The organism is Curtobacterium sp. MMLR14_010, from assembly GCF_001865015.1.
Taxonomy (GTDB): domain Bacteria; phylum Actinomycetota; class Actinomycetes; order Actinomycetales; family Microbacteriaceae; genus Curtobacterium.
This window is the reverse complement of sequence record NZ_MJGV01000026.1, coordinates 69,002-125,218: the sequence shown is the minus strand read 5'-3', so window position 1 is coordinate 125,218 and position 56,217 is coordinate 69,002. Positions and strand designations below refer to the sequence as shown.

Below are 56,217 nucleotides of genomic sequence, written 5' to 3'. Positions count from 1 at the left end.
CTACACGGTGGCCGCGAAGATCGCCCTGCCGACGTACTACTCGGCGTGGATGCCGTTCATCGTGCTGCTCGCCGCCATCGGCTTCGCGCGACTCGCCGCCCTCCCGCCGCGGCGACTCACGGCGGCTGCGGCGTCGCTCCTCGTCGTCGCGGCCGTGGTCGGCAGCGCACCGCTGGCGAAGACCGTCTGGGAGACCCGGTCGACCGGCGTCGCACGACTGCTGCCGCTGCTCCGGCACGAAGGCGTTGGCAGCGGGCGGATCTTCTTCGGGGCGATCACGCCGAGCGACTACGACCAGTACGTCGGGTCGCGGGGCGTGCGGGACGTGGTCGATGCCCCGTTCGTGGCGATCGTCGTGGGGACGGACCGGCGTTTCCCGCTGCCGCCCGAGGTGCAGTCCCTGCTCGAGACGCAGCGGTCCTCGTTCGAGCGGGTGCGACTCGACCGGGTCGTCGTGTGGATCCCCGACGGCGAGGTCGTGCGCGACGGAACAGGACTCGCCATCCGGAAGTGAGGCCGGAGTGGCGAACAGATCTGGGGCCAGCAGCGGGACTTGAACCCGCAACCCCCGTATTACAAGTACGGTGCGCTACCAATTGCGCCATGCTGGCTGACGCCCTCATCGTACCAACGAGGGCGTCGGGGGCTCACTCGCTCTTCGCGGAGAAGTTCAGCGACAGCGAGTTCATGCAGTACCGGTCACCGGTGGGGGTGCCGAAGCCGTCCGGGAACACGTGCCCGAGGTGCGAGCCGCAGTTCGCGCAGCGGACCTCGGTGCGGGCCATGCCGAGCGAGCGGTCCTCGATGAGCGTGACCGCCTCGGGGTCCACCGACTCGTAGAACGACGGCCAGCCGCAGCCGGAGTCGAACTTCGTGCCGCTCTTGAACAGCTCCGCGTTGCACGCCGCACAGGTGTAGATGCCGGCGCGTTCCTCGTCCAGGAGCTCACCGGTCCAGGGGCGCTCCGTGCCGGCCTGCCGCAGGACGGCGTACTGCTCGGGGGAGAGCTCCGCGCGCCACTCGGCGTCTGTCTTCTCGACGTTGTGTGCCATGGGTTCCTCCTGCTTTCCAGCCGTGGATGTCGGCCTCTTCGGTAAACTCGCCGCGATGTCCAGACATTCCGTGCACCGCACCCGCTGGGACCGCCTGACGACGGACGAACTGTACGGCATCGTCCGGTTGCGGAATCGGGTGTTCGCGTTGGAACAACACGTCTCGGCCGAGGACTTCGACGGCCGCGACCGCGAGCCCGACACCGAGCACTGGTGGTTCGGAACCGAGGCCGATGCGGTCGGGTACCTCCGCCTGATCCGTCCCGCTGCGGACGAGGAACACCCAGTGGACGCGGCAGCCCCGGCGTGGGTGGTCGGCCGCGTCGCCACCCACCCCGACCACCGCGGCGCCGGCATCGCGAGCGGGCTCGTCGCTGCCGTCCTGACCGAGCACGGCCACGACCCGGTCGTCCTGCACGCCCAGGAGTACGTCGCCGGGCTCTACGAACGCCACGGGTTCGTCCGCTTCGGGGCGCCGTACGTCGAGGCCGGTATCACCCACGTCGGCATGTACCGCCCCGGCGCATGAGCACCTCGCCGCCGTCGACGCGGGAGCGCTACGGCGCCTACGCCGACCGGGTCGCGGACGTCTCGCCGACGTACGCCGCCTGGGCCCGGTCGCTCGACGACGACCTCGTCGCGCTCCTCGACGCGGTGCCGCCGACGCAGCGGCAGCCCGAGCTGGTCTTCGCGGTCGCACGCGGCCTGGGTGCGGACCCATCGGACCCGGCCGCGCTCCGCGCACTCGGACGGGAGGCCCGCCCCGCCCTGGTCGCGGCCCTCACCTCCGCCACGGTGCAGGCCAACGACCCGCGGCGGCTCGGTCCGCTGGTGCCGGTGTTCGCGGCACTCGCCGCTGCCGCTGCGCGGCCGATCGGCCTGGTCGACGTCGGTGCCGCGGCGAGCCTGTGCTCGTTCCCGGACCGGGTGACGCTCGACCTCCGTGTGCACGACGCCGACGGCGATGACGATCGCGCCCTCGTGCGGTCGTCGCGCCCCGACACACGGGGGCGCGACGGGCACAGCGGGGCGCGATCCGAGCTCGTGCGGATGCACACCGCGCCCGCGGAACCGTCGCTCCGGCTGACCGCGGACGCGTGGGGAACGGTGCCGGCGCCGTCGACCGCTGCCATCCGCATCGGCGGGCGGGTGGCCCTCGACCCGCACCCCGTCGACCTGCGGGTCCCCGGGGCCTTCGACCGGCTGGTGCAGGCCGTCCCGCCCGAGGCGACGGACCGGGTCGCTCTGATGCGCGAGGCGGCGCGCGTGACGCTGGACGAGCCTCCCGTCCGGATCACCGGCCGCGTGCCGGACGACCTGGACCGCGCCCTGGACGCGCTGCCCGCGGACTGCGAGCCCGTCGTGCTGACCGCGGGCACCCTCGTCTACGTGCAGGGTGCGGACCGGCAGCGGTTCGTCGACCGCGTGGCGGAGTGGGGCGTGCACTGGATCGCGCTCGAACGCACCGGGGTCCTGGCGGGGGTGGCCTCGACGCTGCCCGACGGGACCGACCCTGCGGACCCGGCGTCCTTCGCGACGGTGTCCCTCGACGGCGTGGCCCTGGCGGTCTGCGACGCGTTCGGCACCGCGAGCCGGTGGTTCCGCGATCCCTCACGGTGACCGTCCTGAAGGTGGATCCACGACAGTCCAGCGCCATGCCAGGGTGACCATCCGCCACACCCCTACGATGTGCGAGACCCGTTGCCCGAATGTGATCGGACCGTCGTGACCACCATCCCCGCGGACGAGCTCAGTGAGCTCGCGAAGCACGTGCTCGCCTTCGAGCACGACCGCGCGCGGCACGACCGGACGAAAGAGGCGGAGATCCGGGTCGAGTTCGACATGTCGCCGGCCCGCTACTACCAGGTGCTCAACCGGGTGATCGACACCCCGGCGGCGCTCGCGTACGACCCGCAGCTCGTCGGTCGACTCCAGCGTCTGCGGCGATCGCGGACGAGTGCGCGCGCTGCCCGCAGCTTCGTCGCCCCCGTCGACGCCCACCGAACCGAAGAGGAACGATGACGAGATTCCCCCATGACCGCTTCGACGACGTGACCGACGGGCCGCGTGTCGGAGCGCACCGTGGCGTGCACCGTCGTGGTCGCGGCTGGATCGCGTTCGCCTGGGCCGCGCTCGCGACCGGCGTGCTCGTCGGCATCGGGGTGCTGGTGCTCGCGCTGCTGAACGGCAGCTACGCGTTCCCCGGCGGTGGCAGCAGCTCGTCCCCGTCGGCGTCCGCTTCGTCCTCCGCGTCCGCATCGGCTTCCCCGTCCGCGGGCGGGTCGGGCGGGTCGGGCGGTTCCGGCGGTTCCGGCGCGGACGGCGGTGCCGGTTCGGGTGAAGCGTCGTCGCCCGCGGCCGCTGCGCCGACGGACCAGGGCGCGACGACGCTCGTCGTGCTGAACGGGACGACCACGACCGGGCTCGCCGCGAACGCGTCGACGAAGCTGACGACCGCCGGGTGGACGGTCACGTCGACCGGGGACGCCGGCACGACGGGGTCCACCGCGACGATCGTGTACTACCAGCAGGCATCGCAGGCGGCGCTCGCGCAGGGCATCGCGACGTCGCTCGGGGTGACGGCCGTGCAGCAGTCGGCGGCGTTCCCGAACGCGGACATCAGCGTCGTGCTCGGGGCGGACTACGCCGGCTGAGCCGGGTGCTCCGGCCCGGCTGGTCTGGTCGGTGCGGCCCGACTTGTCGGGCCGGTTCGGCCCGGCTTGTCGGGGCGGGTTCCGGTGATTGATCCGCATTCCGCGGGGTCCATGTGACGGCGGTGTTTCCGGCACGTTGAGTTCATGAGGAATCAGCGCGGAATGTGCGCGACAGGCCTTGTCCGATCACCGTTCCTGATTAGAGTCACAAGTGGTCACCGGAGTGCTCGGAATGACGTCCCGCTTCGGTACGGACGCCAGGAACACCCGGGTGAGGCGTGCACGCACTCGGACCCGCGGCATCACCCGAACGATGCCGTTGATCGCTACAGCTGTACCGCAGGGAGCAACAGATCATGGCCAACGGAACCGTCAAGTGGTTCAACGCTGAAAAGGGCTTCGGCTTCATCACCGTCGATGGAGGGGGCCAGGACGTGTTCGTCCACTACTCGGCCATCGACATGAACGGCTACAAGGTCCTCGAGGAGGGTCAGGCAGTGACGTTCGACGTCGGCACGGGGTCCAAGGGCCCGCAGGCCGAGTCGGTGCGCCCGGCCTAGTCAGCGAACCACCGCGAACGCGCCGTCCCCGTCGGGGGCGGCGCGTTCGTCGTGTGCGGGTGGTGGTGGTCGTGGTCGTCGTCACGTCGGGGGGCGGCGCGTGTTGCACTCTCAGGGGTCGAGTGCCAGAATCGGGCTTGGCACTCGGTGACGCTGAGTGCCAGAAGACCCCACGACGTCCGGGAGGGACGAGAACTCACATGGCTAAGATCATTGCTTTCGACGAGGAGGCCCGCCGTGGCCTCGAGCGCGGCCTGAACCAGCTGGCCGACGCCGTGAAGGTGACGCTCGGCCCGCGCGGCCGCAACGTCGTCCTCGAGAAGAAGTGGGGCGCCCCCACGATCACGAACGACGGTGTCTCCATCGCCAAGGAGATCGAGCTCGACGACCCGTACGAGAAGATCGGTGCCGAGCTCGTCAAGGAGGTCGCCAAGAAGACCGACGACGTCGCCGGTGACGGTACGACCACCGCGACCGTGCTCGCCCAGGCCCTCGTCCGCGAAGGCCTCCGCAACGTCGCCGCCGGTGCCGACCCCGTCTCGCTGAAGCGCGGCATCGAGAAGGCCGTCGCGGCCGTCTCGGACCAGCTGCTCGCGAACGCCAAGGAGATCGAGACCAAGGACCAGATCGCCGCCACCGCGTCGATCTCGGCCGCGGACCCGACCATCGGCGCGCTCATCGCGGAGGCCATCGACAAGGTCGGCAAGGAGGGTGTCGTCACCGTCGAGGAGTCGAACACCTTCGGCACCGAGCTCGAGCTGACCGAGGGCATGCGCTTCGACAAGGGCTACCTGTCGCAGTACTTCGTGACCGACCCGGAGCGCCAGGAAGCCGTCTTCGAGGACGCCTACATCCTGATCGTCAACTCGAAGATCTCGAACATCAAGGACCTCCTGCCGGTCGTCGACAAGGTCATCCAGGCCGGCAAGCAGCTCCTCATCATCGCCGAGGACGTCGACGGCGAGGCCCTGGCCACGCTCGTCGTGAACAAGATCCGCGGCATCTTCAAGTCCGTCGCCGTCAAGGCCCCGGGCTTCGGCGACCGTCGCAAGGCCATGCTGCAGGACATCGCGATCCTGACCGGTGGCCAGGTCATCTCCGAAGAGGTCGGCCTCAAGCTCGAGAACGCGACGCTCGACCTCCTCGGTCGTGCCCGCAAGGTCGTCATCACCAAGGACGAGACCACGATCGTCGAGGGCGCTGGCGACACCGAGCAGATCGCCGGCCGCGTGCGCCAGATCCGCTCCGAGATCGAGGCCACCGACTCCGACTACGACCGCGAGAAGCTCCAGGAGCGCCTCGCGAAGCTCGCCGGTGGCGTCGCCGTCATCAAGGCGGGTGCCGCGACCGAGGTCGAGCTCAAGGAGCGCAAGCACCGCATCGAGGACGCCGTGCGCAACGCCAAGGCGGCCGTCGAAGAGGGCATCGTCGCCGGTGGTGGCGTCGCCCTGATCCAGGCCGGCAAGGTCGCGCTCGACTCCCTCGAGCTCGAGGGCGACGAGGCGACCGGCGCGAACATCGTCCGCGTCGCCATCGACGCACCGCTCAAGCAGATCGCGCTCAACGCCGGTCTCGAGCCGGGTGTCGTGGCCGCCAAGGTCCGCGAGCTCGAAGCAGGTTGGGGCCTCAACGCCGCGACCGGCGAGTACGTCGACCTCATCGCCGCGGGCATCATCGACCCGGCCAAGGTCACGCGCTCGGCGCTGCAGAACGCTGCGTCGATCGCTGGTCTGTTCCTGACGACCGAGGTCGTCGTCGCCGAGAAGCCCGAGCGCGCCGCGGCCGCTCCGGCCGGCGACCCGACCGGTGGCATGGACTTCTAGTCCGACGTCCACGGAAGGCCCCCGCACGCTCAGCGTGCGGGGGCCTTCCTGCGTCCCGGGCCGGGCTGCGCGTGCGCGCGTTCGGCGGCGCTGTCTCGGGGTGGGTGTCGACCGGTCACAACACCCCGCTCACGTCCGCCGAGCGGCCGAGGAACGTCGGTTGACGGGGTCGCAGACGACTACTTCTGACCAGTGGGCGGATGACCGCCGGTGTGTCACGACCGGTCGCGGAGGGTCCGGTTCCGCACCCGAGCGCGCAGTTCCGCACAGGAGGCTCGGCTCAGCACGTTCTCCACAGTCCGGTCCGGCGGGGGGTCGCGTTCAGACCCGTCCGCCGCAGGATGTGGGATGTCTCGCCTGCAACCGCTGCCCGCCGCCCTCTCGCACCGACCCTTCCGGGTCGCCGACGCCGTCGCGATGGGCGTGAACGCCGAACGCCTCCGTCGCTCGGACCTGGCCGCACCGGTCCACGGAGTCCGAGTGGCGGAAGGCGGTGACGACTTCGCGTCGTTCGTCGAAGCGCTGTCGCTCGTGATGCGTCCGGATCAGTTCTTCAGTCACACGACGGCTGCACGGCTCTGGGGTGCTCCGCTCCCGTTGGCGGTCCAGTCAGATCGAGCGGTGCACGTCTCGACGAGCGGAACGGGCCCTCGGATGCGGCGGGCACGGGTCCATGGCCACCGACTCTCGGCGTCCGGAGTCATCGAGGTAGCGGGGCGACGGCTGTCCACACCCGAGGACACGTGGGCGCAGTGCGTCCCTCTGCTGGGGACCCGTGCCCTCGTCGCGGTCGGAGACCACTTCGTGGGGCGGAGCGACCTGGCGACGACCATCGCAGACCTCGTCGGCGCGATCGTTCCGGGGTCGCGGTCAGCGGTGGCCGCGAGGACGGCGGTCGACCTGGTCCGGGTGGGATCGGAGTCGGCGATGGAGACGTGGTTCCGGCTGGCGATCGTGGACGCTGGGTTCCCGGAGCCGGAGCTGAACGTCGAGGTTCGTGACCCCGACGGCCGGTTTCTCGGCCGCGTGGACGTGGCGTGGCCAGAACACCGCATCGCGTTCGAGTACGACGGGGACCATCACCGAGAGCGCGACGTCTTCCAGCACGACCAGCAGCGTGACAACGGCTTCACCGTCAACGACTGGATTGCCATCCACGCGACGTCGGCGGATGTGCAGCGGCCCGCGGCCGTGTTCGAGCCTCTCCGTCAGGCGTTCGAGCAGCGACTGGCCACTGTTCGTCGGTCCGCGGCGTGAGGACGATCGCTTCCTGGTCGCCGCGCCCGCTTCGAGTGGTCGCAACTCCCCGACGGGCATCCATCGACTGGTCAGAGCCCGTCGGCCGAGCGCCCGCCGAACGACGTCCTTCGCCCACTCGGCGGAACTGAGCGGGGTGTTGCGACCGGTCGCGGGGCCTGGACCCGTGGACCAGGAATCGCGGGGCCGTTCCCTGGGGATCAGGACTCGCGGGGCCAGGACCCGGGGATCAGGACTCGCGGGGCCTGGACCCGGGGATCAGGACTCTCGGGGTGCGGGCGACGGGGCAGAGCCTCCCGGGGGTCAGGACTCGGGGGTGGGGAGCGGGGTGGGGGTGTAGTCGCGGGGGAGCAGGGGGAGCCAGATGCGGAAGGTGGCACCGCCGCCCACGGTGTCGATGACCTCGACGGAACCCCGGTGCGCGGCGACGATGCCCGACACGATGGCGAGTCCGAGGCCCGAGCCGCCGGTGTCCCGCGCGCGAGAGGTGTCGGCACGCCAGAACCGCTGGAAGATCTTGTCGCGGAGCTGCGGCGGGATGCCCTCGCCGTGGTCGATGACGTCGATGTGCGCCATGCCGCGGTCGTCGTCCACGCCGATGCCGATCTCGATGGGGTCGTCGTGCGCGGTGAAGCGCATCGCGTTGCCCATCAGGTTCGTCACGACCTGGCGGATCTTGTTCTCCTCGGCCAGGACGATCGGCGGGCGCTTCGGGAGCACCACGTCGGGCATCGGGGTGGCCTCCATGCCGGGCTGCGACTCCGACTCGACGTCCATCGCGCGCCCACGACGGGCTCGCAGGCGGGCGATGGTCTGGCGGGAGAAGGCGATCGGGCCGGTGGTGTTGGGCGACATCGGCACGGCATCGGACGCGGGCGTGGCGGCGGGACCGAAGGCCGAGGGAGCACGGACGGCCTGGGGCACGTCCTCGACGAGCACCTGGATCTCGCGGTCGGGGTTCGACGCCATGGTGTCGAGCGCCGAGTCGCGGGCGATGGCGACGAGGTCGACCGGGCCGAGCTCGAGCGGCTTGGACTCGTCGATGCGGGCGAGCTGGAGGAGGTCCTGCACGAGGAGCCCCATGCGCTGGGCTTCCTTCTCGATGCGCTCCATCGCCTGGGCGACGTCCTCCTCCTTGCGCAGGGCACCCATGCGGTACAGCTCGGCGTACCCACGGAGGGACACCAGCGGCGTGCGGAGTTCGTGGGAGGCGTCCCCGACGAAGCGGCGCATCTGCGCGATGGTGCGTTCGCGGTCCTCGAAGGCGCTGTCGATCCGTTCGAGCATGGCGTTGAGGGAGCGGTTCAACCGGCCCACCTCGGTGTTCGGGGTGTCGGCGTCGAGGCGCTGGTTGAAGTCACCGGCGGCGAACCGGGCGGCCGTGTCTTCGACGTCACGGAGCGGGTCGAAGGTCGCGGTGACGAGCAGTCGCGTGAGCATGGCCCCGAGCAGGATGACCGAGGCGCCGAAGCCCAGGAAGATGAAGGTGAAGCGGGCGATGGTCTGGTCGGTGTCGGCGCTCGACACGGCGACGAGCACGTAGCCGGTCTCGGTGGCACCGGTCGAGATGTTCTGCAGGTTCGCCGGGATGACCTGGGCGCGCCACTCGTGGTTGTGCTGCTTGTCGTACAGGCTGAAGGGCTTGCCGGCGGCGGCGGCGCCGGCGAACCGCATCCGGGAGATGTCCGGCTGCGACGTCGACTGGGTGTCGCAGATCTGCTCGCCGTCGCTGTCGTAGGCGGCGACGTAGGAGCTCTTCTCGAGCACGACCGAGAGCTTGCAGTACTGCTCCCCGTCGCTGACGTTCTGGCCCTCGAGCTGCGAACTCGTCGTGCTGACCTGCGTGTCCAGACGCGAGACCAGGTAGTTCGACAGCACGGTCATCGTGCCGAGGCCGGCGACGAGCAGCCCGAGCGCCACCAGGAGCACCGTGATGCCGGTGATCTTGGTTCGCAGGGAGATGCCGTCCCACCAGCGGTTCATTCTGGAGTGCATGCTGCCCTCACGATAGACGGCGGCCACCGGGGGAAACCCGGTGACCGCCGTGAACAGCCTGGACTAGGAGGCCTTCGATGCCTTGAGCATGTAGCCGAACCCACGCTTGGTCTGGATGATCGGCTCGGTGGAGTACTGGTCGAGCTTGCGACGCAGGTACGAGATGTAGGACTCGACGATGCCGGCGTCCCCGTTGAAGTCGTACTCCCACACGTGGTCGAGGATCTGCGCCTTCGACAGCACGCGGTTCGGGTTGAGCATCAGGTAACGCAGCAGCTTGAACTCGGTGGGGGAGAGCTCGATCTGCGCGTCGCCGATCGTGACCTCGTGGGTGTCCTGGTCCATCGTGAGCTCGCCGGCCCGGATGATGGCGTCCTCTTCGTCGTTCATCGTGCGACGCAGGATCGCCTTGATGCGGGCGACGATCTCGTCGAGCGAGAACGGCTTGGTGACGTAGTCGTCGCCGCCGACGGTGAGGCCGGTGATCTTGTCCTCGGTGTCGTCCTTCGCCGTCAGGAACAGGATCGGCGAGGTGTACCCGGAGGAACGGAGGCGCTTGGTGACGCCGAACCCGTTCATGTCGGGGAGCATGACGTCGAGGATGATGAGGTCGGGCTCTTCCTCGAGCACGGCGGAGATCGCCTGTGCCCCGTTGCCGACCGCTCGGACGGCGAACCCGGCGAAGCGCAGCGAGGTCGTGAGGAGGTCGCGGATGTTCGGCTCGTCGTCGACGATCAGGATCTTGGGGCCATCGGTCATGCCCCTATCATCTGACTGTTGTCTAAGCGTTTCCTGAGAGCGCATGGGGCGCCCCCTGGACCTGGTCCGCATCGAGGATCGTGTACGAGTACCCCTGCTCAGCCAGGAACCGCTGCCGGTTCTGGGCGAAGTCCTGGTCGACGGTGTCCCGCGTCACGAGCGTGTAGAACGACGCGGGCAGACCGTCCTTGTTCGGACGGAGGAGCCGGCCGAGTCGCTGCGCTTCTTCCTGTCGGGACCCGAACGACCCGGAGACCTGGATCGCCACGGTCGCGTCGGGCAGGTCCACGGAGAAGTTCGCGACCTTCGAGACGACGAGCACGTCGATGTCGCCGTCACGGAACGACTGGTAGAGGCGCTCCCGCTCGTCGACGGGCGTCGCGCCCGTGATCTCGGCGGCGTCCAGGGACGATGCCAGGGCGTCGAGCTGGTCGATGTACTGCCCGATGACCAGGATCTGCTCGCCGCGGTGCTTCTCGATGAGCTCGCGGACGACGGGGGTCTTGGCGGGGGACGTCGCGGCCAGGCGGTAGCGCTCGTCGTCGCTCGACGCCGCGTACTCCAGACGGTCCTCGTGCGGCAGGTCCACGCGGACCTCGTAGCACTCGGCGGGGGAGATGTAGCCCTGGGCCTCGATCTCCTTCCACGGGGCGTCGTACCGCTTCGGCCCGATGAGGGAGAAGACGTCGCCCTCCCGGCCGTCCTCGCGCACGAGCGTGGCGGTGAGGCCCAGGCGTCGACGGGCCTGCAGGTCCGCGGTCAGCTTGAAGACCGGCGCCGGCAGCAGGTGGACCTCGTCGTAGACCACGAGGCCCCAGTCGAGGGCGTCGAGCAGCGACAGGTGCGTGTACTCGCCCTTCCGGCGGGCGGTGAGGATCTGGTACGTCGCGATCGTGACCGGACGGATCTCCTTGACGCTGCCGGAGTACTCGCCGATCTCCTCCTCGGTCAGGGAGGTCCGGCGGAGCAGCTCGGACCGCCACTGCCGCGCGGACACGGTGTTCGTGACGAGGATGAGCGTGGTGGCTTTGACGGTGGCCATCGCCCCGGCGCCGACGAGCGTCTTGCCGGCACCACAGGGGAGCACGACGACGCCGGAGCCCTGCGCGAAGAAGCTCTGGACGGCGTCCTGCTGATAGGGGCGCAGGTCCCACCCGCTGTTGTCGAGGTCGATCTGGTGCGGCTGCCCGGGCGTGTAGCCGGCGAGGTCCTCGGCCGGCCAGCCGATCTTCACGAGCTCCTGCTTGACCTGCCCACGAGCCCACTGCTGCAGCTCGATCGCGGTGTCGGAGCGCTTGTCGCCGAGCAGCGGCTTGATGCGCTTGGACCGGACGACCTCGGCGAGCACCGACGGGTCGGTCGCGGTGAGCAGCAGCCGGGGCTGGCGCTCGAGCTCCTCGGTCGGGGAGTTCGCGATGACGGGGGCGTCCTCGGGGTCCTCACGACGGATCACGAGTCGCCCGTACCGCGCGACGGTGTCACGGATGTCGACGGTCACGCTCTGCGGGACGGGGAACTTCGCGAAGCGCTCGAGGGTGCCGATCATGCTCTCGGCGTCGTGTCCCGCAGCGCGTGCGTTCCACAGGCCGAGTCGCGTGACCCGGTAGGTGTGCACGTGCTCGGGGGCGCGTTCGAGCTCGGCGAATGCGGCGAGCTCGTGGCGCGCGTCCTCGGCGTCGGGGTGCGCGACCTCGAGCAGGACGGTGCGGTCGCTCTGGACGATCAGCGGTCCGTTCATGGCCTTCCAGCTTAGCCGTGCGAGGCCGGGTCAGGCTTCGCTGTCGACGGACACGACGAGCGACAGCGGCAGCGTGCGCTCCACGTCGGCTGCGGTGTCCTTCCCGCGGATGCGGCCGGCCGCGACCGAGGTCGGCACGATCGAGAACGGCCGCTCGCTGCCGTCCGGCATGCGGACCGTCACACGGATCGGCGTGCGACCGCGGACGGCCAGGTCGATCTGTCGGCCGAGCCACTCCTGCTCCGGCTCGGCAGCGCCGCGTTCGGTCGTGACGCGGAGCCGTTCCACGACGGCGTGCGCTGCGGCTTCCGGGCTGCGGCCCGGTGCACGGCGACGGCCGGGAGGCCCGTGGTGCGCCTCGGGGCGGGCGCCGGGTTGCAGCACGGCCGGGTAGCGCTGCTCCTCGAGCGCCGCGTGGACCACGTGCGCCGGGTAGCGGGTCACCAGGGTGGTCAGCTCGGGGCGCTCCCACGCCAGCTGCCGCAGCTCGGCGTCCACCCCGATGAGGTCGAGCTGGTCGGCGGTCCCGCGGACCACGGCACCGATCCCGCCCTCGCCGCGGTCGACCACGATGCTGCCGTCCCGCGCCGCGACCTGGTCGACCAGGTACGCCAGTGGCTGGGGCACGCCGGTCACCCCGATGCGCTCGAACAGGTCGAGGACGTCCTGCTGGGAGTTGCCGGCGCGCAGGGCCCGGCGGAGTGTCTCCTCGGACACGCGGTAGCGCGCCGCGAGCCCGGGGGCCTCGAGGTCGGCGACGGTCCGGAGTTCGGCATCGGCCGCGGGGGCGAGCGGACCCGGCGCGATGATCGTCAGGTCGTGCTGCAGGTAGACGCCCTCGACGGTCTGCGGCAGGTCGGCCTCGGCGGCGCGCACGGCAGCGGACTCGTCATCGCCGAGCAGCGTGCGGCCGGTCTCGGTGACGACGCCCTCGACCGTCAGGCCGAGCGCGTCGGCGGTGCCGGCGACGTCGAGCAGGGTCGCGTCGAGCCACCGGGCACCCGCCGGGTACGCCCAGCGACCGAGGGCGACGAGCTCCCGCCAGTCGTCCCCGGCGACGTCGAGGACCTCGCGTACCGCCGGGTCGAGGCCGTCGTGCCAGCGGGTCACGAGGTCGGTCCACCGGGACGGCCACGGGGTGGTCAGCCAGGCGCGGCCGCTGTCGGTCAGGGACCAGGTGCCGTCGTCGGTCGTGGTGAAGTGGACGCGTTCCAGCAGGCCCAGGCGTCCCGGCACCACGTCGGCGTCCGCGCTGGAGCGTTCGGCGAGCGTCCGGGCGAGTGGGGAGCCGATGCCGCCCTTGACGAGCTCGCGGACGGCGCCGTCGTCGACCGCGCGCAGCAGTTCGGCGAGGACGGTCATCGTGGCGAACGCGTGCTCCGCGCCCGTCGTGCGCTGTGTGGCGGGGTCGGCCGTGTCGGGGACCGCACCGGCGGGGCGGGCCGCAGCTGAGCCTCCCGGCTGTTCCGACTGTTCCACCAGGTCGGGGTGGGCGGCCACGCGTGTGGCGACCGCGTCGTCGACCCGGCCGTCCTCGTCGGCGAGGCCCAGCGCGACCGCGGGGTCGAGGTCGGGGCCGGTGGTGCCGTCACGGAGGGCGAGGAGGGTGCGTCTGGGGAGCCGTTCGACGGCGGCGTCGACCGCGGCGTCGGCGCGGAAGGCCTCGGCGAGGTCGAAGAAGTCGGTGATGCTCTGGGGGCCCGTCTCGCCGAGCACGGCGGTGGGCAGTCCGCGGGCGACGATCAGTCGCTCGAGGTCGTGGTCCGGCATCGTCCGCAGGCGCGCGGCGAGGTCGGCGGTGGTCGTCATCGTCCTCCGCATGGCGTCCGGAGCGGACGTCAGCGGACCTCGTTCTTGTGGGAGCGGGCCTTGCGGGTCCAGGTGACCGCCAGGAGCGCGAAGATCAGGACCATCGCGATGGGCGGTCCGAAGTAGAGCACGCCGAGCGCGACCGGCCAGATGCCGTCACCGGGGATCTCCTTGAGGGTCAGCCAGCCGATGATCATCACCGCGAAGCAGACGATCGTGAAGAGAACGATGCCGCCGATCATGAACGCGAGCGTGCGTTCGGTACGATTGAACGTCGCCGGGGGTTCCGCGATGTTCCGCGTGTCCCCGGGGGATCGGGTCGGCTTGGCCATCCACCCAGGATATCCGCACCACGGCCGCCCACCTATCGAGGAGTTCCGCGCATGCCCACCGGCAAGGTCAAGTTCTACGACGACCAGAAGGGGTTCGGGTTCATCACCGGCGACGATGGTGACAATGTCTTCCTGCACGCGTCCTCGCTGCCAGAGGGCACGACCACCGTGAAGGCCGGTGCACGACTCGAGTACGGCGTCGTGCAGGGCAACAAGGGATCCCAGGCGCTCTCCGTGCACCTGCTCGACCCGAAGCCGTCGCTGTCGAAGATGTCCCGCCGCTCGGCGGACGACATGGCCGTCATCGTCGAGGACCTCGTGAAGGAGCTCGACCGGATCAGCGGTGACCTGCACCACGGTCGCTACCCGAAGAACGGCACACGCATCGCCGCGATCCTGCGGCACGTCGCAGACCAATTGGACGCATGACCATGACGACCGACCACACCGACCTGACCGCACTCGCGCGCACGGCCCTGCTCGAGGTCACCGAGGAGTCGACCGTCGGGTCCTTCGCGGGCACCACCGACGAGGGCGACGGCGTCGTCTCCGTGCTGTTCGCCAACCGCATGGCGGGCTACCCGGGCTGGCGCTGGACCGTCAGCGTCGCGCACGTCGAGGGCGAGGACCCCTCCGTGCTCGAGGTCGAGCTGATGCCGGGCGACGGCTCGCTGCTCGCGCCCGAGTGGGTGCCGTGGTCGGAGCGGCTCGCCGACTACCGCGCGGCGCAGGAGGGCGTCGACGAGGCCGATGTCGACGGCGCGGAGGACGACGAGTCCGACGACGACGACGAGTCGGACGAGGACGAGGACTTCGACGACGCGGACGACGACTCCGATGACGACGCGGACGACGACGAGTCGGACGACGACGACGACGCGGACGACGACGACTTCGACGACGACGAGGACGACCTCGCGGAGTCGGACGACGACGAGATCGAGGGCGTCGACGTCGACGAGCTCGACGAACAGCGCTGAGACGCCGGCGTCGCGCTGAGACGCCGGCGACTCGCCGAGGCGCCGCACGAACGACGAAACGCCGCCGGATCCGACGGCGTTTCGCGTTGACGGGGGTGTCTCGGGTCAGTCCGCCAGGGCGCCGACCACGTAGGTGATCGCCCGGACGAGCTGCTGCACGTCGTCGGGGTCGATCGCCGTGAAGGTCGCGACGCGGAGCTGGTTACGCCCGAGCTTCCGGTACGGCTCGGTGTCGACGATGCCGTTCTGGCGGAGCACCGCGGCCACCGCCGCCGCGTCGATGCTGTCGTCGAGGTCGATCGTGGCGACGACCTGCGAGCGGTGCGACGGGTCGGACACGAACGGAGACGCCCAGTCCACCGACTCGGCCCAGTCGTAGAGCGTCGAGGACGAGGTCTTCGTGCGGGTGTCCGCCCACGCCAGGCCGCCGGAGCCGTTGATCCACGAGACCTGGTCATCGAGGAGCAGCAGCGTGGTGAGCGCCGGGGTGTTGAGCGTCTGGTTCAGCCGGGAGTTGTCGACCGCGTTCTGCAGCGAGAGGAACTCGGGGATGTACCGGCCCGAGGCGGCGATGCGGGCGACGCGCTCGATGGCCGCGGGGGAGAACAGCGCGAGCCAGAGCCCGCCGTCCGAGGCGAAGTTCTTCTGCGGCGCGAAGTAGTAGACGTCCGTGGCGCTGGCGTCGAAGGACACCCCGCCCGCGGCGCTCGTGGCGTCGACGACGGTCAGCGCGCCGGGGTCGCCCTGGGCGCGGACGACGGGCGCCATGACGCCGGTCGAGGTCTCGTTGTGCGGGTACGCGTAGACGTCGACGCCCTCGACGATCTCGAGCTCCGAACGCGAACCACCGGGGGCCTCGACGACGTGCGGGGCCTGGAGCCACGGGGCCGCTGCGGCCTTGGCGAACTTCGACCCGAACTCGCCGAAGGACAGGTTCTCGGCGCGCTGCTCGATCAGGCCGAACGCGGCGGCGTCCCAGAACGCGGTCGAGCCGCCGTTGCCGAGGACGACCTCGTAGCCGTCGGGCAGGTCGAACATCGTGGCGAGGCCCTCGCGCACGGAGCCGACGAGGTCCTTCACGGGCTTCTGGCGGTGGGACGTCCCGAGGATCGTCGCGCCGCGTGTCACGAGGGACTCGAGCTGGGCACCGCGGATCTTCGACGGGCCACAGCCGAAGCGTCCGTCGGTCGGGAGGAATTCGGCCGGGATGACGATGTCTGCCATGGGCCGATCCTACCGACGGGCGATCCCCCGACCGCCCGGTCGTTCCTTGTCAGCCCGAGCAAGTAGTGTGGGTCCCGCTCAGTTCTGACAGGAGAGGCGGATCCGTGACCGATCTCGTCGACACCACGGAGATGTACCTCCGGACGATCCTCGACCTCGAAGAAGAGGGGATCGTGCCGCTGCGTGCGCGCATCTCCGAGCGGCTCGGGCACTCCGGTCCCACGGTCTCGCAGACCATCGCCCGGATGGAGCGCGACGGTCTCGTCGTGGTCTCCGGCGACCGGCACCTCGAGCTCACCGACGAGGGCCGTTCCCGCGCCACCCACGTCATGCGCAAGCACCGTCTCGCGGAGCGCCTGCTCGCCGACGTCATCGGGCTCGACTGGGCGTTCGTCCACGACGAGGCCTGCCGCTGGGAGCACGTGATGAGCGAGCAGGTCGAGGTCCGCCTGCTCGAGATGCTCGGCAACCCGACCGAGTCGCCGTACGGCAACCCGATCCCCGGCCTCGCCGAGATCGGTGGCCCCGACGCCGGCGGGTTCCTCGACGGCGTCCGCAACATCGTCGCTGCCACCGAGGGCACCGACGCCGTGGCCACCGGGATCATCCGCCGCCTCGGCGAGCCCGTGCAGTTCGAGCCGGAGCTGCTGCACCAGCTGCGCTCCGCGGGTGTGATGCCCGGTCGGCTCGCCAGCGTGCAGCGCGCCGGGGCGTACGTCTCCGTGCGCGTCGAGGGCGAGGACGCCGGCATCGAGCTCACGTCCGAGGTCGCCCAGCACGTCTACATCGACGCTGCGTGACGTTCTGCCCTCTGACCAGGGCTTCGTCATCAATCTGTTACCAAACGGCGTTTTCGTCTCGACAAGGTAACGGTGCCCCCGTACACTCGACGAGTCCCCGGGCTGATGCCGATCTGGGGACCCGTGGCAGGACGTCTCTCGAACCCGTCTCCTGCCTCGATCGGAGACGATGACGAACGGATGGGGTTGCGCACGTACGGGCCCGAACCCGTGCGGGTGATGACGAGACGCCGGAGACCACACCCTTGACGCAGACCGGTTCCGCCGCGGACGACATGTCCACGAACCCGACGAACGCAGTCCCGACCAACGAAGGCCTCCCGAACACCGGCCGCCCCGACGCCACCGAGGCACCGCTCACCCGGCGTGCTGCCCGTGCCGCCGAGACCCCCACGCGCCGCCGTGCCGTGACCCCGGTCCGGAGCGCACCACTCGTGCGTCCGACCGCCGTCGCCGCGTCGACGCCGGTCCGGCCGACCGCGAGCTCCCGCAAGCGCAAGTTCATGGCCCCGGTCGTGATCGCCGTCGCTGCCGGCATGTTCGGCACGATGGCCGTGCCCGCCGCCTTCGCTGCCACGCAGCAGACCGGCGCCTCCGACGCCGCGGCAGCGCAGCAGGCCGTCCGCACCACCGAGAGCCAGCAGCTGACCGTCTCCGACGCCGCGGCCCTGGCCGACACCAGCCGCGACGGCTTCTCCGCCACCTCGACGGCCACGCTCGATGCGCGCAAGCACGCCGCGGACGTGCAGGCCGCCCGTGCCGCCGCCGCGAAGCAGTACGCGTCGTACACCGGCCCGACGGCCACCGACTACCTCGCGTCGTCGACGACGTCGACCGCCTCGGCGAGCACCGCCGCGGGCACGACCGCCGCCGCTGCCGTCCCCGCGGCCGCTGCTGCCGCCCCCGCCGCGAACACCCCGTTCTCGCTGCCCGCCGTGGTCGCCACCGCGAAGCAGTACATCGGCACCCCGTACGTCTTCGGCGGCGCCACCCCGGCCGGCTTCGACTGCTCGGGCTACGTCATGTTCGTGTACGCCCAGTACGGCATCAACCTGGCGCACTCCGTGCCGCTGCAGGACGCTGCCGGCACGACGATCCCCGAGTCCGAGGCCCAGCCCGGCGACGTGGTCATCTTCAACAACGAGGCCCACGACGGCTTCTACATGGGCAACGGCATGATCATGGACGCCCCCAAGCCCGGTGGCGCCGTGTCGATCCGACCGATCTGGACGAGCGACTACCACATCGTCCGCTTCGGGGTCTGACCCGACGCCCGCGGGCCTGCAGCCCTGAACGTTCCGTGAACCGGTCCAGCACTCCTCGTGCTGGGCCGGTTTCTGGTTTAGCCTGAGCGCATCGGCCCGACACGGCCAGGACTGGAGACCTCATGTCAACGGCACGCACGACCCGCACCATGGGTCGGCGCGCGCTCGTGGACATACGGTCGACCACGACCCGCGTGCACCTGCACGCCCCGAGATGACCGAGAGCACTGCCCCTGCGGGTGGTGCTCTTCTTCGTTCCGGGCCCCGGTCGTGGCCACTCGTCCGTCGCCGTTCGGTCCGCTGCCCCGCATCGCCTGGAAGCCGTCCAGGCACGTCGGAAGGGAACCCATGCGCACTCTCGTCCTCAACGCCGGTTACGAGCCCCTCGCGGTCATCTCGTTCCGGCGGGCCCTCGTGCTGGTCATGAACCAGAAGGCCGCCATCGTCGCCGCCGACGTCGAACACCCGGTCACCGGGTCGACGTCGAGCTACGACCGTCCGTCCGTCATCATCCTCACCCGGTACGTGCGCATCCCGCACGCCAGGCTCGTGCCGGTGTCGCGGCGCGGGGTCCTGCGGCGCGACGCGAACCGCTGCGCGTACTGCGACCGGCACGCCACCACGATCGACCACGTGCAGCCGAAGTCGCGTGGCGGAGCGGACTCGTGGGAGAACCTCGTCGCCTGCTGTCTGGCGTGCAACAACGCGAAGGGCGACCGCACCCCGCGGGAGATGGGCTGGAACCTGCGGTTCCGCCCGAAGGCCCCGCACGGCTCGAGCTGGGTGGTGCGTGGCATGGAGCGCACGGAGCCGGACTGGGACGAGTACCTGGTGGCGGCGTAGCCACGCTGCGGACGGGAGGCCCGTTGCCATGCCCCCACGGGCCTCCCGTCCGGCTCGTCACCGGCCCGGCAGCGGCCGGGTCGTGACGGGTGCCAGCCACCTGGTCAGCAGGACCGCGGTGATGCTGCCGGTGGTCATGATCGCGGCGAGGACGACGATCTGGAACCGGCCTGCCTCGACCGGTGAGACGCCGCCGAACACCGCGCCGACGAAGGCCCCGGGCAACGTGACCAGGCCCGTGGTCTTCGTCTGGTCGACGGTGGGGACGAGGGCGGCCGTCACGGCCCTGCGGACCAGGTGTTCGGTCGCACGGCGGGGAGCGGCGCCGAGGGCGAACCAGCCCTCGACCTCCTCCCAGCGGTCGTCGACGAGTTCGTGGAAGCGGCGTCCGGCCACGCTCGCGATCGTCATCGCGTTGCCGATCACGATCCCACCGATCGCGAGCGCGTACCGCGGGGACAGGGTCAGCGCTCCGGTGCCGAACACCACGGCGCAGCTGACCAGGATCCCGGCGGCCATGGTCACCGCCACCGGCACGATCGCCGTCCGGAAAGGTCCGAGCCGTCTGGCGGCCGTGATGGCCGCGACGCTGAACATCACGGTCAGTGCGAGGGCGATGAGCAAGGGCGACCGGATGACCCCGCTGAGCACCAGGCTGATCGCGGCGAGCTGCAGCGCGCCGCGGAGGATCGCCAGGGCCGGGGCCCAGGGGTCCGCTGCCCGGGCGAGGACAAGCGTGATCGAGGCGATCGCGACGAGCGCCAGGACTCCGGCGACGGTGTGCAGGAGCTCCTCGACGGTCACGTCCTGGAGCCTACGGGCGGGCGCACCAGCCGGTGTCGCGAACCACCCCGGGGAAGTGCCGGGTCACTCCGCGACGGTGTCGTCGTCCTGCGTGCTGAGGTACAGGCGGTGGCTGGTGATGATCATCGACAGCCAGCCCGCGCCGGTCACCCAGCCCACGGCGACGTCGGTGAACCAGTGCGCGCCGAGCAGCACCCGGGACAGTCCCACGGTGATCGTCGTGCCGGCCGCTGCGCCGATGATGGCGACCTGCGGGCCGTTCCGCTCCTGCCGGAGCGCCAGCAGGTAGGCGAGCACGCCGAGGATCGTCGTCGTGTTCAGGGTGTGCCCGGACGGGAAGGACGGTGACTTCTCGAACGGCGGGATCGCGTCGTGACGGTGCGGTCGGTTGCGCTTGATGAGGTCCTTGCCGAGCAGGGTCATCGCGAGTGAGCCGGCACCCGCGGCGACGAGCAGGGTCACCGGGCTCGCGCGGCGGTCCCGGACGGCGAACGCCACCGCGGCACCCACGGTCAGGACCGGCATCGCGACCGGGCCGAACACGTGGGCGATCGCGGCCGCGGCACCGTTGACGGCGGGGGAGCGGAGCGTCTTCGCGCGCGCGAGGGCCGGCCCGTCGAGGCTCTCGACGCCGTCCCGGCCGGTCACGCCGTCGTAGATGTACGCGGCCCCGGCGGTCGCTGCGACGGCGATGCCACCGCCGACGGCGAGGGTGGCCACGAGGGCCCGGCGCGCACCGATCCGCTGCGCCAGGCTCTGGTGGCGGGACGCCAGCCGCTGGCCGGCGCGGGAGCGCCACTCGGTGAGGTCCCGCCGGCCGATCTGCCGGTCGTGGGGCGTCGTGCCGGTCTGGGCGGTGGTGCCTGCGTCGGTCATGGCGTCAGTCTGCCGGACGGGAGGCTCGGGGGCGGGCCGGTGGGGAGCCTCCCGTCCGGTGGGTGGTCGCGTCCGGCGGTGGCTGTCATGTCGGGAACCGTGGATCAGTGGTCGTGGCGGTGGTGCACGTCGGGGTAGTGCTCGTGCCTGTGCGTCAGCAGGTCGTGGTGGTGTTCGTGCCGGTGCCACGTGCCGGCGGGGACCGGCTCGTCGTGCTCGTGCTGGTGGTGCTCGTCGTGGGAGTGCCAGTGGTCGTGCGTCATGGGCTGGTGCGTGTGCTCGTGCTCGTGTCGCTCGGTCAGGTGCAACCACACCCCGACGGCCATCAGGACCCCGGCGACGATGAACGGCCACGTGACCTGGTCACCGAAGGCGAACGCCAGGACGGCGCCGAAGAACGGTGCGATCGAGTAGTACGCACCGGCCCGGGCGGTCCCGACGTGGCGCATGCCGACGATGAACAGCGCGAGGCTGACGCCGTAGGCGAAGAACCCGACGACGAGTGCGCCGCTGGTCGCCGGCCATGCGGGCAGGCTCGCTCCGAGCGCGAACGCGAGCACCAGGTTCACCGGGCCGGCGACGACACCCTTGACCGCGGCGAGCCAGGTCGCGTCGGTGAGCGACACCTTCCGGGTCAGGTTGTTGTCCAGCCCCCAGCACAGGCACGCGCCGAGGATCGCCAGCGAGGGCCACGGCGAGCCGAAGTTCGCTCCCGACGGCACACTGAGGACCACGGCACCGGCGACGATGGCCAGCATGCCGAGCGCGATGCGTCGGTCGAAGGGCTCGCGGAAGACGAACCACGCCAGCGCGGCGGTGCAGACGCCCTCCGCGTTCAGCAGCAGCGAGGCTCCGGACGCCGGCATGTTCGCCAGACCCAGCAGCAACAGCACCGGGCCGGCGACACCACCAGCAGCGATCGCCCCGGCCAGGGGGAGCAGGTCACCGGGCGCGAGCCGGACACGGGGAGCGCGGCGCACGATGCGGACGAGGGTGAGACCGAGCCCGGAGCCGCAGTACAGGAGCCCGGCGAGCATCCACGGGCTGACGTCGCCGAGGAGCAGCTTGGCCAGCGGGGTGCCGGCGCCGAACAACACCGCCGACAGCAGTGCGGCCTGCACGCCACGGTTCGCGAGGGCGGCCCTCACGGTGCGAGGACCCGTCGCTGGGCGGTCGGGGTCGCGCTGCCGGTTCCGGTCATGGTGTCAGTCTGCCGGACGGGAGGCGCGGGGCGGGCTGGTGGGGAGCCTCCCGTCCGGTGGGTGGTGGCGACGAGCGCGCCGGACCCGGCACGGCTGCGGATCCGTCGCACGGATGACTGGCCGATCGCGTCGTGTCGGCGGATGTGCGTAGCGTGCGGTCATGACCCGGATGTGGATCGACGACGCGACCATCGACGACCTGCGCGCACGGCTGCGCGCCACCCGCTGGCCGGACGCACCGCAGGGCTCCGGGTGGTCGCTCGGTGTCGACGTGGACGAGGTCCGCGAGCTGGCGGCGTACTGGGCCGACGGGTTCGACTTCAGCGCGCACCGCGACGCCCTCGCCGCGCTGCCGAGCCGCGTGGTGCAGGTCGACGGGCTCGGGATCAACGTGCTGCACCAGCGAGCGGACGCGGGCGACGGCCTGCCGCTGCTGCTCGCGCACGGGTGGCCGGACTCGTCGTGGCGGTACCGGACGGTGCTGCCGATGCTGGCCGCCGCCGGGTTCGACGTCGTCGTGCCGGACATGCCCGGGTACGGGTTCTCGGACGTGCCGGCCTCGCCGCTCGACGCCCGCCAGGTCGCCGCGCTCTGGGCGCCGCTCATGACGGAGCTCGGGTACGAGCGGTTCGCGGTCGCCGGCGGGGACATCGGCACGCACGTCGTCCGGTACCTGGCGCTCGACCACCCCGACCGGGTCGTGGCCGTCCACCGCATCGACGGCGGGCTGCCCTGGCCGGGCATCGACGTCGCGTCGCTGTCGCCCGCCGAGCAGGACTTCGTGCAGGCCACCACGCGGTGGCGCGACACCGAGGGGGCCTACGCGATGCTGCACCGGACCAAGCCGCAGACCGCCGCGGTGGGCCTGAACGACTCGCCCTCGGGGCTGCTGGCGTGGATCGTCGAGAAGCTCCGGTCGTGGAGCGACTGCGACGGTGACCTGTGGTCGGTGTACACGCGGGACGAGGTCCTGGCGCTCGTGACCGAGCACTGGGCAACCGGCACAATCGGGTCGGCCATGCGGATGTACCACGCCAACGCCGCCGTCCCGCCGGAGCAGATGGCCCGTCGGGTCGAGACGCCGTCGGGGTTCTCGCTGTACCCGGGCGACCTCGTCACGGCGCCGCGGGAGTGGCTCGAGCGGACGACGAACCTCGTGTACCTCTCCGAACCCGAGCGTGGTGGGCACTTCGCGCCGGTCGAGCAGCCGGAGTCGTACGTGGCGGAGCTGACCGCGTTCCTGGAGCCGTACCGAGGGCTCGGGTCCCAGGTCGGGTCCCGCTAGAGTGGAGGGACCGGCCTCTGTAGCTCAATGGAAGAGCAGTTCCGTCCTAAGGAAATGGTTGGGGGTTCGAGTCCCTCCAGGGGCACCAGATGCGCCGCCCGGTCCGATGTAGAGCGAGCTGCGCTGCGTCGGGGCGGCCGACCCGTCCGGTACGGACCGGACGCAAGCGCCCTGAACCGTCGTCGCTGCGCTCCTGACAGACAAAAACGGCCCCTCCCGAAGGAGAGGCCGTCGAGCCGCGATCCTTGCGAATCGGGGCGGGGTGTTCTCAACTATAGCCATGTTCGGACCCGTGAGGTCAAATCCGACACGCTAGGGTCGCTCTGTGAGCAGTCCAGAGCTTCCAGATCGTCTCATTGCGTACATAGACGGCTTCAACTTGTACCACGGCTTACACGATGCTGCTGGGCACAAGTGGTTGTGGTTGGACCTAGCAAAGTTGGTTCAGTCCCTTCGTCCGAAGCAGACACTGCTTCAGGTGAAGTACTTCACTGCATCCGTTCTGAACGAGCCAGCGGCGCAGGGGCGGCAGGACACGTACATCGCAGCGCTCGACGCCGCGAGCGGACCGCTCATTGAGACCACGATGGGTCGGTACCAGCAGAAGACCAAGTACTGCCGTAACTGCAACCACCCCTGGCACCTCTACGAGGAGAAGGAGACAGACGTGAACATCGCCGTCAACCTGGTCGCCGACGCCGCTGCACAGAAGGCAGACTCCTTCATGATCGTGAGCGCGGACAGCGACATCGCCCCCGCCGTTCGCATGGCACAGCGTCTCAACCCGGGGGCGTTCTTCTTCGCCGCGTTCCCGCCGAAGCGATTCTCGACGGAGCTCAAGACGCTCATGCCGGCTTCCTTCCAGATCGGGCGCGGTCGTGTCCGAAGTTCTATGCTCCCGCCGACCGTGACCGCTGACGACGGACGAGTCCACGCGCAGCCCGCGAAATGGTCCTGACGAACGTCAGCGCTGGGGCATCAGAGCCTCGATTGGTAGACGTGGAAGACTGGCGTTCACGAGGAACCCCTCAGCGCTGAGCGATCACTGAGCTGCTTCGAGAAGCGCGACGTCGTCCTCCTCCTCCGAGCGAGGACGAGTGGATCCCCATGTGGGCGTCTGACGCCGCGGTGACGTCTGATCCCTGCGCCTGACCCTCAGTCGGCGTCGAGGCCCTCGACCAACCGGATCGTGACCGTGATCAGGTCCGGTTCGCGGGCCTCGGCGCCGTCGGCGTGCCGCTGGGCCAGGGCGTCGCGGATGCGCTCGCCGACCTCGCGGATCGTGTCCGGCGCCGGGCGGGTGTCGTTCGCCGCGATGCCGGCGGTGATGGTCGTCGAGCCGTGGTCGCGGTCGATGTCCACCAGGACGTCCGGCTGGCGGAGCGCGAGCTTGACGGCGATGGCGTCGGCGGCGGCCTCGACGATCGGCTGCGCCGGGTAGACCTCGTCGACCCCGGGGGTCGAGCGGATCAGCGCGGTCAGGTGTCGGGAGAGTTCCTGGTCGTCGTGCACCCTCGGCTCCTCGGTCAGGGGACGTGGACGTCGTCGAACACGACGTCGATCCGGTCGATGACGATCTCGGTGTGCCGACCGAGCACCTCGGCGATGCGGGTCCGCAGGCGGTCGGCGGTGACGTCGGCGGCCAGGCCGTACGCGATGCTCGCGGTCACCTCGACGCGGATGGGTGTGCCGGGCTCGGCGACGTCGCCGTCGAGCGTGCAACGACCCATCACGACACCGCCCATGGTGTCGCCGGCGCGGCGGACGAGCCCGCGGACCGCTGCCTCGGTCATGGTCAGGCGGAGTCGGGGGTCCGGGTGCTCCACGGGGACGTCCCGACCGGAGCGGACCTCGGTGCGGATGGTGTCGAGCAGGCCGCTGATCCAGGCGGAGTCGCGGCCGGGGTCGTCCTCGGCGCGGTGCTGCATGGCGTCCCACGAGAGCTCGCGGAGTCGCTGCATGCCGGACAGTGCCAGGCGGCAGGCGGGGGAGTTCTCGATGCTCGGGTCGCGGGGGATCCGGCCGCGGTCGAGGTAGGCGCCGAGCTCCTCCATCGTGTGGCCGTCGACGAGGTCGTCCTCGGGCACGGCGGCGTCGTCGTTCGTCATCGCCACGCCTCCATCTCCTGGAGCAAGAACCGTCGTGCGCGGGCGAGGAGCCCACGGACCGTCGAGACCGGCAGCTCGAGTGCCTCGGCGATCTCCTGGTAGCTGTAGCCGGATGCCTCTCGCAGCAACCAGCACCGGCGCTGGTCGTCGGGGAGCTTGTCCAGCGCCTGCCACACGGCGTCGAGCTGCAGCCGTGCCTCGACGATACGCTCCGGCGAGTGGACGGCGCTGGCCGGCGGGTCCACGGTGTCGACGTCGTCGTGGTGTCGTCGTGACCGGATGCGGTCGAGGGCCTTCCGCGTGACGATCTGCATCATCCACGGGCGGAAGCGCGCAGGGGTCTCGAGGTCGTTCAGCTGCCGCCACCCGATGAGGAACGACTCCTGCACGACGTCGTCGGACTCGTCGTTCGAGCGGAGCATCTTCGCGGCGAACACCCGCAGCAGCGGACCGTGTCGGCGCGCGAGGACCTCGAACGCGCGGACGTCGCCGTCGGCTGCCCGGACGACGAGGGTGGCGTCCTCGGCGTCGACGAGCGAGACGTCGTCGTTCATCGGCACCTCCGCTCGCGGGTCTCGGTCCCGGCTGCTCGGGCGATGTTCCTCGACACGAGCATGCACCTCGGCGCTGGTGACTGCTCGTCGGAGACGACCTGGTGGTCGATCCGTGACGAAACCGGTGGTCGGCACGTCTGTAGGGAGGGGGACGACCGAGAGGCAGCATGCAGGACCGAGGACCGACACAGCGCACGAGTGCGTCCGACCCCTCGGTGTGTCCGTCGACCTTCGACCGCTGGCACTGCGACCGGCCGGTGGGACACGACGGCCAGCACCGTTCGGCGCGCGGGACCGAGCGCACCGAGTGGAACGACCGGGCGTCCGGCCGACGGCTCAGCGACCTCTGACGCGCGACGCAGCACTGTGCAGCGCCGAGCAACGCGCGTCACGGGGACAGCACCGGGCGGCGGCGGGACGACCACCACCGCCCGGAGTCGGGGGCCCTCGGCAGGAGCGGGGTCAGCTGCTCATCGAGGGGATGATGGAGACCTTGACGGAGGCGCCGGCGGAGTCGCCGACGAGGTCGAGGGCTTCTTGGAAGGCTTCGAGGGGGAACTGGTGGGTGCAGATCCGGTCCATGGGGAGGGTCTGGGTTTCGAGGAGCTTGATGGCGGCGGGCCAGGTGTGGGGGCCGAGGTGGGCGCCGCGGATGTCGAGTTCCTTGTCGTCGGAGATGATGGACCAGTCGACGGAGACGTTGTCCTTGAAGACGGAGTACTCGACGAAGGTGCCGAGTTTGCGGAGCAGGTTCAGGCCTTGGGGGACGGCTGAGGGGTGGCCGGTGGCTTCGATGTAGACGTCGGCGCCGTACCCGTCGGTGAGGTCCTTGATGATCTGCACGGCGTCGTGGGTGGCGATGTTGATGGTGAGGTCCGCGCCGACGGCTTTGGCGAGGTCGAGTTTGGTGTCGAGGACGTCGAGGGCGATGATCCGCAGGGGGTTCTTCTGGCGGGCTCCGGCGATGGCGGAGAGGCCGATGGGGCCGGCGCCGGCGATGACGACGGTGTCGCCGAACTTGATCTCGGCGCGTTCGACGGCGTGGAAGGCGCAGGAGAGGGGTTCGGCGAACGCGGCGACCTGTCCGGGGAGGTCGGCGGAGACGGGGTGGGTGAGGGCCTTGGCGGGGACGAGGACGTACTCGGCCATGGCGCCGTCGTAGCCCTTGAAGCCGAACATGTCGTGCACGGCGCACATCCAGTACGCGCCTTCGAGGCAGTAGCGGCACTCCCAGCAGGGCACGATCTGCTCGCACGCGATCCGGTCCCCGAGGGCCAGCTTCCGTTTGGTGAGGGCGGTGTCGTCGCCGGCGATGACCGTGCCGACGAACTCGTGTCCGGGGATCCGGTTCGTCTCGGCCCATGCTGGTCGGTTCTGGTCTCCCCAGAACTTCGCGGCGCCGTGGTAGCACTTCAGGTCCGAGGCGCAGATCCCGACGGCGTCGGTGCGGAGCAGGAGTTCCCCGGGTCCTGGGGTGGGCACGGGTCGGGTCTCGAGGCGGTAGTCCCCGGGGCCGTGGACCACGACCGCCCGCATCGTCGCAGGGATCTCGGGCAGCTCAGGGGTCGAGGTCGTGGACATGGTGGTCTCCGTCGGTCACGTTCCAGCCGCGTCATCGCGGTGCAGCAGACCATACGGGGTCCTGAACAGATGTCAAGAACAGGATTTCTGACAGGATGCACTTCGCGCTGATCTGCGATTGCCCCTTGCAGAAATCTCGTTCTGCACGTAATTTCTGGTCAGGCCGCTCCGAGAGGTGCGGTCGACGCCGTTCCGCAGGGACCGGCTGACCCGACCAGACGACGACGTCAGGCGCCCGCCGCGTGCTCGTCGTCCTCATGCAAGGAGCACGCGATGCTGCGAGCCGTCCGCCCCACCACCGGGGCACCCCGAACCGAGCAGGCGTCCTGCGTCGACCGGACGCAGTCGTGAGCGCCGTCAGCACGACGTCGCCGCAGCGCCGACGCCTGACGCGCCGGATCGTCATCGGCGCGGTCGTGCTCGTCGTGCTCATCGCGATGGCGCTCAGCGTGAAGGTCGTGAGCAAGGGCTCGTCCGTCGGTGCCGGCCCGGCCGCGTTCTCGGCGTCGGCCTGGGGCAAGAAGCACTTCCCCGAGGTGCAGGCGGCGATCGCCAAGCGTGCCGTCCCCGCAGACGAACTGGCCACGGCGCTCGACGCCGACGCGGCCGCTGCCACGAAGAAGTACGGCGTCGCCGGTGGTGCAGGCACCGAGTTCTCGACGACCTTCACCGGCACGGTGGGCGAGGCGCAGGACGGCCTGTACCCGGTCACCGTCGACGGTCTGCCGGGTGGGCTGCTCATCCGCATGCAGACCGGTCCGGCCATCAACGGCACCGACCTCCGCGACGCACCGGGCACGATCGAGTTCGGGCAGTTCACGAACCAGATCGACTACCAGAACGCCGGCGCCGCCCTGAACGACCAGCTGAAGCAGCAGGTCCTCGCCGACGTCGACACCGCGTCCCTCACCGGCAAGACCGTCGAGGTCACCGGAGCGTTCCAGCTGATCAACCCGAAGGCCTGGCTCGTCACGCCGTCGGCCCTGGAAGTCCGATGAGCGGCGACGGCGCGATCGGCGCGGTCGTCCTCCAGGCCACCGACGTCGTCAAGACCTACGGTGCGACGCGTGCGCTCAAGGGCGTCAACTTCGCGATCCACCGCGGTCAGGTCACGACGCTGTTCGGGGAGAACGGCGCGGGCAAGTCGACGCTCATGAAGATCCTGTCCGGGGTCGAGCAGCCGACGTCGGGCACGCTCACGTTGCACGGCGAGACCGTGTCGTTCACCGACACCGTCGACGCCCGGGACCACGGCATCTCGATCATCCACCAGGAGCTCAGCCTCGCGCCGAACCTGACGGTGCGCGACAACATCTTCATGGGGCGCGAGATCACCGGGCCCACCGGTGTCGACTATGCGGAGGAGGCCAGGCAGTCCGCGACCGTCCTGGCCGAGCTCGGCGAGGAGATCGACCCGCTCGCGCTGGTGTCGGACCTCCGGCTCGGCCAGCAGCAACTCATCGAGATCGCCCGGGCGCTGTCGGTCGACGCCCGGATCCTCATCATGGACGAGCCGACGAGCGCGCTCTCGGCGTCCGAGGTCGAGGTCCTGTTCCAGGTCGTGCGGGACCTCACCGCCCGCGGGGTCTCGATCGTCTACATCTCCCACCACTTGGAGGAGGCGCTCGAGATCACCGACCACGCGGTCGTGCTCCGCGACGGCGCGATCACGGCGATGGCCCCCGCGGCCGACATCGACCTGGAGTGGGTCGTCCGCGCGATGGTCGGCGAGGGCTTCGACCTCGGTTCGCCGCCCACCGGCTACGACTTCGGACCCGTCGCCCTCGCGATCGAGGACGTCACGGTCGCCGACCCCGACGTCCCCGGCCGCAACGTCGTCGACCGCGTGTCCCTCGACGTCCGTGCGGGCGAGATCGTCTGCATCTACGGACTCATGGGAGCCGGACGCACCGAACTGCTCGAGGCCGTCGCCGGACGCAACCGCATCGACGGCGGCCGGGTGCGCAAGGGCGACCGCGACCTGGCGGGCCTGAGCATCGCGGACCGCATCGAGGCCGGCCTCGGCCTGGTGCCGGAGGACCGGCAGCGGGACGGGCTCGTGCAGACGATGACGGTCGGGCACAACATGTCGCTCGCCTCGATCGGTGCCTTCGTGAAGGGCCTGTTCCTCTCCGGGAACCGCGAGACCGACATCGTCACCGAGTCGATCCGGACGGTGCACGTCAAGACGCCCGGCGGCCACGCGATGATCGGCTCGCTGTCCGGCGGCAACCAGCAGAAGGTCGTCATCGGCAAGATGCTGGCCACGCAGCCCGACGTCATCCTGCTCGACGAGCCGAGCCGGGGCATCGACATCGGCGCCAAGGCCGAGGTCTTCAAGCTCCTCGCCGAGCGCGCCAGGAACGGCCTCGCGGTCGTCTACACGACGTCGGAGGTCGGTGAGTGCCTCAGCATCGCCCACCGCATCGTCGTGATGAGCCGCGGGCGCATCGCCGCCGAGTTCGGATCCGAAACCACCAAGGAAGCGATCATGGCCGCCTCGGGCGAGGCCGTGGTCGCATGACCGCCACGAACGGAACACGCATGTCCTCCACCACCTCGGCGCGACGCCGTCCCGCGATGTTCGCCGACGGGTTCAGCCTCGGCCGGCTCCTGCTGCAGGGGCGCGCGTTCTTCGCCCTCGTCGCGATCATCGTCGTCTTCTCCGTCCTCTCACCGAACTACTTCACGGTCAGCAACATCCTCACGATGTCGTCCCACGTCGCGGTCTACGCGATCCTGGCGATCGGGATGCTCGTCGTGATCCTCAACGGCGGCATCGACCTGTCCGTCGGCTCGACGCTCGGGTTCTCGGGCGTCATCGCCGGTGCCCTGATGAAGGGCGTCACGATCGGCGGCTCGACGCTGTACCCGAAGGTCTGGGTCGTCGTCGTGGTCGCCTGTGCGGTCGGCGCGTTCATCGGCTTCGTGAACGGCATCCTGGTCGCCCGCTTCAAGGTGGCCCCGTTCGTCGCGACCCTCGGCATGCTCTACGTCGTCCGCGGCATCGGCCTGCTGATGACGAACGGCCTGACCTACAACGACCTCGGCGGCAACGCGGCGCTCGGGAACACCGGCTTCGACTGGCTCGGATTCAACCGGCTGATCGGGCTGCCCATCGGCGTCATCGTGATGATCGTCGCGGCGATCGCGGCGAGCCTGCTCCTCAACCGCACGGTGTTCGGCCGCTGGCTGTACGCCTCCGGTGGCAACGAGCGGGCCGCTGAGCTCTCCGGTGTCCCGGTCAAGCGGGTCAAGGTGCGGGTCTACGCGCTGTCCGGCCTCTGCGCCGCGATCGCCGGCCTGATCCTGTCGTCCGAGCTGACGAGCGCGAGCCCCACCGCCGGCAACTCGTACGAGCTCACCGCCATCGCGGCCGTCGTCATCGGCGGCGCCGCGCTCTCCGGTGGTGTCGGCAACGTCCGCGGCACCCTCCTCGGGGCCTTCGTCATCGGCTTCCTGTCCGACGGCCTCGTCATCATCGGCGTCTCGGCCTACTGGCAGACCGTCTTCACCGGCGCCGTCATCGTCCTCGCCGTGCTGCTGAACGCCGTGCAGTACAAGCGCCGCCCGGCCCGTGCCGGCGGGACGACGACGCCCACCCCCACAGCTCCCGTGGACACGCAGCCCCCGGCCGCCGTCCACGAGAAGACCGCCGGCTGACCCCCGTCACCGGAACACAGCGAAAGGAACCCCACAATGAACCGCAAGCTGGCAATGGTGCTCGCCGCGGGCGTCGGCCTGACCCTCGTCCTCGCCGGCTGCTCCGCCGGGGGCAGCGCATCGTCGGACACGGGCTCCGGCTCGGGCTCGTCGAAGAAGGGCGGCCTGATCTCGATCATCGTCAACGACCCCTCGAACCCGTACTGGAAGACCGAGGGCGACGTCGCGTCCGCCGAGGCCAAGTCCCTCGGCTACAAGTCGAACGTCTCGGCCTCCAAGGGCGACACGAACACCGAGAGCAACCTCATCGACACCGCGATCACGAACAAGTCGGTCGCGATCATCCTCGACCCGGCCAACGCGAGCGGCTCGATCGGTGCCGTGAAGAAGGCCGACGCCGCCGGCATCCCGGTGATCCTGGTGAACGCCGAGATCAACCAGTCGGGCCTGGCGAAGGCGCAGCTCGTCTCGAACAACGCCCAGGGCGCCGCACTCGGTGCCCAGCAGTGGGTCAAGGACGTCGGTGACTCGGGCAACTACGCCGAGCTCTTCGGCGCCCCGTCGGACAACAACGCGCAGACCCGGTCGAACGGCTACAAGACCGTGCTCTCGCAGTACCCCGGGCTCAAGGAGGTGGCCAAGCAGGTCGCGAACTGGGACCGCACGCAGGGCCACGACAAGATGCAGTCCATCCTGCAGGCGAACCCCGACATCAAGGGCGTCATCCCGGGCAACGACGAGATGGCCCTCGGCGCGGTCGCCGCACTGAAGGAGGCCGGCAAGCTCGACCAGGTGAAGGTCGGCGGCTTCGACGGCTCGCCGGACGCGGTCGACGCGATCAAGGCGGGGGAGCTGCAGTACACGGTCCTGCAGCCGGTCGCCACGTTCGCGAAGAAGGCGGTGCAGGAGGCCGACTCCTTCATCCGCACCGGCAAGACCGGCGCCAGCCAGGAGAAGCAGGCGTTCGACTGCGTGCTCATCACCAAGGAGAACGCGGACAAGGTCACGTCCCCGTTCACCCTCGCCGAGTGAGCGCGTGACACCACGCCCCGCAACGGGCGCGACGGCCGGTCGTCCGGGACGACCGGCCGTCGCCGTGTCCGACGCCGCCCGCGACGGCCACGCCCGCTTCCCGCTCGACCTCGTGTACCAGGCGGCGCGGATGTACTACCTGGAGGACGTCACCCAGGTGGACATCGCCGAACGGCTCGCGGTGTCGCGGGCCACGGTCAGCCGCCTGGTCTCCGAGGCCCGGCGGTCGGGGCTCGTCGAGATCCGGGTCCGCGACCCGTTCCTCGACGAGACCGTCGCCCTCGCCGACGAGGTCCGGGTGCTCCTGGGGCTCGACGCCGTGCAGGTCGTCTCGGCCGTGCACCACGCCACGATCGGCAGCGACCTCGCCGCCGCGGTGACCGTGGCCGTCGACCGGATGGCGCTCCGCCCCGGCGACGCTCTGCTCATCGGCAGCGGCCGGACGACCCACGCGGTCGCGCGCGACGTCACGCTCCGCCTGGACGGGGTGCTCCTCGCGCCGACGGTCGGTGGGCAGGCGGACCCGCTGCCGTGGTTCCAGTCGAACGAGATCACCCGGCTCGCGGCCGAGCGGTCCGCCGCCGTGCCGGCGTTCCTGTTCGCGCAGGCGCTGCCGTCCGCGGACATGCGGGCGTCGCTGGAGAACGACCCGGCCTTCCAGCACGTCGTCGGCCTGTGGGACCGCGCCGTCGGCGCCCTCGTCGGGGTGGGGGCCCCGCCGGCGATCCGCGACGCACACGCGCGCGGCGTCCCGGTGGACGACGACGTCCTCCGCGACGCCGCCGGGGACGTCTCCCTCAACTTCTTCCGCGCCGACGGCTCCGAGATCGCCTTCGACGGGGCTGAGCGCATGGTCAGGACAGCGCGGTCCGTCCTGGTCGACATCCCGCACGTCGTCGCGATCGCGGTCGGGCCGGAGAAGGCACCGAGCGTCGTCGGGGCCGTCCGCGCCGGGATGGTCGACGAGCTCATCACGGACGTCGCGACCGCCAGGGCCGTCGTCGCGATCGCCCGAGCGGCCGGCGGAAGCGAAGGGTAACGGACCCAGAACCGGACAGACAGGCCAAACCCATGTACGTTCGCTGAAAGACCGCTGCATGCGGTCGCACGTCGAAGGAGCAAGCAGCATGGCAAACACCACTTCCGGTCGTCCGACGACCGTCACCGTCGCATTCGTGATCTGGCTGATCGTCGTCCTGGCGAACATCCTGTCCGGCGTCATCAGCCTCGTGTCGGGCAGCGCGTCCGACGCGGCCGACAGCGTCGGCACCGCCCCGCTCGTGGGCGGCGCGATCTTCGCGTTCATCCTCGCGATCGTCGAGCTCATCATCGTCTTCAAGATGCGCGACGGCCGCAACTGGGCCCGCATCGTGCTGACCGTCCTCGCGATCCTGCAGCTCATCGGGGTGGGCGTCGGTGCCGCCTCCGGCGGCAACGCCTTCGGCTGGATCGGTGGCGTCGCCGTCCTCGTCGCGACCGTCCTGATGTACGTCGGTGGCGCGAACGGCTACTTCCGCCGCCACTGAGTCGAGCGGGTCGCCCAGGCGACCACATGACGGACGGGAGGCTCGGGGCACGACTGCCCCGAGCCTCCCGTCCGTTGCTGCGTGCTCAGCCGAGCACCGGCTCGCGCCGCCGGTGGAACGAGCGGTACGCGCCGGGTGCGGCGCCGAAGGCGCGGGTGAAGTGGGCGTAGAAGCTGCTCTGCGACCCGAAGCCCGCGGCGTGCGCCACCTCACTGGTGGTCATCGTCGTCGTGGCGAGCAGCCGCTGGGCCTCCGCGACCCGGCACCGGGTGAGGTACTCCACGATCGTCGTGCCGACGTCCTGTCGGAAGACCGTCATGGCGTAGTGCGGGTGGAGGTGGGCTGCGGCAGCGACGTCGGTCACGGTGACGGGCTCCCGGAAGTGGCCCACGACGAACCGGACCATGTCCACCACCCGGTGCATGGCCTCCGCGGTCCCGTGCTCACCGCACGGGCGCAGGTCCACCTGGGCGCGGGCGTGCCGGAGCAGGCGGCGGACGAGCGCCTGGGCCTCGAGGTTCGCGATGAGCTCGGCGCCGTCGTCGGCGAAGTCCTGCTGCCACGAACCGAGCATCGACTCGACGTCTCGTCCGGCGGCCGAGGTCGGGACGATGACCGGGCGGTTCAGGAGCATCGCGCCGAGGTCGTGGTCGGGCAGCCCCCAGGCGAGCACCTCGGCGAGCGGGATGTGGACCCAGCGGAACTCGCCGAGCTCGGTCGGCTCGCCGATGAGCTGGTGTGCGGTCCAGCCCCAGAAGAGCGCGATCTCACCGGCGTGCACGCTGATCGGCGTGCCCCCGAACCGGTAGTCGAGCCGGCCCTCGAGCACGAGGTTGATCTCGAGGTCGTCGTGGCGGTGGGAGGCGTCCATCCGCGGGGCCGGCCCGCGGTGGCTCCAGTAGGCGGGCTCCACGGTCTCGACGACGGAGCCGGGCGTCAGCGGATGGGTGAGCGCGTCATCGAGCACGGGGCGAGCCTAGGACAGCTCCCCGAGCAGGACCCGGGCCGACCTGAGGATCCGGGAACGCCGCCGTCCGAAGCCGGAGGCGGGCGCTCCCGGGTGCTCCGTAGCGTGCTGGCATGACCAAGATCACCATCATCGGCGCCGGCGGCTTCGTCTTCCCCTTCCGTCTCATCGGCGACCTCGTCAGCTTCCCGGCGCTGCAGGACGCGACGCTGCACCTCATGGACCTCGACGCGGGCAGGGTCGCCCGCACCGCGGCCGCCGCCAGGGAACTCGTCGCGCACCACGGCCTCGGCGTCGAGGTCCTCGAGACCACCGACCGCCGTGCGGCCCTCGCCGACGCGGACGTCGTCATCATCACGTTCCAGGTCGGCGGCGTGGAGTCGTACAAGTGGGACGTCGAGATCCCGCGGAAGTACGGCATCGACCAGGCCGTCGGTGACACCGTCGGCCCCGGTGGGGTCTTCCGCTTCCTCCGCTCGGTGCGCGCCTACGAGGACATCGCCCGCGACGCGCTCGAGCTCTGCCCGGACGCGCAGTTCATCAACTACGCGAACCCGATGGCGATGGCCACGGCGTTCCTCAACGCCAGGGGCCTCCGCACGGTCGGGCTGTGCCACAGCGTGCAGGGCACGACGCGGATGCTCGCCAGGACGCTCGACGTGCCGTACGACGAGGTCGAGTTCGTCAGCGCCGGCATCAACCACCAGGCCTGGATCCTCGAGTTCAAGCGGCGCAACGGCGAGGACCTCTACCCCCGCCTGCGCGAGGTGATGACGGCGAAGCACCGTCGCGGCGTCGCGGCGGCCGACCTGCACGACGACGACGGCGACCACAGCGAGGCGGCACTCGCAGCGAGCAACTACGAGGGTGGCAACGAGCAGGTCCGCACGCAGCTGATGCGCTCGTTCGGGTACTTCGAGACCGAGTCGAGCCACCACGCGAGCGAGTACGTGCCGTACTTCCGGAAGGACCCGGAGACGACCCTCGAGTACATCCCGGAGCGGTGGGACTACTACGAGATCTGCCTGGCCCACGACGAGCAGGGCGACGTCGACCAGCAGCTCGAGAAGCTCAAGGCCGACCTGTCCCCGTCGGTCGAGTACGGCGCGAGCATCGTCAACGCGATCGTGACGGGCGTCCCCGCGGTCGTCTACGGGAACGTCCCGAACGCCACCGGTGTCATCGCGAACCTGCCGTCCGACGCCTGCGTCGAGGTGGCCTGCCTGGTCGACGGCAAGGGCGTCCAGCCGACCTCCTTCGGGGAGCTCCCGCCGCAGCTCGCCGCGATCAACCGGACGAACACGAACGTGCAGACCCTGGCCGTCCGGGCGGCGCTGACGGGGGACGTGGCGAACGTGCACCACGCCGTGGCCCTCGACCCGCTCACCGCGGCGCACCTGACCCTCGACCGGATCGCGGCGATGACCGACGAGCTCCTGCACGCGCACGCGGCGCTGCTCCCGGAGGCGCTCCGTCCGGCGGACGCGGTCGCCACCGCGCAGGGCACCGGCCAGGAGGCGCGACCCGCCCTGGTCTGACCAGCGGACGCCCGGCGCTGGCCCACCACGCCGGGCGTCACCCACCACCGGAGGCGCACCGGTGCGCACACCCGCACCGCGCCTCCCGTCCGCACGACCCGGCACCACGACCTCAAAGGAGAGGACATGCCGAACCGCCCACCACCCCAGCTCGCCCGACGGGGGTTCCTCGCCCTCGCCGGCATCTCGATGGCCGGCGCGCTCGCTGCGTGCGCCGGCCAGGGGACCGCCGCGCGCGGCGGCACGAAGCACATCCGCCTGTCCACCTGGAACATCCCGACCGACATCACGAGCTACCAGCGGATCGCCGACGAGTTCGTCGCCACGCACCCCGGGACCAGCGTCTCGGTGGAGGTGACCACCGGGCAGTTCCACCAGTGGTTCATCACGCGCCTCGCCGCGGACCTGGCCCCGGACATCATCCGGATCACCCCGCAGCAGATCGGCCGGTACGCGGCGAACGGCAGCCTCATCGACATCAGTGCGCACATCCCGGCCGACTACGAGTCGGACTACACGAAGCCGTTCTGGGCGATCGGTGCCCGGAACGACGGCGTGTTCGGGGTGTTCCAGCACACCGACAACTTCATCACCTACTACAACCGGGACGTGATGGAGCAGATCGGCGTGACCCCGCCGACGGCGATCGCCGACGCCTGGACGTGGGACGAGTTCCTCGACGTCGCCCGCGAGGTCAAGCAGGTCACGGGCAAGTACGCCTTCGGCTACGGGTGGAGCGGACCCGAGACGGCCTACCGCTGGCTGCCCGTCGTGTACCAGAACAGCGGCGCCTTCCTCGGCGAGGACGGCGGGACGCCCTCGATGGACACCGCGGAGGCGATCGGTGCGCTCGAGTTCGGCCGGAAGTGGTACGCCGAGGGACTCGCCACCACGGGCAACCTCAGCAAGACCGGCGGCGGCGACGTCGCGCGGAACCTGTTCATGACCGGGCAGATCGGGATGATGCTCAACAACCCCGAGCCGATGGCACAGCTCGACGAGCAGATGCCCGACAACTGGGGCACCGCACCGATGATCCGCAACACCGGTGAGGCCAGCGACCTGGGCGGGAACGCACTCGCGGTGACGAAGTCGAGCAAGCACCCCGACCTCGCCGCGGAACTGGTCGCCCTCATCACGAGCCGCGAGCAGATCGAGCGGTTCTGCCACGACGGCAACTGGCTGCCGGCACGGAAGTCGCTCGACGCCGCCGACGTCGGCTACGAGTCCCACGCGGACACCATGCAGCAGTTCATCGACCAGGGCGCCACGATCCCGCTCTCGATGGTGAAGGCCGAGAGCGGGCAGTACTTCTCGTCGCTGAACGCGGTGTTCGCCGACTACCTCGACCTGTGCCTGCTCGGACAGCTCCGCCCGGCCGAGGCCGCTGGCCAGATGATGGAGGCGATGCGCAGTGTCACTGCGAACTGAGACCAGGGACCGGGCGGCCACCCTGCCCGCGAGCCCCGGACGTCCCGCTGACCCGAGGACGCGACGCCGGGCGCGGCTCGTCCCGTACGCCTTCATCGGTCCGGCAGGTGTGCTGTTCCTGGCGTTCTCGCTCGTGCCGATCGTCATCGCGATCGCGCTGAGCCTCCGGGACAGCAGCACCTCGATCACGGACGGCGGCTGGATCGGCGCCGGGAACTTCACGGCGATGACCGGGGACCCCCTCATCGCCACCGCGCTGCGGAACACGCTCGTGTTCACCCTCGGGACCGTGCCGACGTCGATGGCGATCGGGCTCGCCCTCGCTGTCGCCCTGAACCGACCCCTGCCCGGGCGCGGCGTGTTCCGTGCGCTGTTCTTCGTGCCGATGGTCGCGGCGGGTGTCGTCGTCGGCGTCGTCATGTCCTGGATCTTCAACGGGGACTACGGCGTGGTGAACAACCTGCTCGAGGCACTCGGGCTCGGCCGGCTGCCCTGGCTGACCGCGCCGGGCTGGGCGATGGCCACCCTGGTGATCGTCGTCGTGTGGACCCGCATCGGGTTCTGCATGGTGATCTACCTCGGAGCGCTGCAGTCGGTGCCCGCGGAGCTCAAGGAGGCGGCCGCGATCGACGGCGCGTCCCGCTGGGCCCGGTTCCGCACGATCACGTGGCCGCTGCTCCGACCGACGACGTCGATCCTGGTCATCCTCAACGTCGTGTTCTCCCTGCAGGCCTTCGACGTGATCTACGTCATGACCGGCGGCGGCCCGGGGTTCTCCACCACCGTGCTCATCCAGTACGTGTTCCGGACCGCGTTCATCGACGCGCGCATGGGGTACGCCGCGGCGCTCGGACTCGTCCTCGTCGCGATCCTGCTCGTCTTCACGCTGCTCCGGCAGCGCGCCAACCGCAAGGCCGAGGAGGTCCTGTGACCACCGCAACGACACCCCGTCAGACCGACCAGTCCCGTCCGTTCCGCGCCCGCCGTCCGCGGCCGGGGCGCTGGGTGCTCGTCGCCGGGCTCTCCCTGCTCGCGGCGGTGATGGTCTTCCCGCTCTACTGGATGGTCGTCTCGGCGCTCACGCCCGGTGGGCAGTCGCAGAGCGGCTCGTTCTACCTGTTCCCGGCGCACCCGTCCTTCGACAACTACACGCAGGTCTTCAGCACGCAGCCCGTCTGGCGCTGGCTCGGCAACTCGGCGCTGATCACCTCGGTCGGCACCGCGCTCAGCGTCGTGGTGTCGCTGATGGCCGGCTACGCGCTCGCGAAGTTCCGGTTCCTGGGCCGGGGGCTGCTGTACTCGGCGTTCCTCGTGACGATCATGATCCCGATCCAGGTGACGATCGTGCCGAGCTTCCTCGTCGTGGCGAAGCTGGGTCTCGTCGACTCGCCCTGGGCCGTGGTGCTCCCGACCCTGTTCGACGTCGTCGGCATCTTCATCGCCCGACAGTTCATGCTCGGCGTGCCGGACGCGCTCCTCGAAGCGGCACGGCTCGACGGCGCCGGTGAGTTCGTCACCTTCTTCCGGGTGGTGCTGCCGACCTGCGGACCGCTCGTCGGAGTGCTCGTCATCCTCGGGTTCATGACGCGGTGGAACGACTTCCTGTGGCCGCTGGTCGTGCTCCAGGGGAACGAGAACCTCACCGTGCCCGTCGCGCTCTCGACGCTGACGAACAACCCGGCGTTCAGCTCCCCGTGGGGCGCCGTGATGGCGATCGCGACGATCACGGTGCTGCCGCTGCTGGTGGTGTTCCTGGCGTTCCAGCGGCAGTTCGTCCAGGGGATCGCGTCGACCGGCATCAAGTGAGCACCCCGACGTTCGGTCCCCGTTCACCCGGAGTCGTTATACCGGGCTGACGCGCACGGTCGGACCGTGCGCAGGACGTGAGGAGAGCCCATGCTGGACGCCACCCCGATCGGTGACCTGCGGGAGTACATCGAGGACCTGCGCACCCGCGGGTTCACGGTCGGGAACGCACACACCCCGGACCCGGAGCTCATCGACCCCGAGGGCAACCCGATCTACACCTGGCTCGAGGACTACCCCTACGACGAGCGGATGTCGCGGGACGAGTACGAGTACGAGAAGTACCGGCTGCAGGTCGAACTGCTGAAGTGCCAGTACTGGCTCGAGGACAACGACCGCAAGGCCATCATCCTGTTCGAGGGGCGCGACGCCGCCGGCAAGGGCGGCACGATCAAGCGGTTCACGGAGCACCTGAACCCGAGGACCTCGCGGGTGGTCGCGCTGTCGAAGCCGACCGAGCGCGAGCAGGGCCAGTGGTACTTCCAGCGCTACGTGGAGCACCTGCCGAGTGCCGGCGAGATCGTGATGTTCGACCGCTCCTGGTACAACCGGGCCGGCGTCGAGCGGGTCATGGGGTACTGCTCGGACGCGGAGTACGAGACCTTCATGACGCAGGCGCCGTCGTTCGAGCGGATGCTCGTCGACTCCGGCATCCACGTGACGAAGTTCTGGTTCTCCGTCACCCGCAAGGAGCAGCGCACCCGGTTCGCCATCCGCCAGCTCGACCCGGTCCGCCGCTGGAAGCTCTCCCCGAACGACGTGGCGTCGCTCATGGTCTGGGACGACTACACGGCGGCGAAGGAGGAGATGTTCCGCCGCACCGACAAGCGGTACGCACCGTGGACGATCGTCCGGTCGAACGACAAGAAGCGCGCCCGCGTCAACGCGATGCGGTACTTCCTGACGCAGTTCGACTACGACGACAAGGACCCGGAGGTCGTGCTGCCGCCGGACCCCCTGCTGGTGATGCGCGGCAAGTCGCTGCAGCTCGAGGAGTAGCCCCCGCGGGAAGTCCGCCGGAGGGCGATGCTGCATGCGGACTGCGGGTTCCGTCGGTGCTGCGATCAGAGTCCTCCGGTGGTGGCAGGATGAGCGACGGCCGCTTCCCTGGCGACCGGATCTGGAGTGATCGAGCGTGACCGAGACACACTCCGCGGCACCTGTCAGCGAGGGCACCGCGACCCATGAGCACGGGGGCCCGAGCGGCGGCGCCGCGCTCGCGCTGGCGGCGCTCGGCGTCGTCTTCGGCGACATCGGCACCAGCCCGCTGTACGCGCTCCGGACCGTCTTCACGATCGACGGCGGCATCGTCAAGCCGATCCCCGAGGACGTCTACGGGGTGATCTCGATGATGTTCTGGAGCATCACCATCATTGTCTCGATCAAGTACGTGCTCGTGCTCATGCGCGCCGACAACAACGGCGAGGGCGGGGTGATGGCGCTCGCCGCACTGGCCAGGCGCCTCTACGCCCAGCGCCGTGGCGGTGCGACGATCTTCCTGGTGATCGGCATCATCGGCGTCTCGCTGTTCTACGGCGACTCGGTGATCACCCCGGCGGTCTCGGTGCTCTCCGCGGTCGAGGGCCTCGGCACCGCGGCCCCGGCGGTCGGGCACCTCATCGTGCCGATCGCCGCCGTGATCCTGGTCATCCTGTTCTTCGTCCAGCGGTTCGGCACGGGCAAGGTCGGCACGCTGTTCGGCCCGGTGATGATGCTCTGGTTCATCGTCATCGCCCTGGCCGGCGTCCCGCGGATCATCGAGCACCCGGGCGTCCTGCAGGGCCTGTCCCCGACGTGGGCGATCGCGTTCGTGTTCGCGCACCCGCTCATCAGCTTCGTGGCGATGGGCGCCGTGGTGCTCGTCATCACCGGTGCCGAGGCGCTCTACGCCGACATGGGCCACTTCGGCCGCGTGCCGATCCGCCGCGCCTGGTTCTTCGTGGTGTTCCCCGCGCTCGTGCTGAACTACCTCGGCCAGGCGGCACTCGTGCTCGAGCAGCCGTCGGCCACGAAGGACCCGTTCTTCCTGCTCTTCCCGAACTGGGCGCAGCTGCCCGTCGTGGTGCTCGCCACCGCGGCGACGGTCATCGCGAGCCAGGCCGTCATCTCCGGTGCCTTCTCCCTGACCCGCCAGGCCGTCCAGCTCGGGCTCCTGCCCCCGCTGACGATCCGCCAGACCTCCAAGCGCGAGGGCGGCCAGATCTACCTGCCCGCCGTCAACCTGCTGCTGTTCATCGGCGTGATGGCGATCATGCTCGCGTTCCGGTCCTCGGCGAGCCTGGCGACGGCCTACGGGGTCTCGGTGACGGGCGCCCTGGTGACCGACACCCTGCTCCTGCTGCTCGTCGTGAAGCCGCTCTGGAACTGGTCGACGTGGAAGCTCGTCGTCGTCGCGGTGGTCTTCGGCGGGCTCGAGCTGACGTTCCTCGCCGGCAACCTGTCGAAGGTGCTGCACGGCGGGTGGGTGCCGCTGCTCATCGCGCTCGCGGTCGTCACGGTGATGACCACGTGGCGTCGCGGCCGGCAGCTCGTGCAGGACGAACGCCGGGCGCGCGAGGGCTCGCTCGCCGAGTTCATCGAGAAGGTCAACGCCAAGGGCGTCCCGCGCGTCCGCGGTGTGGCCGTGTTCCCGCACCCGAACAAGGAGACGACCCCGCTGGCGCTCCGGGCGAACATGGAGCACAACCACGTGATGCACCGCCGGGTCATCATCGTGTCCGTCATCACCGCGAACGTGCCGCACGTGCCGCACGCGAAGGCCTTCACCCGCGACGACCTGGGGTACGCCGACGACGGCATCGACCACGTCACCGTCAAGTTCGGGTTCTCCGACGACCAGGACCTGCCGCACGCCCTACACGCCGCGTGCCTGTCGGAGGTGCTCGACCTGGACCCCGACGAGATGGCCGACGCGTCGTACTTCGTCTCACGCGGTGCACTCCGGCCGATGCGCGGCAACGGCGGGATGGTGAACTGGCGGAAGAAGCTGTTCGTCGGGCTCGCGCACAACGCCGCGGACCCGGCGTCCCGCTTCGGGCTGCCGCCGCAGCGGACGGTCACGATGGGCAGCGACGTCGAGATCTGACGTCAGGCCGTCGGCACCGCGTCGCTGCTGACCAGCGCCGCCGCGAGCACGGCGTTCCGCACCACCCGGGCGACGTCCGGCGAGGTGGACCCCGCCGGCCACGCGACGACGGTCGTGGCGAGCTGGGCGTCCCGCACGGGCACGGCGACGTGCTCCGGCCACTGCAGGGTCCGGCTCGACCGCGGGATGACGATGACCGTGCGGCTGAGGGCGACGAGCTGGGCGAGCTGGGCCTGCGACCGGACCTCGGGCCCGGGGCCGTCGGGGTAGGACCCGTCCGGCCGTGGCCACCTGGCGGCGGGCAGGTCCGGCAGGTCGCGGAGGTCGTCCTGCACGAGCGACTCCCGCGTCGCCAGCGGGTGGGTGCGCGGCAGGATCGCCACCTGCTCCTCGGTGCGCAGGTCCTCGGTGTCGAAGCCGGTCAGGTCGTCGTACGTGCGGTGCATGAGCGCCACGTCGGCCCGGCCGTCGCGGAGGAACGCGGCCTGCTCGTGCACCTCGCCGAACAGCACCTCGACCGGCAGGCCGTCCGGGTCCGCCCCGTGCACGTCGAGCAGTGCCTGCAGCAGCTCGTGGTCGGCGCCGGCCTTCACCGCGAGCACCAGGTGCCGTGTGGGCAAGCCGGCCCGTCGGGTGCGTCGGCCCGCAGCCGCCACGGCCGCGAGCGCCGACCGCGCCTCGCCGACCAGCACGGTGCCGGCGGTGGTCAGGCGGACGCCCCGCGGGTCCCGGACGAACAGGTCCACGCCGATGCGCTGCTCCAGCTGCCGGACCGCCCGGGAGAGCGGTGGCTGGGACATCCCGAGCCGGGCGGCGGCGCGGCCGAAGTGCAGCTCCTCGGCCACCGTCAGGAAGTACCGCAGTTCACGCGTCTCGAGATCGTCCACGTGCGGAGCCTACGTCCTGCCGATACCCCACGGGTATCGCTCGCCACCCGATCGGTCTTGGACGCACCGGGGTGCGCGGACCGAGGATCGGACCATGACGACGACACAGAAGACCGCCCTGGTCACCGGGGCGAACAAGGGCATCGGGTCCGCGATCGCCGAAGCGCTCGGGAGGCTCGGCCACCGTGTCCTCCTCGGCGCACGTGACGAGGTGGCCGGCACCGACGCCGCGGCCCGGTTGGTCGCGCAGGGGATCGACGCGAGCGCCCTGCGGCTCGACGTGACGAGCGACGCGAGCGTCGCCGCTGCGGCCGCGGAGCTGGAGGAACGGGTCGGGACGCTCGACGTGCTCGTGAACAACGCCGGCATCTCGGGGGCGTTCGACCCGGTCACGTGGGGCCAGGACCCGACGACGATCGACCTCGACGTGCTCCGGGGCGTGGTCGACACGAACGTGTACGGCGTCATCCGGGTCACGAACGCGATGCTGCCCCTGCTCCGCCGGTCCGACGCCCCGCGGATCGTGAACACCTCGAGCAGCATGGGGTCCCTCGGCCGGCAGCCGGGTCCGGTGATGGCGGTCTACTCGTCCTCGAAGACGTTCCTCAACGGCATCACGGTGCAGTACGCCCGGGCCTTCGCCGACACCCCGGTGATCGTGAACGCGGCCTGCCCCGGCCTCGTCGCGACGGACTTCAACGGCTTCGCGGGGGACCGGACACCGGAGCAGGGCGCCGCCACGGCCGTCCGCCTCGCGACCCTGCCCGACGACGGGCCCCGCGGCGGCTTCTTCGAGGACGACGGCGTCGTCCCCTGGTGACCCGCAGGCCGTCAGGCCGTCGACGCCGTCAGTCCGCCTGGACCCCTGACGGCAGCCCGCTCGCCCGCCGTTCGAGGTCGGCCAACGCCCGCACGGTCGCCGGGTCGCCCCGCCGCCACCGCTCGACGACGTCGGCGCCGAGCCGGGTGACCTCCGGTCGGGTCGTCAGCGCGCGGACGGCGAGGAGCTCGGTGCCGGCCGGCTGACGGCCCAGGCGGGCGGTGGCGGTGGCGCTGCGGACGAACCCGCCGCGGAAGTGCAGCCAGACGAGCAGCAATGCCACGACGAGGACGACGGCGACCCCGGCACCCACCAGGTGCGCGAGCCGCACGGTGGCGTCGTGCTGCTCCGTCCCCGCGGCCGCCACCGCTCCGGCTCGTTCGGACGCCTCGCGGAGCGGCTGGCTCACGGCGTCACCGGCGAACGGCACCTTGCCGAGCGCGGACGCGGCCTTGCCGAGCTGCTCCTGGAACGCCGAGCCGTCCCGGTTCACCCGGGTGCCGATCGCCGCGATGCCGCTGATCGCCCCGGACACGGTCGTCCCGATGACGACCGCCAGGACACAGCCGAGCAGGACGACCACGTCGAGGACCACCTGCCGCACGCGCTGCACGGGGCGGGCGCTGTAGAACACCACGGTCAGTCCGTGGGGCGGTGCAGCGTGCGGAGGCGGTCGTGCAGCGGTTCGGTCTGCCACCGGGCCTCGAAGGTCTCCGACGCGGGGTCGCACCGCACCCAGAGCAGGTGCGGGGTGTCGACGAACCGCACGGCGACCAGCACCCGGCCGTCCTCGTCGACCGCGGCGCTCGCCGCCGTCGACCCGGCGACCGCCCACGCGCCGGCGCCGAGCGGCGCAGCGACGGGGGAGCCGTCCTGGGTCAGGGTCGCCGTCCAGGTGCCGCCGTCCTGCTCGAGCACCACGCTGTCCAGGCCGGGGACCGCGGAGCTGGCGGCGCGGGAGAACGCACCACGAGCCTCCAGCCCGTCGACCGTGTCCAGCGCGCCACCGGCTACCGGTGGCAGGGCCAGACCGGGCAGGGCGGCGTCCGTCGTGTCCGGACCGGGACGGTCGATCGCCGGCAGCAGGTGTTCCCACACGGCGTCGAGCACGGCCTGCATGTCGAGGCTCTGGCCGGTGATCGCGAGGACGACGTCGTGCTCCGGCAGGACGACGCAGAACTGTCCGTAGGCGCCGTCGCCGCGGAAGCCGTGCCGGGCCATCCAGAACTGGTAGCCGTAGCCCTGCGACCAGTCCGGGTTCTCCTCGTCCGGGTTCGCGACCTGCATGCGGGTGGCGGACTCGACCCAGTCCTCGTCGAGGATCCGGACGCCGTCCCACACCCCGCGCTGCAGGTACAGCTGGCCGAGCTTCGCGACGCTCTCGGTCGTGGTGTAGCAGCCGCTGAAGCCGAGTTCGCCGACCGAGTCACGCTTCCAGGACAGCTGGTCGATGCCGAGCGGGTCGAGCAGTCGCGGCCGGAGGTACTCCACGAGGGTGCCGCCGCTGACCCGTCGGACGATCTCCGCGAGCGTGTACGTGCACGGCTGGTTGTAGGCGAAGACCGAGCCGGGCTCCTCGTCCGGGGGCAGCAGCAGGAAGCCGCGGACCGTGTTCTCCGGGTCGATCGCCAGCGCCCGGTCGAGGGTCTCCTCGCGGTGACCACTCGCCATCGCCAGCAGGTTCCTGAGCGTCATCCGGCGGGTGCGCTGGTCGAGCACCTCGTGGTCGAGTTCGGGGAAGTGGCTGATCACAGCGCTGTCGAGGTCGAGCAGCCCCTCGTGCGCGGCGATCCCGACGGCCGCCGCCGTGAAGCTCTTGCTGAGGGAGTAGAGCAGGTGCGGGCGGTCGGCGGAGTAGGGGTCCCACCAGCCCTCCGCGGCGACCTGGCCGTGCCGCAGCAGGACCAGCCCGTGGGGTTCGACGTCCGGCGTGGACTCCAGCGCGCGGACGAGGGCATCGACCCCCGAGGCGTCGGTGCCGAGGGCGGACGGGGAGCTGCGCGGGAACGTCGTCGTCACGGGGTTGAGCGTAGCCCGGGCAGGCCGGGCGGCGGCCTGCCATCATCGAGGGAGCGTTCGACAGCAGATCGCACCGCCGTCATCCACGACAAGGATCCGCATGCCGTTCTTCACCCCGTCCTCCGCGACGAGCGACACCCCGCCCACCGGCGCCAGGAAGGCGTGGTCGGACTCGTTCGGTGGCCTCGCGACGCGGTGCCTGCAGGTCATCATCGTGCTGGTCATCGTGATCGGCATCGTCTTCGCGGCGTCGACCATCAGCGTCGTGACGATCCCGGTGCTCATCGCGCTCATCATCGCCTCGGCCATGCACCCCGTCGTGTCCTGGCTCCGCCGGCACCGCGTGCCCTCCGTCGTGGCGACGCTGATCGTGCTGCTCGGGGTGCTGGCCGTGCTCGGGCTGGTCGGGTGGCTCATCGTCGTCGCGGTCGAGAACCAGTGGAGCGACCTGCAGAAGTCCGCGGTCGACGGCTTCCAGCAGCTGCAGAAGGGGGTGACGTCGCTGCCGTTCTCGATCTCGGACAAGCAGATCGACGACGCGACCAAGACCGTCACCGACTTCGTCACGAGCGCCAAGTTCGGCTCGGGGGCGCTCGCCGGGGCCTCGGCCACCGCGAACTTCCTCACCGGGCTCGTGCTGATGATCGTGGTGCTGTTCTTCTTCCTCAAGGACGGCCCGAAGATCTGGGAGTTCCTGCTCCGTCCCTTCACGGGCACCCGGTACGCCCGTGCCCGTCGTGTCGGCGACCGCGTCGTCTCGACCCTCGGTGGCTACGTCCGCGGCACGGCGACCGTCGCCGCGGTGGACGCCATCGGCATCGGTGTCGGCATCGCCATCGTCGGGGTCCCGCTCGCGCTGCCCCTGGCCGTCGTCGTGTTCATCACGGCGTTCATCCCGATCGTCGGTGCCACCGCTGCCGGCATCCTCGCGGCCCTCGTCGCCCTGGTGACGCTCGGCCCGGTGCAGGCGCTCATCGTGGTCGGCATCGTGGTGCTCGTGAACCAGCTCGAGGGCAACCTGCTCCAGCCCGTGCTCATGGGCCGCACGCTCCAGCTGCACGGCCTCGTGATCCTGGTCGGCCTGACCGCCGGCACGGTGCTCGCGGGCATCACCGGCGCGGTCATGTCGGTCCCGCTCCTCGCCGCGGCATGGGGCGCCGTGCAGGTCTGGGACGGCCCGGACACCCCCGCCAAGCCGTGGCGCCAGAAGCGCTCGGAAGAGGTCGGCGCGCAGTAGCCGGTCGGGCAGGCAGTAGCCCGTCGGCTGGACGGCGGTGCCCCGAACGGGGGTATCGCCCTGCACCCCTCCTGCCCTTGTAGATTGCTCAGCAATCGACCGGTGTCCCCACAACGGTGGACCCCGATCGGCCGACACGGACTCACCACCCGTGTCCCGCAGCGCGGCGAGGATGCCGCGTGGACCCGGAAGGATCAGGGATGTCACGCCCACGGACCGATCGGACGCCCCTGGCGTCGGGTGTCTTCGGCGTGTCGAGTCGTTCCGCGCGGCGTGACGTCGCCGGTGATCCCTTCCGCGTCGGGTCCCCTGCCACCACGGGGGACGGATCAGCGGCGGACGGCCGCATGTCGGGCTCGGTGCGGTGGGGCGTTCGGGTCCCCACCGCACCGACTCCGCGCCGCCCACCGCGACGAACGACAGGAGCGAGCGTGCACGACCACGACACCCACCCCCTCGACCGGGCGGTCGGCCCCGAACACGTCGAGCGGTTCCGGCTGCTCAGGACCCCGGACGAGACGCTCAGCGTGGTCTGCCGGTGTGCGATCGGCGTCGACCACGACAACACGATCACGCCGGACGGCCCTGCCCCGCACCTGACGGGTCGCCGAGTCCCCTGACCGTCCCACGCGCTGCGGTGGATACTGGGGCGGTGCGTGAACTCCAAGCCGCCATCGCAGCGGACCTCAACGTCCAGCCCGACATCGACCCGGCCGCCGAGGTCGCTCGTCGCGTCGACTTCCTCCGCGACTACCTGCTGACCACGGGGGCGAAGGGCCTGGTGCTCGCCATCAGTGGCGGCCAGGACTCCAGCCTTGCCGGACGGCTGTCCCAGCTCGCGGTCGAGTCGCTCCGTGCCGAGGGGCACGACGTCTCCTTCACCACCGTGCGGATGCCCTACCGGGTGCAGGCCGACGAGGACGACGCCCAGCTCGCGCTGCAGTTCATCGCCGCGGAGCCGGGCATCACCGTGAACATCGAGCACGGGGTCGACGGCGTGGTGCAGGACACCGCGGACGCCGGCGTCGCGCTGAGCGACTTCGTCAAGGGCAACGTCAAGGCGCGGATGCGCATGGTCGCCCAGTACGCGGTGGCCGGGCAGCGCGGGCTCCTCGTCGTCGGGACGGACCACGCGGCCGAGGCCGTGACCGGCTTCTTCACGAAGTACGGCGACGGCGGCGTGGACCTCACCCCGCTGACCGGGCTCACGAAGAGCCAGGGGCGGCAGCTCCTCGAGCACCTCGGTGCTCCGGCCCGGCTCTACGAGAAGGCGCCCACCGCAGACCTGCTCGACGAGACCCCCGGCCAGACGGACGAGGCCAACCTCGGCCTGAGCTACGCCGAGATCGACGCCTATCTGCAGGGGCGCGAGGTGCCGGTCGAGGTCGCCGAGGCGATCGAGACCCGGTACCGCGCCACGGAGCACAAGCGCCAGGTCCCGGCGACCCCCTTCGACGCCTGGTGGCGCGCGTAGGGAGCGCGTTCCGCGCGAGTCGTTCCGCGCGCAGGTCGTTCCGCGCCTTGCGAGTCGTTCCGCGCGCAGGGGGTCGGATCGCGCGTAGCGGGTCGTTTCTTCCGACCTCCCACGCGCGATCCCACTTGCCATCGCGGGCGGTGTGGGTGGGAACGGCCGGACTGGAGGCTCCCCACCGGGCCGGTGGGGAGCCTCCAGTCCGTCCCGGGTGGACTCAGGCGGGGACGCCGGACCGGCGGTGTGCGGCGGCGGGGTGCGACGCCGGGAGCCGGGCGGGGCCTCCGGTCACGCGTTCGCGCAGCGTCTCGCCGGGCGTGTAGCGCTCGGGCAGGCGACCGCGCTCCTGCAGCAGCGGTGTGACGTACCGGCCGAAGTCGCGGACCGTGTCGAACGAGTGGTACTGGCGCAGGTTGATGCCGTCGATCCCGTCGTCGTCGAGCCAGCCCTCGATCTGCTCGGTGACCGCCTCGGGGACGCCCGCGGCCCAGAACGCGCCGTGCCAGGCCTCGTTCACCCGGTCGAGCAGCTCCCCGACGGTGGCGTCGAGTGCGACCCGGCCGACCAGGCGTTCGCCGCCGTCGACCCCCTCGGCCTCGAGGGCGTCGCGCACCGTGCGGCTGCGCGGGTGGGAGAGCGCGTCGAAGGGGACGCTGCCGTGGACGAGCGGGCCCTCCTCGCTCGCGAAGGCGCGGTACTGGGCCACCTTGTCGTCGACCTCGCGCTGGGTCGGCGCCGTGATCACGGCTGCCTGCGTGACGAACCGGACGTCGCCGCGGTCCCGGCCGGCTGCCTGGGCGGCGTCGCGGACGGCGTCGGCGGTCCGCTGGACGCCGTGGCCACCGGTGAAGACGACCTCGGCGTGCTGGCCGGCGCGGGCGATGCCGGCGGGGGAGCCGGTCGCGAGGAACAGCGCCGGGGTGCGCTGTGGCGACGGCTCGGAGAGGTGTGGGCCCGCGACGCGGAAGTGCTCGCCGACGTGGTCGATCGGGTGGACCTTGTCCGGGTCGGTGTAGATCCCCCGTTCGGCGTCGCGGAGGACGGCGTCGTCCTCCCACGAGCCCTCCCACAGCTGGTAGAGCACGTCGAGGTACTCGTCGGCGATCTCGTACCGGGTGTCGTGCGGGATCTCCGTCGCCAGGCCGAAGTTCCGCGCCGCGTTCGGCAGGTAGCTCGTGACGACGTTCCAGCCGACCCGGCCGTTCGTCAGGTGGTCGAGCGTGGACATGCGCCGGGCGAAGGCGAAGGGCGGCTCGTAGCTCGTCGAGAACGTGATGCCGAACCCGAGGTGCTCGGTCACGGCGGCCATGGCGGGCACGACGAGCATCGGGTCGTTGTTCGGGATCTGCAGGCCCTCGCGCAGGGCCGGTGCGGCGGAGCCGCCGTACACGTCGTAGGCGCCGAGCACATCGGCGATGAAGACGGCATCGAACTGTCCGGCCTCGGCCGATCGGGCGAGTTCGGTCCAGTAGCGGATGTCCGTGTACCGGTGTCGGTTGTTCCCGGGCAGGCGCCACAGGCCGTGGGTGATGTGCCCGACGCAGTTCATCTCGAAGACGTTGAGCAGGAGTCGCTTCGGCATGGTCCCGACGGTACGGGGAAGGGACGCGAGGCAGGCGTTCGTGACCTCGTGTTTCCCCGGGGTGACCCGGGTGGGCCGCCGGGCGGTGGCCCGGGTGGGTGGCCCCGGGTGCTCGGCCCCGGACGCTTGGCCCCGGGTGCTTGGCTAGCGCTCGTCCCGGCGCCGTCGGCGGTCGTCGGGCTCGTCGGCGCCGACCCGTCCGTCGTTGCCGTCCTGGGCGTCGCGACGGGTGTCCTCGCCGGAGCGCTGCCGCTGGTCGTCGGAGATGCGGCGCTGTTCCGGCTCGGCGTCGTGCTGCTCGACGCCGTCGGCCTGCTCGGCGGCTGCCGCGCGGTCACGGTCGGCGGACAGGCGCTCCTGCCAGATGATGCTGCGGGCCGCGCCCTCGAGGACGTCGTCGACCGGACGACCGGTCTGGGCGGCCAGGGCACCGCTCAACCCGGCGGTCAGGGTGCCACCGGCCGATGCGAGCCGTTCGACGACCTCCTCCTGCCGTTCGGTCAGGGGCTCGTCGATCATGTCCTCGATCGTCTCGCGGATGTTCTCCATGCTCGCGTCCAGAGCCGCCTCGTCACCGGACTGCAGCGCTGCTGCCTCCCCGACGACGACGAGTCCCAGCCGCGAAGCGTCCTCTTCCGGGCGGTGGCGTGCGTTCTCGTCAGTCATGCCAGGGACCGTACGCGCGGGACGACCGCGCTCCCTGGACAGATGGGGGACCTGCTACTCGGGATCGGCGTCGGCGCGGGCGTGGCGGCCCCGTCGACCGACCCGGAGGTGCAGCGAGTGCGGGGGCAGGTCGTCCTGGTCCGGCGCCGCCAGGAGCACGATCCGTCCGCGCTCGGCGACGGTGGCGACTGCTTCGTGCACGCGCTGCCGCGACGCCGGGTCGAGCTCGCTCGTCGGGTCGTCGAGGACGATGAGGGCCGCGTCCGTCACCAGGGCGCGGGCGAGGGCCACGCGCTGCTGCTGGCCTCCGGAGAGCTGCTCCGCGAGGTTGTGCCGCACGGCGTCCGGCACTCCGAGGGCGTCGAGCACGGCGCCGATCGCCGCCGGGTCCGGCGAGGTGCCCCGGCGCTGGGCGAGGAGCCCGAGCGCGATGTTCTCGGTGGCGGTGAGGGCGCCGATGAGGGCGTGGTCGCGGGGCATCACGGCGACGGAGCCGGGCGGCGGCGTGGGGGTCGTTGCTGCGTCATCGGGGGCGGCCGCGGTGTCGAGCGCCGCGTCCGTCGTCTCGAGCCGGACCGTGCCGGTCGTGCGCCACGGCACGGGCTCGGTGTCGCCGGTCAGCACGTGCACGACGGCGTCGAGCACCACGGTCGCGTCGTCCCCACCCGGCGCGGAGACCACCACGATCGCGCCCGGCTCCACGCGGAGGTCGGCGGCGAACAGGTCGCGGCCGTCGAGCTCCACGGTGAAGTGGTCGAAGCGGAGCGCGGGCTGGTGCCGGGCGCTCGGGTGCGCTGTGGCCTCGGCGCCGGCGCCGGCCTCGGCCTCGGCGCCGGTCGTCGTGCTCTCGGTCACGCTGTCTCCTCGGTCACGGGGTCTCCTCGGTCCGTCGGACGACCAGGCCGCCGCTGCCGTCGGGCTCGACCGTGACGAGGGCTCCAGCAGGCCACCCGGCACGGAGGTGCTCGGGGATCGGTACCGACCCGTCGGCGGTGACGACCGCACGGCGACCGGAGCCGGAGTCCTCCTCGCCCACGCGTCCGTCGCGCAGGTGGACCATCCGCTGCATGCGCCGCGCGACCCGTTCGTCGTGCGTGACGAGGAGCACGGCGATGCCCTCGCGCTCGGTCTCCGTCACGAGCAGGTCGAGCAGCGCCTCGCGGGCGTGGTCGTCGATGCGGCTCGTCGGTTCGTCGGCCAGGAGCAGCCGCGGCCGGGTCGCCAGTGCCACGGCGAGCGCAGCGGTCTGTCGCTGGGACGGCGAGAGCCGGGCGACCGGACGGCCGTCGTCCTCGACCCCGCCGGCGGCGAGGACCCGCTCGCCCAGGGAGGCGTCGCGGTCGGCTGTCCCGCGGACCGTCCAGGCGACGTTGGCGTGCGCGGACTCGTGCCCGATGAGGTTCACGTCCGCGCCCTGCAGCATCAGCCCGAGCACGTCCCGCCGGAGCCGCTCGAGGTCGGCCGGGCCGGCGGCGCCGAGGTCCTGGTCCCAGACGCTGGCGATCCCCGCGCTCGGACGCATCAGGCCGGCGGCGATCGACAGCAGCGTCGACTTCCCGGAGCCGGACGGGCCGAGCAGGGCGACGCGCTGCCCGGGCGGCACGGTGAGGTCGATGCCGCGGAGGGCCGCGACGTCGGTCTCGGCCTCGCGGTAGACGTGCACGAGCCCCGCGGCACGGAAGGCGGCAGCGGGCCGGGCAGGCGGCTCGGACGTGGTCGGTCGGCGGCGGCTCATCGGACACCTCCGACACGGGAAGGTCCCTGCGCGCCGGCACCCGCACCCGCACCCGCACCCGCACCCGGCCCTGCCCCCGGCCGCGTCGGCCGCGTGGCGAACGCCGCCGTCGCCGCCGACACCGCCGCGACGGCAGCCAGTGCCGCGAGCGTGATCCCGACGACCGTCCACACGTCCACCGGGTTGCCCATCGGGGGCAGTGCACCGAGCCGCAAGGGGAGCCGTTCCGCGGTCAGGAGCGTCGCCGCCGTGCTCGCGACCGCCCCGGCGACCACGGCGAGGGCGGCGGGCAGGAAGGTCTCGAGGAACAGGGCCCGGCGGACGGCGCTGCGTCGGAAGCCCGCGGTCCGCAGGGTCGCCGCGTCCTCACGACGGGCGGCGGCACCGACCACCCCGACCCCCGCGACCACGAGCAGCGTCAGTGCCAGGGCTGCGAGCGCGATCGGGACGCCGATGAGCGCTCCGCGTGGCGGGGCCGCCCGTTCCGCCCGGTGCTCGGCGTCGGCGAGCGTGTGCCGCGCCTCGACGGAGATCCCGCGGCGTGCCAGTGCGGCGACGACCCCGGCGTGGTTCCCCGGTGCGAGCCAGACCTCGTGGCGGATGTCGGGCGAGGTGGTGTCCGAGACGCGTCCGGCCACCTCGAGGTCGACCAGTGCGCCGTCGCCGAGCACCCGCGGGAGCGTCGGTGCCCGTCCGACGACGCCGAGGACACGGGAGTCGCCGGACGGGGCGATGCCGAGCACCCCGTTCTCCACCCCGGCGAACGCGTCCGTCACCGTCCCGCGGCCGATGACCGCCGGCAGCGGTTCCGGGGCGTCGCGCGGCGCGATGCTGGGAGTCCCCGTCCCGGTCGGGTCGACCCACGAGATGCGCAGCCCGTCGCGGGTCTGCCCGAGCACCGAGGTCGGCCGGCCGTCGGTCAGGGAGCTGTCGCCGATCCGGTCGCGCCACCGCTCGGACGAGAGCCAGCGGTCGTCCACGGGCCGGAGCGCGTCCCCGGTCCCGACGGCGATGCCCGTGACGGTGACGCCGAGGCCGTACGGCGCGCTGTCGACCGAGTGGTTCTCCAGCCCCAGGGACACCAGGCGGCACCCGTCCTCGCACGCCACGGCATCGCCCGTGCTGGTCAGGGTGCCGTCGCGCGGTGCGCCGAGGTCGACGCGTCGCCAGGCGTCCCCGGACTGCACCACCGCGACCACGTCGACGTCGTCCGGGTCGGCGGTGTCGTAGGTCTTGGCGGCCTCCCCGTCCGGGGCGCCCACGTCCGCGAGCGTGACGGCGAGCCGGTCGCCGCTGAACCGCAGGGCCGGACCGCCGGTGGGGCGCAGGGCCCGAGCGGCACGGTCGAAGCGTTCGCCGCCCCACGACGACCGCCACGCGCTGACGGCCGCCAACCGGGTGGAGTCGACGGCGACGAGTCGGCCGACCCCGGCGCCGGTCGTGGCGGTCTCCACGGCCATCGCGACGTGTCCGGAGGGGTCGGCCCGCCGGACGGTGTCCACGAAGGGGACGCCCTCGCGCACGCTGACGTCGAGCACCGTCGCCGCTCCGAGCTCCGCGGCCGCCCGGTCGTCGGCGAGCCGCACCGCGAGCACCGCGGACTGGCTCGACGACACCGCCAGGGCGACGCCCATCACGACCATGACCGCCGTCGTCAGGACGGAGGGCGTCCGGCTGATCCGCCGCAGCGCCAGGAGCTCGACCAGGGAGCGTGCGGGGCGAGCGGCCCGACGGCGGACGACCGCGACGCTGATGCGCAACCCGACGACAGCGACGAGGACGGCGACGAGCGTCGGTGCGAGCAGGGCGATCCCGAGGCCGTCGATGCGGCGCTGGGTGACGACCGCCGCCAGCCCGACGACCGCGGCGATGACGGCGACGGCCTGCACCACGGCGCCCGTCCGCGACAGCGCCCGCGGTTCGGTCGCCCGCCGGAGCAGGTCGACGAGCGGGACCCTGGCGGCACGGGTGCTCGCGACGAGGAGCGCGACGACCGACCCGAGCACGGAGGCCGCGAGGGCGAGCACGACCGGCAGCCGGGTCGGCTCGAGCCCGGGGGCGTCGGCGCCGAGCACGACCCGGCTCAGGACACCGGCGAGCACCACGCCGAGGACGGCGCCGACCGCGCTTCCGACGAGCGTGGCGACCACGGGTTCGAGCAGCACGGTGGTGGACCGTCGGCGGGCCGAGAGCCCTCGGAGCCGGGCGAGGCCCCACTCCCCGGCGCGGGCACGTCCGACCCGGGCCGCGAGCACCCCCTGCGCGAACCACGCCACGATCATGGCCTGCAGCGCCGACACCGCGACGATCACGGTCGCTGCGTCGTTGCCGTCGGCCACCCGGTCGACCAGGGCGTCGATCTGCTGCGTGACCGAGACCGCCGACTGGGCGGCACCGACGGTGAGCGTGCCGTCTCGCGCCGCCTGCACGTCGTCGATCACCGCCGGCAGGTCGTCGAGTCGGGTGCCGGGCTCAAGCGTTCGGACGGACCACATCGTCCCCCCGACGCCGAGCTCCGCGAACCCCGCGAGCGAGGTCACCAGCGCCGGGTCACCGCCACCGCCGCTGCCGAACAGCTGGCCGGGGCTGGCGACGACGTGTCCAGGGCCCGACGCGGCGTCGTAGGTGCCGACGACCCGCACCCGGAAGCGCTGCTCCGGGATGTCGAACAGCGTCAGCGGCAGCACCGTGCCGACGGGCAGGTCCGCACCGGCCGCCGCGAGCACCTCGGTCTTGTTCGCGGGGCAGCGGCCAGCCGTCAGTCCGAGGCGACGGCAGGAGCCCTCGATGCCCGCGAACGGCGTCAGGCGTCGACCGTCCACACCGGTCGGCGTGTCCGCCGAGGCCGGCGGCAGGAACGACACCGGCGCTGCCGACTCCGCCGACACGACGTCCTCCTGCCAGAGCCGCAGGTGCTCGGCTGCCCCGGTGGTGGCCACGACCGCCTCCTCGGCGTCGGTCAGGCTGCCGACCTCGATCTCGGCGGACGCGGCGATGGACGTCGCCCGGACGCCGCCACGGTCGAGGGCGTCGTCGAGGGTGGCCTGCTCGACGGCCCGCAGCATGAGCGGCGCGAGGACCGAGACGATCGTGGTGATGACGGCGAGCACCGTCAGGACGACGCTCGCGGCAGGGCGTCGACGCACGCTGCGCACCCAGAACGGCGTCCCGCGGCTGCCCGACATGCTCCCCCTCTGGATGCCGGCTCCGTCGCCGACGATCGCGATTCTGGCACACCGGACGGGAGGCTC

Annotated in this window: 54 protein-coding genes and 2 tRNA genes (1 of these 56 running past the window's edge); 32 read left to right on the top strand and 24 right to left on the bottom strand. The window is 71.2% G+C overall.

Annotation, left to right across the window (positions count from 1 at the left end; all coding sequences use genetic code 11):
• On the top strand, positions 1 to 514 hold the end of the coding sequence (locus BIU98_RS06335) for a glycosyltransferase family 39 protein (protein ID WP_071273394.1). Its footprint begins 926 nt before the window's first position; 514 of the gene's 1,440 nt are visible here — the last part of the coding sequence; its start codon lies beyond the left edge, outside the window; the stop codon is at positions 512 to 514.
• Positions 515 to 535: 21 nt separating this feature from the next.
• Here BIU98_RS06335 and BIU98_RS06330 read toward each other — a convergent pair.
• Both BIU98_RS06330 and msrB read right to left on the bottom strand, forming a co-directional pair.
• Positions 536 to 611 (bottom strand) — tRNA-Thr (locus BIU98_RS06330).
• Positions 612 to 647: 36 nt separating this feature from the next.
• Entirely contained in the window at positions 648 to 1,052 is a 405-nt protein-coding gene (msrB, locus tag BIU98_RS06325) for a peptide-methionine (R)-S-oxide reductase MsrB (RefSeq protein ID WP_071273391.1), read from the bottom strand.
• Between the two features lie 55 nt (positions 1,053 to 1,107).
• Between msrB and BIU98_RS06320 the strand changes: the two genes are divergently transcribed.
• The 7 genes from BIU98_RS06320 (at position 1,108) to BIU98_RS06290 (ending at position 7,346) form a co-directional block, all read left to right on the top strand.
• Entirely contained in the window at positions 1,108 to 1,581 is a 474-nt protein-coding gene (locus tag BIU98_RS06320) for a GNAT family N-acetyltransferase (RefSeq protein WP_071273388.1), read from the top strand.
• Complete coding sequence (locus tag BIU98_RS06315; RefSeq protein ID WP_071273385.1) at positions 1,578 to 2,672, top strand: DUF2332 family protein; 1,095 nt, start codon at positions 1,578 to 1,580, stop codon at positions 2,670 to 2,672. The genes BIU98_RS06320 and BIU98_RS06315 overlap by 4 nt, the downstream gene beginning before the upstream one ends.
• A 105-nt stretch (positions 2,673 to 2,777) precedes the next feature.
• Positions 2,778 to 3,074, top strand: a complete 297-nt coding sequence (locus BIU98_RS06310; RefSeq protein ID WP_254787807.1) for a DUF3263 domain-containing protein — start codon at positions 2,778 to 2,780, stop codon at positions 3,072 to 3,074.
• A complete protein-coding gene (locus BIU98_RS06305; RefSeq protein WP_071273379.1) occupies positions 3,071 to 3,706 on the top strand; it encodes a LytR C-terminal domain-containing protein in 636 nt (211 codons plus the stop codon). Before BIU98_RS06310 ends, BIU98_RS06305 begins: the two co-directional genes overlap by 4 nt.
• Before the next feature lie 356 nt (positions 3,707 to 4,062).
• On the top strand, positions 4,063 to 4,266 hold the full coding sequence (locus tag BIU98_RS06300) for a cold-shock protein (protein ID WP_056120541.1): 204 nt from the start codon (positions 4,063 to 4,065) through the stop codon (positions 4,264 to 4,266).
• 200 nt (positions 4,267 to 4,466) lie between these two features.
• On the top strand, positions 4,467 to 6,089 hold the full coding sequence (groL, locus tag BIU98_RS06295) for a chaperonin GroEL (protein ID WP_071273375.1): 1,623 nt from the start codon (positions 4,467 to 4,469) through the stop codon (positions 6,087 to 6,089).
• Positions 6,090 to 6,437: 348 nt separating this feature from the next.
• Positions 6,438 to 7,346 carry a hypothetical protein gene (locus BIU98_RS06290; RefSeq protein WP_071273372.1) on the top strand — a complete coding sequence of 303 codons (909 nt, stop codon included), beginning with the start codon at positions 6,438 to 6,440 and terminating at the stop codon, positions 7,344 to 7,346.
• A 303-nt stretch (positions 7,347 to 7,649) separates the two neighbouring features.
• Here BIU98_RS06290 and BIU98_RS19965 read toward each other — a convergent pair whose 3' ends face one another.
• The 5 genes from BIU98_RS19965 to BIU98_RS06265 all read right to left on the bottom strand — a co-directional run bounded on the left by BIU98_RS19965 (position 7,650) and on the right by BIU98_RS06265 (position 13,979).
• On the bottom strand, positions 7,650 to 9,341 hold the full coding sequence (locus BIU98_RS19965; protein WP_071273369.1) for a cell wall metabolism sensor histidine kinase WalK: 1,692 nt from the start codon (positions 9,339 to 9,341) through the stop codon (positions 7,650 to 7,652).
• Between the two features lie 63 nt (positions 9,342 to 9,404).
• Positions 9,405 to 10,100: a response regulator transcription factor gene (locus BIU98_RS06280; RefSeq protein ID WP_056120555.1), complete on the bottom strand. Its 696-nt coding sequence runs from the start codon at positions 10,098 to 10,100 to the stop codon at positions 9,405 to 9,407.
• Positions 10,101 to 10,122: 22 nt separating this feature from the next.
• Positions 10,123 to 11,838, bottom strand: coding sequence for a DNA repair helicase XPB (locus BIU98_RS06275; RefSeq protein WP_071273366.1), 1,716 nt, complete (start codon positions 11,836 to 11,838; stop codon positions 10,123 to 10,125).
• Between the two features lie 30 nt (positions 11,839 to 11,868).
• Entirely contained in the window at positions 11,869 to 13,647 is a 1,779-nt protein-coding gene (locus tag BIU98_RS06270; protein WP_071273363.1) for a helicase-associated domain-containing protein, read from the bottom strand.
• A gap of 29 nt (positions 13,648 to 13,676) precedes the next feature.
• Complete coding sequence (locus BIU98_RS06265) at positions 13,677 to 13,979, bottom strand: hypothetical protein (RefSeq protein WP_071273360.1); 303 nt, start codon at positions 13,977 to 13,979, stop codon at positions 13,677 to 13,679.
• Between the two features lie 51 nt (positions 13,980 to 14,030).
• Here BIU98_RS06265 and BIU98_RS06260 point away from each other — a divergent pair, with 51 nt between their 5' ends.
• Together BIU98_RS06260 and BIU98_RS06255 are read left to right on the top strand one after the other, a co-directional pair.
• On the top strand, positions 14,031 to 14,408 hold the full coding sequence (locus tag BIU98_RS06260; RefSeq protein WP_071273358.1) for a cold-shock protein: 378 nt from the start codon (positions 14,031 to 14,033) through the stop codon (positions 14,406 to 14,408).
• Positions 14,405 to 14,959 carry a DUF3027 domain-containing protein gene (locus BIU98_RS06255; protein WP_083393024.1) on the top strand — a complete coding sequence of 185 codons (555 nt, stop codon included), beginning with the start codon at positions 14,405 to 14,407 and terminating at the stop codon, positions 14,957 to 14,959. Before BIU98_RS06260 ends, BIU98_RS06255 begins: the two co-directional genes overlap by 4 nt.
• A 105-nt stretch (positions 14,960 to 15,064) precedes the next feature.
• On the opposite strand, the gene serC is transcribed toward BIU98_RS06255, so the two are convergent.
• Entirely contained in the window at positions 15,065 to 16,183 is a 1,119-nt protein-coding gene (gene serC / locus BIU98_RS06250) for a phosphoserine transaminase (protein WP_071273352.1), read from the bottom strand.
• 104 nt (positions 16,184 to 16,287) lie between these two features.
• Here serC and BIU98_RS06245 point away from each other — a divergent pair, with 104 nt between their 5' ends.
• The 3 genes from BIU98_RS06245 (at position 16,288) to BIU98_RS06235 (ending at position 19,091) form a co-directional block, all read left to right on the top strand.
• Entirely contained in the window at positions 16,288 to 16,983 is a 696-nt protein-coding gene (locus tag BIU98_RS06245) for a metal-dependent transcriptional regulator (RefSeq protein ID WP_071273349.1), read from the top strand.
• 245 nt (positions 16,984 to 17,228) lie between these two features.
• A complete protein-coding gene (locus BIU98_RS19960) occupies positions 17,229 to 18,248 on the top strand; it encodes a C40 family peptidase (RefSeq protein WP_071273346.1) in 1,020 nt (339 codons plus the stop codon).
• A 348-nt stretch (positions 18,249 to 18,596) separates the two neighbouring features.
• Positions 18,597 to 19,091 (top strand): HNH endonuclease, encoded by a 495-nt coding sequence (locus tag BIU98_RS06235; RefSeq protein ID WP_071273343.1) that lies wholly within the window; start codon positions 18,597 to 18,599, stop codon positions 19,089 to 19,091.
• Between the two features lie 57 nt (positions 19,092 to 19,148).
• Here the strand turns inward: BIU98_RS06235 and BIU98_RS06230 are convergent, their stop codons facing one another.
• From BIU98_RS06230 to BIU98_RS06220, 3 genes are all read right to left on the bottom strand, one after another.
• Complete coding sequence (locus BIU98_RS06230) at positions 19,149 to 19,856, bottom strand: ABC transporter permease (RefSeq protein ID WP_254787809.1); 708 nt, start codon at positions 19,854 to 19,856, stop codon at positions 19,149 to 19,151.
• Positions 19,857 to 19,958: 102 nt separating this feature from the next.
• Complete coding sequence (locus tag BIU98_RS06225; RefSeq protein ID WP_071273338.1) at positions 19,959 to 20,771, bottom strand: phosphatase PAP2 family protein; 813 nt, start codon at positions 20,769 to 20,771, stop codon at positions 19,959 to 19,961.
• Positions 20,772 to 20,875: 104 nt separating this feature from the next.
• Positions 20,876 to 21,919 carry a DMT family transporter gene (locus BIU98_RS06220; protein ID WP_071273335.1) on the bottom strand — a complete coding sequence of 348 codons (1,044 nt, stop codon included), beginning with the start codon at positions 21,917 to 21,919 and terminating at the stop codon, positions 20,876 to 20,878.
• A gap of 214 nt (positions 21,920 to 22,133) precedes the next feature.
• Between BIU98_RS06220 and BIU98_RS06215 the strand changes: the two genes are divergently transcribed.
• The 3 genes from BIU98_RS06215 (at position 22,134) to BIU98_RS06205 (ending at position 24,216) form a co-directional block, all read left to right on the top strand.
• Positions 22,134 to 23,258, top strand: a complete 1,125-nt coding sequence (locus BIU98_RS06215) for an epoxide hydrolase family protein (protein ID WP_071273332.1) — start codon at positions 22,134 to 22,136, stop codon at positions 23,256 to 23,258.
• A 13-nt stretch (positions 23,259 to 23,271) separates the two neighbouring features.
• Positions 23,272 to 23,346: transfer RNA gene (locus BIU98_RS06210), tRNA-Arg, on the top strand.
• Positions 23,347 to 23,583: 237 nt separating this feature from the next.
• Positions 23,584 to 24,216 carry an NYN domain-containing protein gene (locus BIU98_RS06205; RefSeq protein WP_071273329.1) on the top strand — a complete coding sequence of 211 codons (633 nt, stop codon included), beginning with the start codon at positions 23,584 to 23,586 and terminating at the stop codon, positions 24,214 to 24,216.
• Positions 24,217 to 24,413: 197 nt separating this feature from the next.
• Here the strand turns inward: BIU98_RS06205 and BIU98_RS06200 are convergent, their stop codons facing one another.
• The 4 genes from BIU98_RS06200 to BIU98_RS06180 all read right to left on the bottom strand — a co-directional run bounded on the left by BIU98_RS06200 (position 24,414) and on the right by BIU98_RS06180 (position 27,501).
• Complete coding sequence (locus tag BIU98_RS06200) at positions 24,414 to 24,770, bottom strand: hypothetical protein (RefSeq protein ID WP_071273326.1); 357 nt, start codon at positions 24,768 to 24,770, stop codon at positions 24,414 to 24,416.
• A gap of 14 nt (positions 24,771 to 24,784) precedes the next feature.
• Positions 24,785 to 25,366: a hypothetical protein gene (locus BIU98_RS06195; protein WP_071273560.1), complete on the bottom strand. Its 582-nt coding sequence runs from the start codon at positions 25,364 to 25,366 to the stop codon at positions 24,785 to 24,787.
• The gene (locus BIU98_RS06190; RefSeq protein WP_071273323.1) at positions 25,363 to 25,920 is read right to left on the bottom strand and encodes an RNA polymerase sigma factor; all 558 of its coding nucleotides are present in this window, start codon (positions 25,918 to 25,920) and stop codon (positions 25,363 to 25,365) included. The genes BIU98_RS06195 and BIU98_RS06190 overlap by 4 nt, the downstream gene beginning before the upstream one ends.
• A gap of 462 nt (positions 25,921 to 26,382) precedes the next feature.
• A complete protein-coding gene (locus BIU98_RS06180) occupies positions 26,383 to 27,501 on the bottom strand; it encodes a zinc-binding dehydrogenase (RefSeq protein ID WP_139200590.1) in 1,119 nt (372 codons plus the stop codon).
• A gap of 347 nt (positions 27,502 to 27,848) precedes the next feature.
• On the opposite strand from BIU98_RS06180, the gene BIU98_RS06175 reads away from it, so the two are divergent.
• From BIU98_RS06175 to BIU98_RS06150, 6 genes are all read left to right on the top strand, one after another.
• Entirely contained in the window at positions 27,849 to 28,499 is a 651-nt protein-coding gene (locus BIU98_RS06175) for a DUF2291 domain-containing protein (protein ID WP_071273317.1), read from the top strand.
• The gene (locus BIU98_RS06170; protein WP_071273314.1) at positions 28,496 to 30,025 is read left to right on the top strand and encodes a sugar ABC transporter ATP-binding protein; all 1,530 of its coding nucleotides are present in this window, start codon (positions 28,496 to 28,498) and stop codon (positions 30,023 to 30,025) included. The genes BIU98_RS06175 and BIU98_RS06170 overlap by 4 nt, the downstream gene beginning before the upstream one ends.
• A 20-nt stretch (positions 30,026 to 30,045) precedes the next feature.
• Positions 30,046 to 31,164: an ABC transporter permease gene (locus BIU98_RS06165; protein WP_071273311.1), complete on the top strand. Its 1,119-nt coding sequence runs from the start codon at positions 30,046 to 30,048 to the stop codon at positions 31,162 to 31,164.
• A 36-nt stretch (positions 31,165 to 31,200) separates the two neighbouring features.
• The gene (locus BIU98_RS06160; RefSeq protein WP_217635669.1) at positions 31,201 to 32,196 is read left to right on the top strand and encodes a D-ribose ABC transporter substrate-binding protein; all 996 of its coding nucleotides are present in this window, start codon (positions 31,201 to 31,203) and stop codon (positions 32,194 to 32,196) included.
• Between the two features lie 4 nt (positions 32,197 to 32,200).
• The gene (locus BIU98_RS06155; RefSeq protein WP_139200589.1) at positions 32,201 to 33,235 is read left to right on the top strand and encodes a sugar-binding transcriptional regulator; all 1,035 of its coding nucleotides are present in this window, start codon (positions 32,201 to 32,203) and stop codon (positions 33,233 to 33,235) included.
• Positions 33,236 to 33,323: 88 nt separating this feature from the next.
• Positions 33,324 to 33,722 carry a hypothetical protein gene (locus BIU98_RS06150; RefSeq protein ID WP_071273303.1) on the top strand — a complete coding sequence of 133 codons (399 nt, stop codon included), beginning with the start codon at positions 33,324 to 33,326 and terminating at the stop codon, positions 33,720 to 33,722.
• A gap of 85 nt (positions 33,723 to 33,807) precedes the next feature.
• Here the strand turns inward: BIU98_RS06150 and BIU98_RS06145 are convergent, their stop codons facing one another.
• Complete coding sequence (locus BIU98_RS06145; RefSeq protein ID WP_083393021.1) at positions 33,808 to 34,689, bottom strand: helix-turn-helix domain-containing protein; 882 nt, start codon at positions 34,687 to 34,689, stop codon at positions 33,808 to 33,810.
• A 113-nt stretch (positions 34,690 to 34,802) separates the two neighbouring features.
• On the opposite strand from BIU98_RS06145, the gene melA reads away from it, so the two are divergent.
• The 6 genes from melA to BIU98_RS06115 all read left to right on the top strand — a co-directional run bounded on the left by melA (position 34,803) and on the right by BIU98_RS06115 (position 42,549).
• On the top strand, positions 34,803 to 36,227 hold the full coding sequence (gene melA, locus BIU98_RS06140; RefSeq protein ID WP_071273300.1) for an alpha-galactosidase: 1,425 nt from the start codon (positions 34,803 to 34,805) through the stop codon (positions 36,225 to 36,227).
• 126 nt (positions 36,228 to 36,353) lie between these two features.
• Positions 36,354 to 37,658, top strand: coding sequence for an ABC transporter substrate-binding protein (locus BIU98_RS06135; protein ID WP_254787806.1), 1,305 nt, complete (start codon positions 36,354 to 36,356; stop codon positions 37,656 to 37,658).
• Entirely contained in the window at positions 37,642 to 38,589 is a 948-nt protein-coding gene (locus BIU98_RS06130) for a carbohydrate ABC transporter permease (protein ID WP_071273297.1), read from the top strand. The genes BIU98_RS06135 and BIU98_RS06130 overlap by 17 nt, the downstream gene beginning before the upstream one ends.
• Positions 38,586 to 39,464 carry a carbohydrate ABC transporter permease gene (locus BIU98_RS06125; RefSeq protein WP_254787805.1) on the top strand — a complete coding sequence of 293 codons (879 nt, stop codon included), beginning with the start codon at positions 38,586 to 38,588 and terminating at the stop codon, positions 39,462 to 39,464. The genes BIU98_RS06130 and BIU98_RS06125 overlap by 4 nt, the downstream gene beginning before the upstream one ends.
• Positions 39,465 to 39,554: 90 nt before the next feature.
• The gene (gene ppk2 / locus BIU98_RS06120; RefSeq protein WP_071273294.1) at positions 39,555 to 40,463 is read left to right on the top strand and encodes a polyphosphate kinase 2; all 909 of its coding nucleotides are present in this window, start codon (positions 39,555 to 39,557) and stop codon (positions 40,461 to 40,463) included.
• 136 nt (positions 40,464 to 40,599) lie between these two features.
• Positions 40,600 to 42,549, top strand: coding sequence for a potassium transporter Kup (locus BIU98_RS06115; protein ID WP_071273290.1), 1,950 nt, complete (start codon positions 40,600 to 40,602; stop codon positions 42,547 to 42,549).
• Positions 42,550 to 42,551: 2 nt separating this feature from the next.
• Here BIU98_RS06115 and BIU98_RS06110 read toward each other — a convergent pair whose 3' ends face one another.
• Positions 42,552 to 43,436, bottom strand: a complete 885-nt coding sequence (locus BIU98_RS06110) for a LysR family transcriptional regulator (protein ID WP_071273287.1) — start codon at positions 43,434 to 43,436, stop codon at positions 42,552 to 42,554.
• Between the two features lie 94 nt (positions 43,437 to 43,530).
• Between BIU98_RS06110 and BIU98_RS06105 the strand changes: the two genes are divergently transcribed.
• Complete coding sequence (locus tag BIU98_RS06105; protein ID WP_071273286.1) at positions 43,531 to 44,256, top strand: SDR family oxidoreductase; 726 nt, start codon at positions 43,531 to 43,533, stop codon at positions 44,254 to 44,256.
• A gap of 28 nt (positions 44,257 to 44,284) precedes the next feature.
• Here the strand turns inward: BIU98_RS06105 and BIU98_RS06100 are convergent, their stop codons facing one another.
• Both BIU98_RS06100 and BIU98_RS06095 read right to left on the bottom strand, forming a co-directional pair.
• The gene (locus BIU98_RS06100; protein ID WP_071273283.1) at positions 44,285 to 44,893 is read right to left on the bottom strand and encodes a hypothetical protein; all 609 of its coding nucleotides are present in this window, start codon (positions 44,891 to 44,893) and stop codon (positions 44,285 to 44,287) included.
• 2 nt (positions 44,894 to 44,895) lie between these two features.
• The gene (locus BIU98_RS06095; protein WP_071273280.1) at positions 44,896 to 46,275 is read right to left on the bottom strand and encodes a serine hydrolase; all 1,380 of its coding nucleotides are present in this window, start codon (positions 46,273 to 46,275) and stop codon (positions 44,896 to 44,898) included.
• Between the two features lie 100 nt (positions 46,276 to 46,375).
• On the opposite strand from BIU98_RS06095, the gene BIU98_RS06090 reads away from it, so the two are divergent.
• From BIU98_RS06090 to nadE, 3 genes are all read left to right on the top strand, one after another.
• Complete coding sequence (locus BIU98_RS06090; protein WP_071273277.1) at positions 46,376 to 47,512, top strand: AI-2E family transporter; 1,137 nt, start codon at positions 46,376 to 46,378, stop codon at positions 47,510 to 47,512.
• Positions 47,513 to 47,943: 431 nt separating this feature from the next.
• Positions 47,944 to 48,132, top strand: a complete 189-nt coding sequence (locus tag BIU98_RS06085; protein ID WP_071273274.1) for a hypothetical protein — start codon at positions 47,944 to 47,946, stop codon at positions 48,130 to 48,132.
• A 32-nt stretch (positions 48,133 to 48,164) separates the two neighbouring features.
• On the top strand, positions 48,165 to 48,986 hold the full coding sequence (nadE, locus tag BIU98_RS06080; RefSeq protein WP_071273271.1) for an ammonia-dependent NAD(+) synthetase: 822 nt from the start codon (positions 48,165 to 48,167) through the stop codon (positions 48,984 to 48,986).
• Positions 48,987 to 49,200: 214 nt separating this feature from the next.
• On the opposite strand, the gene BIU98_RS06075 is transcribed toward nadE, so the two are convergent.
• The 5 genes from BIU98_RS06075 to BIU98_RS06055 all read right to left on the bottom strand — a co-directional run bounded on the left by BIU98_RS06075 (position 49,201) and on the right by BIU98_RS06055 (position 56,151).
• Positions 49,201 to 50,565 (bottom strand): NtaA/DmoA family FMN-dependent monooxygenase, encoded by a 1,365-nt coding sequence (locus BIU98_RS06075; RefSeq protein WP_071273268.1) that lies wholly within the window; start codon positions 50,563 to 50,565, stop codon positions 49,201 to 49,203.
• A gap of 144 nt (positions 50,566 to 50,709) precedes the next feature.
• Positions 50,710 to 51,231 carry a hypothetical protein gene (locus BIU98_RS06070; protein WP_071273265.1) on the bottom strand — a complete coding sequence of 174 codons (522 nt, stop codon included), beginning with the start codon at positions 51,229 to 51,231 and terminating at the stop codon, positions 50,710 to 50,712.
• 54 nt (positions 51,232 to 51,285) lie between these two features.
• Positions 51,286 to 52,086, bottom strand: a complete 801-nt coding sequence (locus tag BIU98_RS19955) for an ATP-binding cassette domain-containing protein (RefSeq protein ID WP_071273262.1) — start codon at positions 52,084 to 52,086, stop codon at positions 51,286 to 51,288.
• 13 nt (positions 52,087 to 52,099) lie between these two features.
• Entirely contained in the window at positions 52,100 to 52,966 is an 867-nt protein-coding gene (locus BIU98_RS06060) for an ABC transporter ATP-binding protein (protein WP_083393019.1), read from the bottom strand.
• Positions 52,963 to 56,151 (bottom strand): FtsX-like permease family protein, encoded by a 3,189-nt coding sequence (locus BIU98_RS06055; RefSeq protein WP_071273259.1) that lies wholly within the window; start codon positions 56,149 to 56,151, stop codon positions 52,963 to 52,965. The genes BIU98_RS06060 and BIU98_RS06055 overlap by 4 nt, the downstream gene beginning before the upstream one ends.
• Positions 56,152 to 56,217: the final 66 nt, after the last annotated feature.

Excerpts from the sequence above, each read along its gene's own strand:
- msrB (WP_071273391.1), bottom strand. The coding sequence starts at position 1,052 with ATGGCACACAACGTCGAGAAGACAGACGCCGAGTGGCGCGCGGAGCTC.
- BIU98_RS06320 (WP_071273388.1), top strand. The coding sequence starts at position 1,108 with ATGTCCAGACATTCCGTGCACCGCACCCGCTGGGACCGCCTGACGACG.
- BIU98_RS06315 (WP_071273385.1), top strand. The coding sequence starts at position 1,578 with ATGAGCACCTCGCCGCCGTCGACGCGGGAGCGCTACGGCGCCTACGCC.
- BIU98_RS06305 (WP_071273379.1), top strand. The coding sequence starts at position 3,071 with ATGACGAGATTCCCCCATGACCGCTTCGACGACGTGACCGACGGGCCG.
- BIU98_RS06300 (WP_056120541.1), top strand. The coding sequence starts at position 4,063 with ATGGCCAACGGAACCGTCAAGTGGTTCAACGCTGAAAAGGGCTTCGGC.
- groL (WP_071273375.1), top strand. The coding sequence starts at position 4,467 with ATGGCTAAGATCATTGCTTTCGACGAGGAGGCCCGCCGTGGCCTCGAG.
- BIU98_RS06290 (WP_071273372.1), top strand. The coding sequence starts at position 6,438 with ATGTCTCGCCTGCAACCGCTGCCCGCCGCCCTCTCGCACCGACCCTTC.
- BIU98_RS19965 (WP_071273369.1), bottom strand. The coding sequence starts at position 9,341 with ATGCACTCCAGAATGAACCGCTGGTGGGACGGCATCTCCCTGCGAACC.
- BIU98_RS06280 (WP_056120555.1), bottom strand. The coding sequence starts at position 10,100 with ATGACCGATGGCCCCAAGATCCTGATCGTCGACGACGAGCCGAACATC.
- BIU98_RS06275 (WP_071273366.1), bottom strand. The coding sequence starts at position 11,838 with ATGAACGGACCGCTGATCGTCCAGAGCGACCGCACCGTCCTGCTCGAG.
- BIU98_RS06270 (WP_071273363.1), bottom strand. The coding sequence starts at position 13,647 with ATGACGACCACCGCCGACCTCGCCGCGCGCCTGCGGACGATGCCGGAC.
- BIU98_RS06265 (WP_071273360.1), bottom strand. The coding sequence starts at position 13,979 with ATGGCCAAGCCGACCCGATCCCCCGGGGACACGCGGAACATCGCGGAA.
- BIU98_RS06260 (WP_071273358.1), top strand. The coding sequence starts at position 14,031 with ATGCCCACCGGCAAGGTCAAGTTCTACGACGACCAGAAGGGGTTCGGG.
- BIU98_RS06255 (WP_083393024.1), top strand. The coding sequence starts at position 14,405 with ATGACCATGACGACCGACCACACCGACCTGACCGCACTCGCGCGCACG.
- serC (WP_071273352.1), bottom strand. The coding sequence starts at position 16,183 with ATGGCAGACATCGTCATCCCGGCCGAATTCCTCCCGACCGACGGACGC.
- BIU98_RS06235 (WP_071273343.1), top strand. The coding sequence starts at position 18,597 with ATGCGCACTCTCGTCCTCAACGCCGGTTACGAGCCCCTCGCGGTCATC.
- BIU98_RS06225 (WP_071273338.1), bottom strand. The coding sequence starts at position 20,771 with ATGACCGACGCAGGCACCACCGCCCAGACCGGCACGACGCCCCACGAC.
- BIU98_RS06215 (WP_071273332.1), top strand. The coding sequence starts at position 22,134 with ATGACCCGGATGTGGATCGACGACGCGACCATCGACGACCTGCGCGCA.
- BIU98_RS06195 (WP_071273560.1), bottom strand. The coding sequence starts at position 25,366 with ATGACGAACGACGACGCCGCCGTGCCCGAGGACGACCTCGTCGACGGC.
- BIU98_RS06190 (WP_071273323.1), bottom strand. The coding sequence starts at position 25,920 with ATGAACGACGACGTCTCGCTCGTCGACGCCGAGGACGCCACCCTCGTC.
- BIU98_RS06180 (WP_139200590.1), bottom strand. The coding sequence starts at position 27,501 with ATGTCCACGACCTCGACCCCTGAGCTGCCCGAGATCCCTGCGACGATG.
- BIU98_RS06170 (WP_071273314.1), top strand. The coding sequence starts at position 28,496 with ATGAGCGGCGACGGCGCGATCGGCGCGGTCGTCCTCCAGGCCACCGAC.
- BIU98_RS06165 (WP_071273311.1), top strand. The coding sequence starts at position 30,046 with ATGTCCTCCACCACCTCGGCGCGACGCCGTCCCGCGATGTTCGCCGAC.
- BIU98_RS06160 (WP_217635669.1), top strand. The coding sequence starts at position 31,201 with ATGAACCGCAAGCTGGCAATGGTGCTCGCCGCGGGCGTCGGCCTGACC.
- BIU98_RS06150 (WP_071273303.1), top strand. The coding sequence starts at position 33,324 with ATGGCAAACACCACTTCCGGTCGTCCGACGACCGTCACCGTCGCATTC.
- melA (WP_071273300.1), top strand. The coding sequence starts at position 34,803 with ATGACCAAGATCACCATCATCGGCGCCGGCGGCTTCGTCTTCCCCTTC.
- BIU98_RS06135 (WP_254787806.1), top strand. The coding sequence starts at position 36,354 with ATGCCGAACCGCCCACCACCCCAGCTCGCCCGACGGGGGTTCCTCGCC.
- ppk2 (WP_071273294.1), top strand. The coding sequence starts at position 39,555 with ATGCTGGACGCCACCCCGATCGGTGACCTGCGGGAGTACATCGAGGAC.
- BIU98_RS06105 (WP_071273286.1), top strand. The coding sequence starts at position 43,531 with ATGACGACGACACAGAAGACCGCCCTGGTCACCGGGGCGAACAAGGGC.
- BIU98_RS06090 (WP_071273277.1), top strand. The coding sequence starts at position 46,376 with ATGCCGTTCTTCACCCCGTCCTCCGCGACGAGCGACACCCCGCCCACC.
- BIU98_RS06075 (WP_071273268.1), bottom strand. The coding sequence starts at position 50,565 with ATGCCGAAGCGACTCCTGCTCAACGTCTTCGAGATGAACTGCGTCGGG.
- BIU98_RS06070 (WP_071273265.1), bottom strand. The coding sequence starts at position 51,231 with ATGACTGACGAGAACGCACGCCACCGCCCGGAAGAGGACGCTTCGCGG.
- BIU98_RS06060 (WP_083393019.1), bottom strand. The coding sequence starts at position 52,966 with ATGAGCCGCCGCCGACCGACCACGTCCGAGCCGCCTGCCCGGCCCGCT.
- BIU98_RS06055 (WP_071273259.1), bottom strand. The coding sequence starts at position 56,151 with ATGTCGGGCAGCCGCGGGACGCCGTTCTGGGTGCGCAGCGTGCGTCGA.